Below are 57,671 nucleotides of genomic sequence, written 5' to 3'. Positions count from 1 at the left end.
CGCGCCCACCGCCGCAGGTCCGAAGGCGGGCACTCCGAGGTCAAGCCAGAACCCTGCGACGTCGTCACGAACGGCTGGCTCCACCCGAGTGGCGACTGGCGAGACCGCATCCGATTTGTCGTGATGCACCCGTAACTCGCAGGCTTCGGTCATCAAGCCCCGGTCGGTGAGGGCCTGGGCGAAAATCGTCAACCCATTGCCGCTGCGCTCGGCCAGAGTGCCGTCGGTGTTAACGATCAACAGGTCGAACGGCGGCTCGTCCTGAAACGGCCCCACCAGCAGACCATCACAACGGTGGGCCTTGCCATCGACCGGACGCGGCAACAAGCCCCAACTGCATTCCGAGGCGACGGCCGACGCTGCCCAGGCACCACGAGTGCGCGCGGCACACTCAGCGCTCTCGGGTACATTAATGCCCTTGCTGCTCAATGAAGCCGGGCTGACCACACCATAGATATTGCCGCGAGCGTCGTAGAACAGAGTCATGAGGTCATCCACCGAGGTATGCGCTGATCGCAAAAAAGGAGTTGCTCGATTGTGTGGGATCCCGCCGTTGCACACCACCCGCCTGACGCAGTTTCAGAAGCGGCCTGGAAGGTGGTAATCCACCGCGAGAACCCTGGGGTTCAATCGTTCCCGCAGGGATTACACACCTTCCAGACCGCCTCCTACAAACTCGATACGACTTATGTGGCTGCAACCCGCCCTGGCGTTCCAGCTTGTAAAAATAAAATTCAAGGCAGCCCGAATCCCAACGGAACCCGGCTCGCACACCAAGGCCTGATGTGCAAGGATGTCGCGCCGGACATCGTTCGTTGAACGCAAAACCAAGGATTTTTCATGACTGCCATCCCCACCTCAGCGCCCGTGGTTCCCGGGCGGCTGGAGCAAATGTCGACCCGTATCGCCTTCTTCATTGCCGGCTTCGGCATCGCGGCCTGGGCGCCGCTGGTACCGTATGCCAAGGCTCGCGCCGGTCTGAGCGAGGGCACGCTGGGGCTGTTGCTGCTGTGCCTGGGGGTCGGTTCGATCATCGCCATGCCCGCCGCGGGTGCATTGGCCTCACGTTTCGGCTGCCGACGCGTACTGAGCGCCGGGACGATCATGATCTGCCTGGCATTGCCGCTGCTGGCGACGGTCAGTTCGATTCCGCTGCTGATGGCTGGGTTGTTCCTGTTCGGTGCCGGCCTGGGCACGGTGGATTCCACGGTCAACTTGCAGGCGGTGATCGTTGAACGCGCCAGCGGCAAAACCATGATGTCGGGCTTTCATGGGCTGTTCAGCCTGGGAGGGATCGTCGGTGCAGCGGGTGTCTCGGGTCTGCTCGGGCTGGGCCTGTCGCCGTTGCAGGCGACCCTGGTGGTGATTGTCATCACATTGGCAGCACTGCTCAAGGCCGCGCCGCATCTGCTGCCTTACGGCAGTGAGAGTTCGGGCCCGGCGTTTGCCGTACCTCACGGTGTGGTGCTGTTCATCGGTTGCCTGTGCTTTATCGTGTTCCTGGCAGAAGGTGCGGTACTTGACTGGAGCGCGGTGTTTCTCAGTGCCGAGCGCGGCCTCGATGAAGCCTATGCAGGTCTGGGTTACGCAGCCTTTGCCCTGACCATGACGGTCGGACGATTGACCGGAGATTCCATCGTGCGCCGGCTGGGTGCTACCCGGGTGATTGTGGGCGGCGGTGCACTTGCGGCCGCCGGCACATTCCTGGCTACCCTGTCCCCCGCCTGGGAAATGGCCTTGCTGGGTTACACATTGATAGGCGCCGGTTGCTCCAATATTGTTCCGGTGCTGTACACAGCCGTCGGTAAACAGACTGTCATGCCAGAACATATTGCCGTACCGGCCATCACTACCCTGGGCTATGCCGGGATATTGGCCGGGCCGGCCGTGATCGGCTTCATCGCCCACGGCAGCAGCCTGGCAACCGCCTTCCTGTTGGTCGGTATGTTGCTGGCGGTGGTGGCAATCAGTGGGAAAATACTGCGGGTATGAGAGCGAAGCGGCATGGGCCGTTTGAGTATTTCAAACCGCTCATGCTCGCCTGCAGGGCCTATCGCCCTTTTTCTTCCTTGTCGTTTTTCAGCCAGCGATCAAGGCTGTAGTTTTTCAACCATCCATCGTCGTTATGGCTGCCGAAAATGTTGTGACCATTGGCTTTGGAACTGTCTAGAGAGGCCATCAACCCTGGCCTCTCCATAAGATTCTTGGCAAGGTATACCTGTTGCTCGCTGTATTTCTTTAAAGGAAACCCAGTACGCGCATCTCGTAAAGGCTCACCGTTCTTATCGGTTTGGTCTGGGTCCTTGCTCATTTCGATGATCGTGTCTTTTTTCACGTATCGATGTTTTTCGAAGAAGAACGTCCGGTCTTCCGACTTGTCGCGTAAATCGTCAAACATGCCCCTGAAAATCTGGACGACCTGCGCATCGGTCTTCGCATGGAACGGGTCCGCGCTTTGGGTGTTGGGGTTGGTGTTGCCAACCTGCAAGTCGGCCGCTTTGCCGAGGCTGTCATGCGTGATCTTACCGCCCTTTTCCAAGATAGCTTCGTTCAGCCGAGGACGGTTGAGTATCTCTCGCGCCAACATGATGGTGCGCTCCGAGACCTTACTGCTGCTGGGTTCCTCTTTAGCTATCTCCAGCAAGGAAGCCTGGGTCAACTGACCATCTTTCTTGAACGCGTCCAGTAATGACAGGTTGTTCTTCAGGTCCGTCGCCAACAGGTGGTCGTCTGAACTGACAAAGGGGTTGCCGGCCTTCGTCATGCCGCCATACAAATTCTGACCGTCAAAGTGCCTTGAGGCGCCATTCAAAAAACTGGCGCCGAATGACGGCGCCGCCGGCAGCGGCTTGCCCAGCGCACGCGTATCGATTGCATCGCGAGCCTGACCGTTGCCCGTGCGCCGCCCCGCGCCTGCCGAAGAAGTATTCAGTGTACTTGACACTATCGACTGCAAATAGTTATTGACACTACCGACCATGATTAACCTCCACCCTATCTAGATTACGTAACCCGTGCCTTGGTCGACTGATCCTCGAAAACACCTTGAAATCAACGTGGCACAAGCTCTGGTTGAGTGGCTCCGAGAAAACGATGGTTCCGAAGACCGCCGTCCAAAACGCCGCATATACCCGAATGAATCTTGAGCGTTTGTAACCAGTTCACCTTGTCGAGCCTCCATGCCCTAAAAAATTGTGTCGATGTGAAACTGCAAGGCCTAGCGGCGGACCAACTTGTTCCAAAGACTGGAAAACATTGAAATAACCGAACCGGGGGTCGACTCTTCCATGAGGGCTCGAGAGCCTTTGTCAAAATCTTCCGCGGTGGGCGCCTTGAAGCTGAACCGGGGCGAGGATGTGAGATAGAGTCCCAGAGGTTCTCTCGGGTTTTCCGCCTCCTGCGCAGGTGCGGCCAACGTCGAGATTTTGTACTGAGCATGACGGGATTCAAAAGATGTCGAATTCATAGTCCAGATCCGGTCCGGTATGATGAAGGCTCCATCGGCAGGCAATGACCGATGGATATCTTCTTTGTGATACACACTCGCATACAGCTCTTGCATGACTGGGTTGTATGGGCTGCGCCGAGCGCTCACCAACCTCTGCTGCGCGGTGCAGCAGAGGGCAGCCTCAGGTGTAACGAAGCAATGCGTTCAGTTCCTGTCGAGAAATCTTGCCATCGCGCCGCCAGCTTTCAACGTTGTCCATAGTCGCCATCAGGTTCGAGCGCGCCATGACTTCCCGTGCCAGGAGGGTGAGATGGTCGTTGCGGGAGTTACCGGTCAATGGTTGCATCGCGCGGGCGTGAAGGTCCCTGAGCTTGATCGTGCTACTGAAATACCCTCCTTTCAACTCATTGAAATGGTTGAGCATTTCCTGGACGAGTTGCTTATCGTCCTTCGATTTCAATGGATTATCGGACTGAATGAAGCTCTTGATGTCGTCCTTGGACAAACGACCGTTCAGTTCACCGGTGCTGCCATTTCGATCGAGCGCTTGCAGCAGCCCAGGACGTCGCAGCAGTTCCTTCGCCAACCGAATATTCGCGTCTTTGGCAGGATCACCGGTCAACGGTTGATTGGCCATTTTCTGCACACTCTTTCGCGTGACAGAGCGCGAAGGCCAGCGGCCCCTGAACGCGTCATAGCTGTTCAAAAGCGCCTGGGCCAATTGCTCGTTGCTTTGCTTTGAAAGATAAGGGTCCGGCAACGCAGGGTTCGGACGTGGAGGTGGGCCTGGGTTCGGGCGCACATTCTCGGGGAGTGGGCGCGGCGGCGGGCCACCGAATACCGGGCCGCAATGACTGGACTGCGAGGCGAAATGGATCCCTGCCGAGACCAGGGCCCTTGATGTGATGGCAGACCGTTCGCTGCTGCGCGTTTCTTCCCCCGGAGAGGCATTATCAAGGTTAGGGGCGACGCTGTGATTGTATGGCGATACCGACATTCCTGTTCTCCAGTTCGGTCTATTCAGGCGCCTGACATCACTGCTCCAGCGTCCTTGGGCTCTATTAGTCGTCAAGGAAACCAGCGCACGCAGGCCTATCCTGTGTGGCAGAACTGTGGGAGCCGGTTCCTGAGAAGGCTGAAAGTTTCCAGAAACCTGGTAGGAGGAACATTTGAAGGCATGAAAAACAAACCCCTCTATCGGTAGGTTTTGCCGCTCAACCCGGGCAGGAAGAGCGGCAGTGTTTCGATCAGAACCCGACGCTGGCCTGTACAAAGAACGTTCGCGGCTCGCCAAGGTACAGTCCAGCATTGTTGTCACTGGAACGGGTGTAGTGCTGTTGGTCGAAGACGTTTTTCACACCAACGCCCAGTTTCAGGTTGGACAACTGCTCGCCAAAGTCATAGCCACTGCGCACGTTGACCGAGACGTAGCCCGGAATATCACCGTACTGGCCGTCAGCCGTACCTTGGGTGATATAGGTGCTGGTTGTACCTGGCGCACGCTGGCCGGACTGGGCGTATACATCCAGGTTATGGGTCCAGCGGTTGACGTCGTAACGCAGGCCCAAGGTGGCCACCTCACGGGAATACAGCGGCAGGTCACGGCCCTTGAACGGCACGTCACCTTCGGACGTGGCCTTGGTGTAGGTGAAGCCGGCATTGGCGGTCAGGCCATCCAGGCGCGGGTCCAGGTTCGACAGGTCATAGTGCGCCGAGGCTTCGATACCGGTGTGCTTGGTGGCGCCGAGGTTTGTCCAGCCCACGTCGTTGCTGACGTATTGCAGCTCGTCCGAGAAGTCGATGTAGAAGAACGTCAGCTCACCGCCCCAGACATTGTCGTTGTAGCGCGTACCCACCTCGTAGGTCTTGGCTTTTTCCGGGTTCAGGCCGTTGGCGGTCTGGTCGCCGGTGCCGCCCTGGCCCAGTTGGAAGTACTGCAGGCTGCCAAAGGAGGTCTCGTAGTTGGCGAACAGTTTCCAGGCGTCGGAGACGTGGTACATCACGCTCAATGCAGGCAGCGGTTCGTTGTTGTGGACTTCGCGGCGTTTTTCCTGGGTGCGGGTGCCGTTCAACGCGATCACCGGACGGTCGTGCCATTCGGTGCGGATATCTTCGAAACGGATCCCCGGAGTCACCGTCCACTTGCCGATATCGATCTTGTTATCGATGTAGAACGCGTTGGCCTCGGTACCCCCGGTGCGATCCTGATAGACATGGCCGTCACTCTGTCCGCCCGGCGTCGGTACATTGTTGACCAGATTCAGGCTGGTCGCCTGCTCATGCATGCCTTCCTTGAGGTAGCGATAGCCCAGGCTGACTTCCTGGGTGCTCGGGCCTACATCGAATACACGGGAGACGCGTGGCTCGATGCCGAAGGTGTAGTAGGTGCGCGGGTAGGAACCGAGGGTCTTCAGGTCACGGTTGGCGATGTTGCTGCCGCGAAAGCTGTCGGAGTAATAGGTCAGCACCTCGGCCTGGGTACGGTCGTCGATCTGGCGGATGTACTTGAACGATACGTCCTTGCGGCGCCCGCTGAAGTTGTCCCAGTCGCGTACCGATTGGTACGGGTTGGCGTCGAACTGCTTCTGCGTCAGGCCGCCGGGCATGTCGGCGCTGGCGTCGTAGTAATGGAAGTTGAGCGAGAAGTCGTCCTGATCGGTCGGCGCCCAGTGGGTCTTGAAGATCACGTCGTCGATGTCGTTGGAATTGTTGCTGTTGCGGTAACCGTTGCCATTGACCCCGGAGTACAGCAAGGCGGCGCCGATGCCGTTGTCGGCGGTGCCGCCGATAAATGCATTGTCGATGTGCTTCCAGCCGCCATGGGCGGAGGTTTGCAGGGTGGTGCCGACTTCACCGGAGAATTTCTCGGGGATGGCGCGGGTCACGAAGTTGATTACGCCGCCGACGTTTTGGGGCCCGTAGCGTACGGAACCGGCACCGCGCACCACGTCGATACTGTCCAGGTTACCGGCGGATATCGGCGCCATCGACAATTGCGGTTGACCGTACGGCGCGAACGCTGCCGGTACACCGTCGATCAACACGGTGGAACGTGGCGACAGGCGCGACGTCAGGCCACGTACGCCAACGTTGAGGGAAATATCGCTGCCGCCGGTGCCGTTGGATTCCTGCACCTGCACACCCGGCACACGGCGCAGCACGTCGCCGACGTTCATCGCGCCCTGCTCCACCATGGCTTCGCGGCGGATCACCGTACGTGCGCCGGGGTGGTTCTGCACCACTTCGGCGTTGGCGTCGCCGAGCCAGTCGCCCACCACCTTGATATCGGTGGCGCCCAGTTCCAGCGGCGAGCCGGCTTCACCGGTGCCGCTGTTCAGCGGGCGCAGGGTCACGGAGCCGGCATCGATCTGGTAGTCCAGGCCGCTGCCTTGCAGCAACTGGCGCAGGGCTTGTTCGGGGGAAAGGTTGCCGTCGACCGCCGGCGCTTGCTTGCCCGCAACCAGTTCGGGGCTGAAGAACACTTGCAGGGACGTCTGCTGGCCCAACTGGCTCAGCGCTGTGCCCAGGGACTGGGCCTTGATGTGGATAGCCTCGGCGGCGTAGGCCACAGGCAGCGCGGCACTGACCGCAAGCGCCAGGGCCAGCGGCGCCCAGCGGGAGATTTTATTGTTGTTCACGGCGAGTTTTTTCACGTCGAACCTAGTCCTGTGATCGCAAGAGTGTGCGGCTGTTAATGCAAACCAGTTGCAGTTGCAGGAGAAGACGAAGAACTCGAAAAAAACCTGAATGTCAGCGTGAAATAATTTCCTGGCTGCCGTCCGGCAAGGTGCGCAAGGCTACCGGCAGGATGTGCGGTAACGCCTTGAGCAAGGCATCGGTGTCGTTGGACTTGAATACGCTGGTCAGGCGCAGGTTGCCCACGGCCGGCGTGCTGACCCGCAGCGGTTGCTCCCGATAACGCGAGACTTCCCGGGCCACTTCGCCCAGCGAAGCGTTGTTGAAGACCAGTTTGCCGGTACGCCAGGCGGTCAATTCTTCGGTGTTCACCGCGTAGGCCGCGGCTACCCGCCCCTGGTTGTCGACATGGCTGCCCAGGCCCGCTGTCAGCGTCACCATCTTGTCCGGCGCACGGCCTTGTACTTTCACGGTGCCGGCTTCGACCATGACGCGGGTCTGGTCGTCATCGCGGCGCACATCGAATCGCGTGCCGGTCACGGTCACCTGCCCTGCCCCGGCCGCCACGACAAAGGGCCTGCTGGTGTCATGTTCGACGCTGAACATCGCTTCGCCCTGCTTGATCTCGACGCCACGCCGACCTTTTTCGTAATGCACCGTGACGATGCTGCGGCTATTGAGGTCCATCACCGAACCGTCGGGCAAGGCCACCTGGCGATGTTCCCCCAGACGCGTACTGAACTCGGCGCTGTAGGGCTTGGGATGATCCAGCCCGCTGAACAGGCCCAGCCCCAGCGCGACTGCAACCACACTGGCGGCCACCGCATAACGCAGGATGGCTCGGCGCCTGGGACGTTCCGCGGGCGCTTCGCACAGCGCCTGCAGGCGGGCGTTGGGCAGCAAGTCAGCGGCGCTCCACACGCCCTGCAATACATCGAACTCATACTGGTGATCGGGATGCTCAGTGCGCCATGCGTCGAAACGCTGGCGTTCGGCAGCATTCAATTCGGCGTCTTGCAGGCGCACAAACCATTGCGCGGCTTCGTCTCGGGCACGGTTATCCATCATGGATGATCCTGTTTCAGAGCGGGCGATCATGGCGCCATCGCGTCCAGGCGGTCGCGCAGATGCCGCAGGGTGCGGATCATATACTTTTCCACCATGTTTTTAGACAGACCCAGGCGGTCGGCGATTTCCTGCTGGGTCAGGCCCTCGATTTTCTGCCAGATGAAAATCCTGCGGCAATTGAGCGGCAGCTCGGCCAAGGCTCGCTCGATAGAGTCCGCCAACTGGATCGCGTGCATGAAATGTTCCGGGTCGCCGGTGTGCGGCGAACGCTGATCAAAGGCTTCCAGGGTCATGGCCTCGCGACGGTCTTCGCGTCGAAAGGCGTCTACGGCAATATTGCGCGCTGTTTGATGCAGATAGGCGCGAGGTTGCTCGACCTCGGAGGATTTTGCCTCCAGCACCCGCACGAAAGTGTCATGGGCCAGGTCTTCGGCCTGCTGGCGGTTTCTCAGGCGGCGCGTCCAGGTCCCGATCAACTCTTCGTAGTGTTCGAAAAAGCCTGGTCTGCGGGGCGGCTGAGGGATCATCGCGGGAGCACTGGGGAGGCGGGGCGTGAATAGTAATGCTTCCTATTAAGCAGGGCAATTGCTACTCGCCATAGGCCCTCAATGCGCCGTTTTGCCACCCACCTGTCTGAGCCGGCTGAGTTTCTCCCGGCTGCCGCACACGCTCATCTGGCACCACTTGCGCTGTTTGTTCTTGGAGATATCCAGGAACACCCAGTCGCAGTCGGTAGCGCTGCAACTGCGCAATGCGTGCAGATCACCGGATACCAGCAATTGCGTGGCCTCGATGGCCAGGCGGCCCAGCACCATGGCCGTGAGCTCCTGCGCCGTGGTGCAAGGCATCCACGCCCAGGCAGGTTTGCCCTCGACAGAACGCAGCACCCGCCGTGCTGCGCCTTGCTGGAAGGCCTCGTTGATCTGCTGCAAGGCGTGGTCGGGCGCGGCAGCTTGCAAGGACAACGGATAAAACACTGCGTACAGGCATTCCCTGAACGCAATGATCGCGTCGAGGTTCGGTTGGTAGGCCATCGATGACTCAAACACCATCGGCTTGTAGTCATCGAACTCCCGGGCCGAGATCAACGACGCATGCAAGGCCCATTCAAAGAAGAACTGAAAACTGGTGAGCCGTTCTTCCATGACCTTGAGCGAAGTGCCGGGGCGACGCCCATTGGTGGTATTGATGAAGTCCAGGACCCGGGCCCCGCCAATCAGGCGAATTGATTTTGCAGTGCCCGTAAAATGTGTCATGCCTGCTCCCGAAAAAACGCGTTCTCCCTGCGATGGCGCAGATTACCTTGTTTTTTCGAGTTACAGATATTGTCATCCCGGCGCAAAGCCGACGCAAAGACAGACGGCTAACCGCGACTGTCGTTGTGCCCCACCCAATCCAGAATCGCCTCGACCGACTGCTCCACCGAAAGCGCCTGGGTATTCAAATGCACTTCAGGAAACACCGGCACGTCGTACTGGGAGTCGATCCCGGTGAAGTGTTTGATCTGGCCCGCACGGGCTTTTTTATACAGGCCCTTCGGATCACGTTGTTCAGCAACTTCCAACGGTGCATCCACATGCACTTCGACAAAAAACTCATTGCCGATGATCGAACGTGCGTAATGCCGACTGGCCGACGAAGGTGAAATCAGCGCGACAATCACCATCAGCCCCGCCTCCATCATCAAGCGGGCCACTTCGGCGACCCGCCGGATATTCTCATCGCGGTCGCTGTCGGTAAAACCCAGGTCGCGGCACAACCCGCCACGCACCGAGTCGCCATCAATGATCGCGGTCATCCGCCCCTGTTTCTGCAAGGCGATGTCCAACGCATCAGCGATCGTCGATTTGCCGGACGCCGAGATACCCGTCAGCCAGATGACCGCAGGCTTGTGCCCGTGTCCGGCGCGCCGATGGCTGAACGCAAACGCGTGCAGGTTCTGGCTTGGACTGTCTGGAAAATAACTCATGGCCGCACGCCCTCCTTCGCCGCAGTCGGCGGTTTACCCAACATGAACACCATCACGCATTGCACGAACAGCAACAGCGCAACCACCCAGTAGACCGTCGAGAACGACCCAGTGAGGTCCTTGGAAAAGCCACCCAGGAAGTTGCCGCACATCCCGCCCAAGCCGATCAGCACATTGGCGATGCCAAAGGCCTGGGTCAGCCGGCTGACCGGCACGATCTGCCCGATGTAACTGGGGACCAGCCCGAAAATGGGATAGAACGCCAGCGCAAACAGGAACGCGGCCAGGTAGAACGGCGGGAGGCTGTTGAAACTGAACACCAGGGTGGCGGCCAGTCCTGCACTGAGGAAACACATCGCCAGCGACGCCCGCACACCGACCTTGTCGGCAATCCACCCCACCAGAAAGCCCGAGGCCATGCCCACCGCACCGATGGTGGTCCAGATAAACCCGGCGTCTTGAACCGATACGCCCAATTCATCGCGCAGGAAGGGCGCCAGGTAGGTCTGGAACGGCAGCAATGCCATGCCATTGAGAAACGCGATGGCCCAGGTCAGGTACAGCGAGCGGCTGAGCCACGGCTGATGGCTGTCAAACGCTACGGCGCGCTCGCCGGCAAACCCGGTGTCCTGGCTCGCGGCCAGGTTGCGCAACAGAAACCAGGCCACCAGACACAGGGCCACCGAGATCAGGCCGGCAGTGAGCCAGATCGAGCGCCAGCCACCATTCAAGGTCAGGAACGACACCAGCAAGCCATTGATGAACACACCGTAGCTGGTGCCACTGGAGATCAGCCCCATGACCCGCGAGCGATTGCCCGGGCTGAAGCCCTTGGTGACGATTTCCGCCAGCGGGATGTACACCGAGGCGGAGCAACCACCGAGCAGGATCAACAAGGCCCCCGACAACCAGATGCTGTCGCTGACGCTCAGGCCCAGCAGCGCCAGGGACGTCATCACGGTGGACACCAGGCTGATTTTCCAGCCGTCGAAGAAACGGCTGATGTAGCTGGTCACCGACGAAAACAGCAGGAAGCCAATCTGCGCGCCGCCGGTGATCAGGCCCACCGTGGTGTAGTCGAATCCGATGTCGCGGCGCATGTCCACGACAAGGTTGGCGAACAGGTAAACCCCAAAGCCGTAGGTACTGGCCACGAACCCGGTGAGGACGATCGCCAGCGCGACACTGTCCAATGGGCGGGCATTGCTCTGTACGAGTGTGCTCATCAAGCCTCCCTATTCGGCGCGCGCAGTGTGGATGACAAAATCACAACCCATCATGTCGTAGTCACGCTCGAAATCACCGTAGCTTTCATGGTCGGTAAATCCGGACTTGAGCACTTCCCCCTTCAATTCCCCCGGCAACAGGGGGTAAACCTGCAGCCTGTACTGCTGCGCATCATCGAAGGAATAGATGAACTCACACAGGCGTTCATCGACCTGGCCCAAGCTCACCGAAGCGTTCGTACCGCAGTAATAGTAATGACCGCTGGCTTTGAATTTACCGGCACGGATGGCGAAGAAATTGCGCTGGTCCACAATCAGCAACCCGCCCGGCTTGAGCAAGGCCCTGAATTTCGCCAGCACCCTCAATCGATCATGGGCTTCAAACACATGGCACAGCGAACTGCCCAGGCACACCACGGCGTCGAATTGCCCCAGTTCCTGTGGATCCAGTGAATGCCAGTCACGGTAATGGGACTGGATATCCAGGCCATGTTTGCGAAAGTTCGCCCGCGCCTTGGTCAACATGGTGCTGCTGCCATCGGTGGCGACCACGTCAAAGCCGGCCTGCTTGAGCTGGACGGCATGAAAACCACTGCCGGTCGAGACGTCGATCACCGACTGCACGCCGTGGCTTCGCAACAGGTTTTCAAAGAACCCGCCCTCCCCCGCCTTACGCTTCTCCCAATCGATCAACTCATCCCAACGTTCGACAAATTCCGTCGAGTACTGCGCGGAGTAACTGGCCACGTCGTTGTGCTTGTTTCTGGTCATCTGATTCATGACATACCTACCAGGTCGAATTCTTGAAGGACAGGTACTTGCTCGCCAACTCACGGGCAAACTCGGCGGACTGTTCGATGGACATGCTGTGCTTGGAGTAGCCCAGCATCGATTGCATGACGGCCATGCACTGCGGGTTGTACGTGACGGAACCATCGCAATGGATTTCGTCGATGCCGTCCTGGCTCTGGCAGATGCTGTTGATGCGCACCGCCTCATCCCGTGGGCAGGCCTCGGAGAACTGCACCTCGATCCGCCCCTCATGCAGCCGCACCGGATAGCCACCCGGAAGCCCAAGTGGGCCAGGCGCATGCACCCACGCCGGCGTGGGTGAAAACAGCCCTTCGATAACCGTGACGGCGGAGCACGCGGTCAGGAACTGCCCATCCACCCCGCCCAGGCGACGGAACTCGGATTTCACCGTAGAAAAAATCGCCTCGGCCGGCAGGCGGGCCACCTGTGGGCGGTCGCGCACTTCATACAGCAGGCGGTAGCTGGCACGCGGAGGCAGGCCGCCGCGCGGCACGTAGTGGCTGAAGTAGTGCTGGGCATACAACTGCACCTGCACATCGGCGGGCGAACATTCGAGCAACCGCGCAATGGAAAGACGCACGGCGGGAATCAGGTTGGCCACATTCCCCACACCGATATCGGGTGCCAGGCCGACGCGAGCCAGGATCGGGTTGACCGCATCGGGGAACGCCGCGTTGACGGTTTTGGCCGAGATGCCGGAAGCCTTCACCGCCTGCATCAGGCAGTGCATCAACGTCAGGTGCATGGGCAGCCATGGCCCGAACTGGGCCTGATCGAGCTTTTCGAACGACAACTTGGGCAACCCGGTAATCACCCGCCACGACTGCAGCGACGCGCAGTTCACCAGGATATCCGGAGCTTCTTCACGCAGTAGCTGCGTCACCCGGCCGATGTCCGTGAGGTCAGCAATCACCGGCTTGATAGCAATGAATTGCCCCAGTTGCGCGCACGACAGCGCCACCAGGTTGCACAGCCGGATCGTCGCCTCTTCATTGCGCCCCAACACCACAAACTCGAACGCGTTTTTCGGCCCGAGAATCTTGAGGATCTGCAGGCACAGGTTGCCGGCGCCCACCAGCAGCAGTTTTTTCTTGCGCATCGAATGACTCACCGTGGGTAGGCTCCGTTGTCGACCGAAATCACCCTGCCGGTGCTGTGACGCAGGGCATCGCCGACCAGCAGCAAGATGACCTCGGCCACGCCGCCAGGCTGGATCGGATCCTTGAGGACTTCCTGGCGTGCGTACTCGGCGCGGCGGTATTCGGGGATGGTGTCGTAGATGGCGGTGTCATGGATCAGCGCCGGGGACACCGCGTTTACCCGTACGAACGGCGCAAAGTTCCAGGCGTTGGCCTTGGTCAGGCCGATCACCGCCGCCTTGGTGGCACCGTAGAGGGCATCGCAGCTGCCCACTTCACCGGCCACCGAAGCAATGTTGACGATGCTGCGCGGGGCTTCGTGGGTCATTTCCCGTTCGGCGAAGTCCTTGGACAGATACACCAGTGCCTTGAGATTGACGGTGAGGATCTCGTCGATCTGCTCATCGGAATAGGCGTAGACACTTTTACCGTGGTAAAGCCCGGCGTTATTGACCAAGCCATAAATGGTTGCATGACGCTTATACAGTTCAGGAATAAAACCCTTGATAACCGCCATATCGGAAAAGTCGGCGATATGCGCTTCAAATACTTCAGCACCGTAAAGCCGCTGCAATACGTTGAGGCCTTCGGCATCCTTGTCGGCGCCGATAACGAAGTAACCCTGTTGAATCGCCATTTCCACCGTGGCCCGACCAATGCCATTGGCCGCCCCGGTAACAATCAACTTCTTCATACAACCATCCTTATTGGCAAAATTCGTTCATGCGCGCGTAGAAAGTCCGATGGTATTCATACATCGCTTTTAACTTCGGATATTGGTCGAAGGCTTTCATATCGATGTGGTGTTTATCCGGCGTCACAATGCGCTCACTGTTTTCCGCCGCCGCATGCCAACGACGCCAGGTTTTCCATTGTTGCGGACACTCTCGCTTCCACGTCATGGCATGCGGCAGAAACTCAATGCCCAAGTAATCACACAACTTACGAATCACCCGTTCCGGTTCAGCGGCCAGATCATCAGCGTTAATCACATAAGGCACTTTGCCCGTGAGTTTTGTGACCACGCAAAAGATCTCGTAGAGCGCTTTATGCCCAATGGCCTGCAATGGCATATCCGGGTGCACCCGATGATGGGAAATAATGCTGCTGGCCGGCTCGCGGATAAGAAAGATATTGTCCTGTTGCGCGAGAAACTCACTGTCAACTTTCAAATTATCCAGACAGTGGTAACACATGTCTTTATGAACTACGTGTGTGCGCTCACGGGCGGTCAACAGATGCTGTTTTATATCCTGGTACGTCGTGGGCAAACTGTGATCCCACTCATCCGACGGGATCGCCGAGTCCTCGTAAAACGCCATGTGCGCAAAGGGCTCATGGAAAACCTCAAAATCGCCCCTCTCGATAAACACACGTTCCAGCACGGTGGAGCGCGAACGTGGGTGGGCCCACAGCCCGATCATCCGGTTCATGCGACCACCCCGAATTCAGCGGCCAGCAGTGCGTTGAGCGCGCGCTTGAAAGGCTTGGTCACCGGGCAAAGCCGCACGCAGTAATCGGTCAGGCGCCGGTGCGCGCTGTTGGCTTCGTTGCAGGCGTTGATAAACGCCTCATGATTGCCAAAGTCATACGGCTCGATGCTGTCGACAAAGTAGGCCTCGTAGAAATACGGGATACGGATCAGCTTGGCGAAGGTCGACGCGGGCGGTTTCTGTGGTTTCAAGGCGGGCACCACCGGTTTGCCGTGGCTTTCGCGCTCAATGAGGAACTCCACCACATCCGGCGTCAGCGTGTAGCAGGTTGCCGCATGCCCGGTCTTTTCCAGGTGCCAGCAATGCTTGTTGCCTCGCTCGTCCACATCGACTTTGATGCTGGACAGCAAGGTTTTGACCGGCACGCTCGCGGCCGCCACCAACGCCTGGACCTGCTCGTAGATCATCAGCTCGGCCCAGCGCAGCTCCTCGGCGCTGAATGCCAGGCCACGCTCCGCGGCCTGCAGCGTGAGTTCGGGCTGACAGGCGAAACGCCCGATCATGAAGGTGATCACGTACTTGCAGTGGGCAGTGTCGATACCGTTGCTGCGCGCGGTCGCCATGCCCCGCTCGATGGCCTGGATACCAGCCTGGAACTGCGCAACCGTGAAGCAGAAGGTGATATTGATCGACGCGCCCTGGGCGACCAGTTGCTCGACGGTCACCAACCCCTCCAGGCTGCCCGGCACCTTGACCATCACATTCGGTGCGAGGCGATGCAGTTCCAGGCCCCTGACGGTCATGCGCTCGGTGCAGCGCACATCCACCGGGTCGACCTGGGCGGAAATCCAGCCTTCGACCTGTGCCGATTGAACCCACAACGGCTGGAGCGCCGACGCCCCCTCAACGATGACCTCGTTGTACAACTGCTTGTGCAATTCGCTGGGAGTCAGGCTCGCCAGGTTGAAGCGCGACGACCAGTACTCGCGTTTTTCAAGGATAACGGCGGTCACCAGCCGGGGATTGGTGGTCACACTGCACAAGCCCCGGGGCTGGGAGAAATCGTCTGGCATCAACGCATCTATATAAGCTGCGGCGGCCGGGTACTTATCCAGCAGATGCTGTTTGTAAGGCAGGTAAACGGCAGGCGATGAATCCCACCATAGCTGTGAAGATTGATCGTTGCGTTTAAGTCTTTCCAGGTAACCCAGTGTGTTCACAACGCCTCCTCCCTGAGTAATAAGATCAATTAAAAATCGCCAGTACTTCACGCATGTCGGCGATCGGTAATGCGCCGGCAGCCGCCAACTGTGCACGCCGGTGCGGTGGACCAAAACCCAAAACCCTTATATTGGCAGCGACGGCCGCCTGAATACCCGTAACACTGTCTTCAATAACCAGCGCATCACTCACGGCAATATCGTAAGTGTCACAAGCCGTCAAAAACACCAACGGATCTGGCTTCCAGCGACCCAGTTCATAACAACTGAATATTCGCCCTTCGAAATAAGAAAACAGACCGGCAATACGCAAGCAGTGTTCTATCTTGCTACGGGGTGCGCTGGAGGCAACGCAGTACGGGACCTGCAAACTGTCCAGCACTTCAACAATCCCATCCGTCGCTTTTAAATCAAGCGTCAAGGCATCCAGCGCGCGCTGACGAAAGTGTTGCTCAAACTCATTGTCCAAATGAATATCTAAAATACATTCAGCTTCCCGCAAGCACTCCGCAATTCTGCGTCCGCGGAAGTGTTCGATAAAACGTGTCACATCAAGTGTCGCACTGCCAGGTGCACGTGCATTTAACATGGAGATCAACACAGACAGGGTGATCTCTTCACTTTGGACGAGTACCCCGTCGCAATCAAAGATCACTAACTTCGGCATGCCAACTAAGGCAGCGGTTTTTCCCTGAACTGGTAGTTCCCCTATATCGGCCGAAAGGCACATAGATACCTCTTGTAAGTGGCCCCGCGATGACTTCCGAACTACCAACGGAGCGGGTTGAGGTGTGCCTATAAGACACGGGCACAAAAAGCCTGTCAAACGCTTTTAAGCGGTTTTTTAGTATCTTATGGTTATTTTTTATAGTTCTGTTATTCCATTTTCCACCATGGTTGTAGTCGCTAAATTCACACGGCTGAACTTCCCTTGCGCACCGTCAGTCAGCTACTTGAACTCACGAAATAAAGGTCGGTGAGCAATGCGTATCTCGTTGGAGCAACAAGTGGCGCTGGTAACCGGCGCCAGTTCCGGAATCGGCGCCGGCGCGGCCAAGGCTCTGGCACAAGCCGGAGCGGCCGTAGTGCTGAATTACAACAGCCAGGCTGCCCCGGCCGAGGCATTGGCCAAGCAGATCAACGCCGAGGGTGGCCGGGCGATTGCCATCGGCGCCAACGTCTCTATAGAAGAAGAGGTAGAACAGTTGTTTGCCCAGGCCCTCGATGCCTTCGGCCACCTGGACATCCTGGTGGCCAACTCCGGCCTGCAGAAGGACGCCAACCTGGTGGACATGAGCCTGGACGACTGGAACACGGTGATTGGCGTCAACCTCACCGGCCAGTTCCTGTGTGCCCGGGCGGCCGTGCGCATTTTCAACCGCCAGGGCGTGCGCGAGGGTGTGTCGCGGGCAGCCGGCAAAATCATCCACATGAGCTCGGTGCACCAGCTGATCCCCTGGGCCGGGCATGTGAACTACGCAGCGTCCAAGGGCGGCGTGGACATGCTGATGCGCACCCTCGCCCAGGAAGTCAGCGAACAGCGCATCCGCATCAATGGCATTGCGCCGGGAGCGATCCGTACGGCGATCAATCGTGCGGCCACTGAAGGCGCCGCAGAGACGGAACTGCTGAAGCTGATTCCCTATGGACGGGTCGGCGATGTGGAAGACGTGGCCAACGCCGTGGTGTGGCTGGCCAGTGATGCGTCCGACTACGTCGTGGGCAGCACACTCTTTATTGATGGCGGCATGAGCCTGTATCCGGAGTTCCGTGGCAATGGTTGATTTGAAGAACGAGCAACAAAGCCCCATCGATGCCCACGGCATCATCGGCGACATGCGCAGCGCGGCACTGGTGAACGACAAAGGCAGCATCGACTTCTTCTGCTGGCCGGAATTCGACAGCCCGTCGATCTTCTGCTCGCTGCTGGACAGCCCCGATGCCGGCATCTTCCAGCTCACCCCGGACCTGCCCAACGCGCGCCGCGAGCAGATCTACCTGCCCGACACCAACGTGCTGCAAACCCGCTGGCTCAGCGACGACGCCGTGGTAGAGATCACCGACCTGCTGGCCATCAGCGAAGAAATCGACGACCTGCCACTGCTGATACGCCGGGTGCGGGTGGTCAGCGGCACCGCCGAGATTCATCTGCGCTGCGCCGTGCGGCATGACTATGCGCGCACGCCCACACACGCGACCGTCGACAACGGCACCGTGTGCTTCAGTGCCGACCGCCAGCCCGGCCTGCGCCTGTCCGGCAGCCATCCGCTGCAGATCCAGGACGGCGCTGCCATAGCCCGCTTCACCCTGGACCAGGACGAAGGTGCCGAGTTCGTCCTCGGCGGCCAGGACGACGAACGCGTAGACAGCGGTTGCACCGACCTGGCCCTGGCCCACACCTTGAAATTCTGGCGCGGCTGGATCGCACAATCGAACTACCGTGGGCGCTGGCGCGAAATGGTCAACCGCTCGGCCCTGGCCCTCAAGCTGCTGACGTCGCGCAAACACGGCGCGATCATCGCCGCCGCCACCTTCGGCCTGCCGGAAAGCCCCGGCGGAGAGCGCAACTGGGACTATCGCTACACCTGGATCCGCGATGCGTCGTTCACCGTCTACGCCTTCATGCGCCTGGGTTTTGTCGACGAGGCCAACGCCTATATGCGCTGGCTCAAGGGCCGCGTCAGTGACTGCTGCGGCCAGCCGACCAAGATCAATATCCTGTACGGCATCGACGGTCGCCAGGAGCTGCCGGAAGCCGAGTTGGAGCACTTCAAAGGCCATGGCGGCGCGAAGCCGGTGCGCATCGGCAACGGCGCGTTCGACCAGATCCAGCTGGACATCTATGGCGAGCTGATGGACGCGGTGTACCTGGTCAACAAGTACGGCGAAGCCATCTCCCACGAGGGCTGGAAGCACACCGTGGAAGTCACTGACCAGGTCTGCGAAATCTGGAATACCGAGGATGTGGGTATCTGGGAAATGCGCGGCGAACAGCACCACTTCCTGCACTCGCGGCTGATGTGCTGGGTGGCGCTGGACCGTGCCATCCGCCTGGCATCCAAACGTTCGCTGCCGGCGCCGTTCGCGCGCTGGGACCAGACCCGCCAGGCAATCTACGCGGATATCTGGAGCAACTTCTGGAACGAGGAACGCGGGCATTTCGTGCAGCATATCGGCAGCACGGCGCTGGACGGTTCGATGCTGCTGATGCCGTTGGTGCGCTTTGTCGCGGCGACCGATCCGCGCTGGCTGTCGACCCTGGAAGCGATCCAGAAAAGCCTGGTGCGCGACGGCATGGTCTACCGCTACCGCAACGACGACAGCCAGATCGACGGCCTGCAAGGCACCGAAGGCGCGTTTGCGGCCTGCTCGTTCTGGTACGTCGAATGCCTGGCCCGCGCCGGCCAGGTGGAAAAGGCCCACCTGGAATTCGAACAACTGCTGCGCTATGCCAACCCCCTGGGTTTGTACGCCGAAGAGTTCGACAACCAGGCCCGGCACCTGGGCAATACGCCCCAGGCCCTGAGCCACCTGGCGTTGATCAGCGCGGCGACGTTCCTGGACCGCAAGCTCAGCGGGGAGAAAACCACCTGGCAACCCTGAAAAGCCCTGTGCACAATGAGCAACTCTCCCGGCCACGGACAGGAACATCATGACCATCCCGTTCCCGCTGCTGTACGCACGCACGCCCCTGCTTGACGTGGCCTATGAAGCCCATGGTCCCATCGACGGCAAACCGGTGATCCTGCTGCACGGTTTTCCGTACGACCCACGTGCCTATGACGCGATTGCCCCGGTACTGGCCGGGCATGGCTGCCGTGTGCTGGTGCCGTACCTGCGCGGTTACGGCCCGACACGGTTTATCAATGCGCAGGTAATGCGTTCAGGCCAGCAGGCGGCGCTGGCCAAGGACCTGCTGGACTTCATGGATGCATTGGCGATCCCGCAGGCCACGCTGGCCGGGTACGACTGGGGCGGGCGCGCCGCGTGTATCGTCGCGGCGCTGTGGCCCGAGCGCGTGCATGGGTTGGTGACCGGGGATGGCTACAACATCCAGGACATCGCCCAGTCGCTGAAGCCCAGGGCACCTGTGACGGAACATCGCTTGTGGTACCAGTACTACTTTCATACCCCGCGCGGTATGGACGGCTTGACCGCCAACCGGGGCGAACTGTGCAAGCTGTTGTGGTCGCTGTGGTCGCCGTCCTGGGCCGAGGGGCCGGGGCTGTATGCGCAGACGGCGGCTTCGTTTGATAACCCGGATTTTGTCGAGGTGGTGATTCACTCCTACCGCCACCGCTTCATGTACGCACCTGGCGACCCGGCGCTGGAAGCCATCGAGCAGGCACTGGCGTTGCAGCCGGCGATCTCGGTACCGAGCATTTCATTGTGCGGTGCCGATGATGGCGTGGGTCCGCCGCCTGAAGTGGATGACGACGTGGAGCATTTCAGCGGGTTTTACCAGCGCCGGGTGTTGCCAGGCGTGGGTCACAACATCCCTCAGGAAGCGCCGCAGGCCACACTGGACGCGGTGTTGGAATTGCTCGGCGAAAAACGTTCACGATAAGCCTGAGGCGTCACCGACAAGGCGCGCAGAAAGCTGCGACGCAGGGTTTCCTCGCAACCGAACCCACATTGCACCGCAATGCGTTTGACCGACGCCGTGCTATCGGCCAATTGCCGACGCGCGGTTTCGACGCGGATGAGCTCGACGGCACGTGCCGGGGTCTGGCCGGTTTCGGCGCGATAGTGGCGTACAAAGCTACGCTCGCTCATGCCGGCCTGGGCGGCCAGGGTCGAAATGTTCAAATCCAGGGTGAGGTTTTCGGCTATCCAGGCGTGCAGTTCGGCGAAGCGGCTGTCATCTTTTTGCAGGGACAGCGTCACGCTGAATTGCGACTGGCCACCGGGGCGCTTGAGAAACACCACCAGGTGCCGCGCCACTTCCAGGGCCACGGCGCGGCCCAGGTCCTCCTCCACCAGCGCCAGGCACAGATCGATACCGGCGGTGACACCGGCGGAGGTCCAGACGGCGCCCTGCTGGATGAAGATCGGGTTGGACTCCACCGTCAGCGCAGGGAACTTGCGCGCCAACTCTTCACAACGGGTCCAGTGGGTGGCGACGCGGCAGCCGTCGAGCAGACCGCTGGCGGCCAACAGGAAAGCGCCGGTGCACACCGAGGTCATGCGCCGGGTGTATCTGGCTTTCTCACGCACCCAGTCCACCAGCGCCGGGTCTTCGGCAGCGCCGTACACGCCCCAGCCGCCGGCAATCACCAGCGTATCGCACGGCGCATCGACAGCGGGCAGCGGCTCGGCGACCAGCGCCAGGCCGGCGGAGGTCAGCACCGACTGCGATTGCGCGGCGATCACCGATACCGCGTAAGGCAAAGGTTCGCCGCGCTGGCGCGCCAGGTCATTGGTGGAGGCGAACACCTGCAGCGGCCCGGTGACGTCGAGCACCTGGGCGTTATCGAAAGCGAGTACATGGACGATTCGAGGCATGATTGGCGTGTTTCGTGGGCTTAATGGCGTATCCGCCAAAGCCTAGGCCTCTACAGTGAAGCCGTCCACCCCTTTATCGGAGCTTCATTCATGACCTTGCAGATCGGCTTTCTGTTGTTCCCCGGCATCCAGCAACTGGACCTTACCGGCCCCTACGACGTGCTCGGTTCCCTGCCGGACGTGAAGTTGCACCTGGTGTGGAAAGACCTGGCCCCCGTCACCTCCAGCACCGGCCTGGTGTTCACCCCGACCATGACCTATGCCGACTGCCCGCCCCTGGATGTGATCTGCGTGCCCGGCGGTTCCGGCGTCGGCGCGTTGATGGAAGACCCGCAGACCCTGGATTTCCTGAAGGCCCAGGCACAAACCGCACGCTACGTGACCTCGGTGTGTACCGGCTCGCTGGTGCTCGGTGCGGCGGGTTTACTGCGCGGGCGCAAGGCGACGACACACTGGGCCTACCACGACCTGCTCGCCCCGCTCGGCGCCATTCCTGTGCAAGAGCGCGTGGTACGCGATGGCAACCTGCTGACCGGTGGCGGCATCACTGCCGGGATCGACTTCGCCCTGACCCTCGCGGCAGAGTTGTACAGCGAAGCAGCGGCGCAGTTGGTGCAACTGCAGATTGAATACGCGCCGGCACCGCCGTTCGATGCCGGTCGCCCGGACACCGCCCCCAGGCATGTGCTGGACGAGGCCAACAAGCGCACCGCCGAATCACGCAGGGTACGCGGGGAGATCGTGGCACGGGCGGCTGCTCGGTTGGGTTGATACGCTTTCTGTGTGGCGAGCGGGCTTGCCGCAAAAAGCTGGCCCAACACGTTTAGTCAGGCCGGACGCGACATCACCGCCAGGCGCACCGCCAGCACTGTCAGCACCGTCGCCAGTCCCCATTTCTGCAACCAGGCGCCTTTCGAGCGCCTGGCGAAGAACCGGCTCAGCGCCCCGCCAAACATGCCCAGCAGCAGATGAAACACGCCCGCAATCAGGGTCAACACGCCCCCCAGCACCATCAACTGCACAGCGATGGACCCCGCCTCGGGCCTCACGAACTGTGGCAGGAACACCACAAAAAACAGCAGCGCCTTAGGGTTGAGCAAACTGTTGAGCATGGCTTGCAGGAACACCCGGCCCAGCGGTACCCGGCTGACGGGGCCAGCATCCAACCCAGGTTTTTTCTGCAAGGTCTTGAACACCAGCCACAGCAGGTAGATCACACCCGCATACCGGATCACGTCAAAGGATGGCGGCCAACTGGCAACCAGCGCCGTCACCCCGGTGGCGGTCAAGGCGGTCAGCAGCACGTCGGCCACGCCAATGCCCAGGGCAGACGCCATCCCGCCGCGCCAGCCGTGGGTCACGCCGTGGCTGATCACAAAGGCCATGTTCGGCCCCGGGGACAACAGCAACAGCAGCACAGCACCGGAAAAAACCGCCAGGGTCGCCAGGTCGATCATGCTCAAGCCTTCCACCGGGAAAAGCCTGCAGATTAGTCGGTGCACCGGCGGCAAACAAAAAATTGTGCTGGATACAGTGCGCGCCGGGAATTGCGAAGGGCCACGACCAACGTCTAGAATGCGAAACATTATCAATTAAGACAGCTGTGCCAGGATGCCCATGTCGAGCGATCACCCACTGGACCACGCCGCCATCGGCCAGCTTTACCACGCCCATCATTCCTGGCTGCGCGGCTGGTTGAGCCGGCGCACCGGGTGCCGTGAACACGCCGCCGACCTGGCCCAGGAAACCTTCGTGCGCCTGCTCAACGCGCGCAAACAGCAAACCTTGCAGCAGCCGCGCGCCTACCTGAGCAGCATCGCCCGCAGCCTGATGATCGACCAGTACCGCCGCCGCGAACTGGAGCGCGCCTACCTGGAAAGCCTCGCGCATTTTCCGCAACTCGAAGTGCCGTCGGAAGAAACCCGCCTGCTCATTCTCGATAGTCTGGAACGCATCGACCGCTTGCTCGACCAGCTCAAGCCGCGGGTGCGCGAAGCCTTCCTGCTGGCGCAACTGGACGGCCTGACCTGTGCGCAGATCGCCCTGCGCCTGGGTGTGTCCAAGGCCACGGTGGAGCGTGACCTGTCCAAAGCGCTGCATGCCTGTTACCGCTTGCGTTATGCCGAAGGCTGACCCGCGCCTGGTAGACCAGGCCATCCAGTGGATGATCACGCTGCGCTTCAACGTGGCCGACGACGCCAGCACCGCCGCGTTCGAACGCTGGCTGCACACCAGCGCCGAGCACCAGTTGGTGTGGCAGCGGGTGGCCGCAATGAATGACGATTTCAGCCAACTGCCGCCCCAGGTCGGCCGGCACGCCCTGCACGGCGCGCGCCGACACATCTCCCGTCGTGAAGGCTTGAAACTGCTCGGCCTGGTTGCGGGTGCGGCCGGTTTGACCTGGCTCGGCCGCGACTACACGCCACTGCCTGCACTGATGGCCGACTACCGCACGGCCACCGGCGAGCGGCGCTGGGTGGCGCTGGACGATGGCAGCCGGATCCAGTTGAACAGCGCCAGCGCCCTCGACACGGCCTTCGATAAAGAGCGTCGCCTGGTGCGTTTGCGCCAGGGTGAAATACTGGTCAACACCGGCACCGATCACCGACCGTTCTGGGTACAGACCCGCGACGGCTACCTGCGCACCCTTGGCACGCGTCTGCTGGTCCGCGAAGAAGCCCAAGGCACACAGCTGGCGGTGCAACAGGGCACGGTGGCGGTGTTTGCCGACAGCCATGCGGGCAATGCCCGCCAGGTACTCAAGCCTGGCGAGCAGGTGCTGTTCAATCGCAGCGGCATTCGTCCGGTTGTCGGCAACGGCCTTGACCCCTGGGCCTGGAGCGACGGCGTGATCAGCGCCCAGGCGATGCGGCTGGACGACTTCCTCGCCGAACTGGCGCGCTATCGCAACGGCCTGGTGCGCTGCAGCGAGGCGGTGGCTGGACTGCGGGTGTCGGGGACTTATCAACTGGACGACACCGATCAAGTGCTAGGCCTGATCGCGCAATCACTCAAGCTCGATCTCACGTACCGCAGCCGCTATTGGGTGACGGTTTCCGCGCGCGCGTAACCTTCAAAAATAAATGAGGTGAATTCTCATTGCCGTTCGACCTGTAAGGAAAGGCCGATCAACAGGCCGGTTCTGTCCCACTTCCTTCAGGAGCACCCCGCGGTCATGCAAGCGTTCCCCTCCCAAGTTTCACCCCTCAAGCGCGCCATGCAGGCCGCCTTGCTTGGCGTCTGCCTGAGCAGTGCCCTGCCCCTGGCCGTGATGGCCAATACACCGTCCAGCGACACCCAGGCCCGTGACTGGAACATCGCGGCCGGCGCCCTCGCCGCTGCATTGGATCAGTTCGCACGCCAGGCCGGTATCAGCCTGTCCTACGACGCCACCAGCGTCGCCGGCAAGACAAGCCCGGGCTTGAGCGGCCGCCTGGATCCTCAGCAAGCGCTTGAGCAATTGCTGCGCGGCCAGGGCCTTGAAGCCCAACGCCAGGGCAACAGCACCTGGATGCTATTGCCGCAAGTGGCCGACACCGGCGCGCTGAGCCTGGGCGCTACCCTTATCAACGGCGAACGCCTGGGTGTCACCACCGAGGGCACCGGGTCATACACCACCGGTGCAGTCACCATCGGCAAGGGCGAACACAGCCTGCGGGAAACCCCGCAATCGGTGAGCGTGATGACCCGCCAATTCATGGACGACCAGAACGTCACCACCATCGACGACGTAATGGAGCGCACGCCCGGCATCACTTCCTACGAGTCGCCCATGGGCGGCAAGTATTTCTACTCCCGTGGTTTCAAGATGCTCGGCCAGTACCAGTACGACGGCGTGCCCCTGGACATGGGCAAGGACTATGTCCAGGCCGACAGCTTCAGTGCGAACATGGCGATTTATGACCGCGTGGAAGTGCTCAAGGGCGCCGCCGGCATGCTCAAGGGGGCCGGCACCGCCAGCGGCGCGGTGAACTTTGTGCGCAAACGGCCACAGGCCAAGCCCACCACCAGCCTGTCGCTGTCGGCCGGCACCTGGGACAATTACCGCGCCGATCTCGACACCGGCGGCCCGCTGAATGACAGCGGCACGCTGCGTGGCCGCGCGGCGGTGAGCCAGCAGGATCGCGGGTCCTACATGGACATCGCCAAGCGCAAGGACCAGGCGTTCTACGGTGCGCTGGATTTTGACCTCACACCTGACACGACCCTGGGCGTCGGCGCCAGCTACGAGGATGTCGATGCCTCCCCGTGCTGGGGTGGCCTGCCGCGCTACGCCGACGGCAAAAGCGCCAACCTCAGTCGCTCGACCTGCCTGGGCCAATCCTGGAACGACTGGCAAAGCCGGCGCACCACGTTCTTTGCCGACGTCACCCACCACTTCAACGATGACTGGAAACTCAAGGTCTCGGCAGTGCACAGCCGCAACCTGCAAGACACCAAATACGCCGCCAGCGAAGGCACCATCAACTATGGCGACCCGGCGCCGACGGCCAACTCCTATGCAGCGCTGATGGACTACGACCACAGGGACTACGGCCTCGATGCCTATATCGACGGCAAGTTCGAAGCCTTCGGCCTGGAACACGAAGTGATCCTCGGCGCCAACGGCAGCCGCGGAACCCAGGACGACGTCTATGCAATCCAGAACCTGCCCAAACGCCAGAGCATCTACCAGCCCGACCACCACTTCCCGGAACCGGCCAACAGCACCTTCTGGCCGAACATGTACCGTGGCGGCACGGTCAAGGAAACCGCCACCCAATACGGTACTTATGCCACCTTGCGCCTGCGCCTGGCCGAGCCGTTGATGTTCATCGTCGGCAGTCGCGTAAGCTGGTACGACAACCGTCGCGAGTCCTATAACCTGGGCTGGGGCGAGTGGTCCCTGCAAGATGCGCACACCAAGGAAACCGGCGAGGTCACACCGTTCGCCGCACTGATCTACGACCTCAATGAGCACCTCTCGGTGTACGCCAGCTACGCTGATATCTTCCAGCCGCAGAGTGCCTACGCTACGGCCGATGGCGCGGCGCTCAAGCCGAAAATCGGCGACAACTACGAGCTGGGTATCAAGGGCGAATGGTTCGATGGGCGCTTAAACAGCTCCCTGGCATTGTTCCGTGCCATCGAGAAAAACGGCGCCGAAACCGACTACAACAGCTTCTGCCCGACCTCGGCCGATGGCTATTGCTACACCGATAAAGGCAAGGTGCGCGCCCAAGGCGTGGAGACCGAAATCAGCGGTGAAGTGCTCGAGCGCCTGCAACTGTTCGGCGGCTACACCTACACCCAGACCAAATCCCTGAACACCATTGACAGCACAAAAGAAGGCGGCGTCTCCAACACCTATGTGCCTCGGCACATGCTGCGCGTGTGGGGTGACTACCAGCTCGACGGCGCACTGTCGAAATGGAGCGTGGGCACCGGCGTCAACGCCCAGAGCAGCAACTACCGCGTGCAAACCATCAAACTGGAACAGGCCGGCTACGCCACCTGGAACGCGCGCGTGGCGTATCGCCTCGATGACACCTGGACCGTGGCGCTCAACGGCAACAACTTGTTCGATAAACGTTATTACAACACGGTCGGCACCGCCTCTTGGGGCAACTTCTACGGTGAACCGCGCAATTTTACCGTCAGTTTGAAAGGCAACTTCTGATCCGGTGAAAGCCCCGGTGGCAGGGTACTTAGTGCGCCCTGCCCCTCCCTTTTTGTCCCCCTTTCCTACCTCGCATTGAAAAAGGTTTTTCCTTTAAGCAGGAAAAATCTGACATTTGTTCCTACACTCAAAAACACACCCAATCACCGAGTGTTCGGACAAGGAACGTCAATAAAATGCCTAAGAAAAAGCCAGTTAACCTGTCTAACACGCCACCTCCGCACCATCGTCAATTCATTGACTGAACACATACCAAAGGAACACTCCTTTAGTCACTACCCCGCAAAACCCACTCAAATGGATAGCCGCATTTGGAATGGCTAGTTGCGTATTACCCAGCGTAGTCGTTCGACCCTAGTTCTAAAGCCAGTCACCGCTTATTGAACAAACCGTCGAACAGTGAAGCCTGGAGTGCAATGAGGGATGTTTGTATGCGAGAGAAGTCGTCCGTCGACAGCCTGTTCTTAACGCGCGCCGGTTTTGTTGAGTTCTTTGTTGTTTTCGTCAAGTTGGTCCATGGCCTGACGGCCATTCTGCCCCCCATGGTCCTGGTGCTCTTGCTCGACCCGATGGCCCCTGAGCTGCGCGCCCACTTCCTGGGCCTGCTGGTATTTTTTGCGGTCCTCACCATTATTTTGTTCCAGGCGCTGGGCATCTATTCCGAAGAACTGTTCAGCAATCGCCTGCGCCTGAAAACCAAGATCAAGGCCTGGTCGGCGGCGTTCTGCATCCTGCTGTTCATGTACCAGATCCTGCAAATGTTCCCGCAGTTGACCCCGCGCAACCTGGTGACCTGGTACGTCGCCAGCCTGGCACTGTTCTGCCTGGAGCGCCTGCTGATGCTGCGCCTGTATCGCAAGCTGATGCGTGCCGGCAAATTCCTGCAACGCACGGTGATCCTGGGTTTTACCGACACCGCCGTACACGTTGCCGATCACCTGCTGCGCAACGGTGACATCCGCTCCGGCCTGGTCGGGTTCATCGACGACCGCACCGAACGCATTCCCAAGGAACTGAGCAACCTGCCCCTGCTGGGCAACACCCGCGACCTGGAAAAGCTGATCCGCGCCGAGCAGGTCAACCAGGTGATGATCTGCCTGCCCTGGGCCGCCGAGCAGCGCATCCATGGTTTGGTCAACCGCCTGCGGCAGCTGTCGGTGAACGTGATGCTGGTACCAGACATGGCCGCCCTGCGTTACGGCCACAGCAAGATTACCGACGTGGGCGGCATCCTGATGTTCAACACCTCGCAATTGCCGTTGCGCGGCTGGTCGCCGGTAATCAAGCGCTGCGAGGACTTGCTGCTGGCCAGCCTGGCGCTGGTATGCCTGTCACCAGTGATGCTGATAACGGCGATTGCGATCAAGCTCGATTCCAAAGGCCCGGTGCTGTTCCGCCAGAACCGCTATGGCTACAACGACAACGAAATCCGCGTGTTCAAGTTCCGCTCGATGTACACCGACCAGAGCGACTTCACCGCGGAACGCCAGACCACCCGCGAAGACCCGCGCATCACCCGCGTCGGCCGCGTCATCCGCAAGACCAGCATCGACGAGCTACCGCAACTGTTCAACGTGCTGCTGGGCAACATGTCCATGGTCGGCCCGCGCCCGCACGCCACTGCGACCAAGGCTGCGGGCATTCCCTTCGAAGTGGCGGTCAGCGAATACAGCTCGCGGCACCGGGTCAAGCCGGGCATCACCGGCTGGGCGCAGATCAACGGCTACCGGGGTGAGACCGACACCCTGTTCAAGATCCAGAAACGGGTCGAATACGACCTGGAGTACATCTCCAAGTGGTCGGTGTGGTTCGACTTGTACATCGTTTTCATGACGGTCCCGGCCGTCCTTTCCACCAAGGAAGTCTATTGATGAACACACTCAACGGATTGATTCCCTGCATTATTTCCGGTGGTTCGGGCACGCGGCTGTGGCCGGTGTCCCGGCAGAACATGCCCAAGCCGTTCATGCGCATGCGCGACGGCCAGAGCCTGCTGCAGAAAACCTTCCAGCGCGCGGCCAAGCTGCCGGGTGTGGAAAGCGTGCTGACAGTGACCAACCGCGACCTGCTGTTCCGCACCCTGGATGACTACCGCCTGGTCAACAAGGCCCATCTGCCCCTGGACCTGCTGCTGGAGCCGTTCGGCCGCAACACGGCGGCGGCGATTGCCGTGGCGGCGTTGCATGTGCAGGAGCATTTCGGCGGTGACGCACAGTTGCTGGTGATGCCCGCCGACCATCTGATCCTCAATGAAGTGGCGTTCGCCGAGGCCGTGACCCAGGCCCGCGACCTGGCCGAAGCCGGCTACCTGGTGACCTTCGGCATTCAGCCGGATCATCCGGAAACCGGCTTTGGCTACATCGAACAGGGCGAGGCGCTGGGCACCGGCCATCGGGTCAAGCGTTTCGTGGAAAAACCCGACCTGGCCACCGCCCAAGGCTACCTCGACGGCGGCAAACACCTGTGGAACGCCGGCATGTTCTGCTTCAAGGCCAGCGCCCTGGTAGACGAACTCGCCGCCCATGCACCGGACGTACTGGACGCTGCCCGCGCCGCGCTGGAACACAGCCAAAGCCTGCAGAACAAGACCTCACGCCAGCGTGAGCTGGACGCGGACGCCTTCGGCAGCGCGCCGGATGTGTCCATCGACGTGGCGCTGATGGAGAAATCCAAGCAAGTCGCCGTGGTGCCCTGCGACATCGGCTGGAGCGACATCGGCTCGTGGGAAGCCCTGCGCCAGCTCACCCCCAGCGACGCCCATGGCAACCAGGTCAACGGCGAAGCGATTTTGCACGACGTGCACAACTGCTACATCGACTCGCCCAAGCGCGTACTCGGCGCCGTGGGCGTGCGCGACCTGATCATCGTCGACACCCCCGACGCCCTGCTGATCGCCGACGCCCAGCGCAGCCAGGACGTGCGCTACATCGTCGCCGAGCTCAAGCGCCAGAACCACCCGGCGTACAGCCTGCACCGCACCGTCACCCGGCCATGGGGCACCTACACCGTGCTGGAGGAAAGCAGCCGCTTCAAGATCAAGCGCATCGTGGTCAAGCCCCAGGCGTCGCTGTCGTTGCAGATGCACCACCACCGCAGCGAACACTGGGTGGTGGTCAGCGGTGCGGCGCAGATCACCAACGGCGAGCGCGAATTCCTGATCAACGCCAACGAGTCCACCTACATCCCCGCCGGGCACAAACACCGCCTGACCAACCCCGGCATCATCGACCTGGTGATGATCGAGGTGCAGAGCGGCGAGTACCTGGGCGAGGACGACATCGTGCGTTTCGACGACATCTACGGGCGCGCGCCTGCAGAAGTGAAGAAATGACATGCTCACCTCACTGATCATCCCGACCCGTAACGCTTCCAGCCATCTGGGCCGCCTGCTGCCGGCGCTGAAGATGCAAACCCTGCAACCCGACGAGATGCTGGTGGTGGACAGCGCCTCCAACGATGACACTGTGGCGCGCTTTCGCGAATTCGGGGCGCGGGTCGAGGTGATCGACGCGCGTGACTTCAACCACGGCGGCACCCGGCGCTGGGCCAGTGGGCAGGTGAGCGGCGACGCGCTGATCGTGATGACCCAGGATGCGATCCCCGCCACCCCGGAAACCTTCGCCAACCTGCTCGCCGAATTGCAGCAGGACCCGCTCAACGGCGTGGCCTACGGTCGTCAGTTGCCGCACCCCGACGCCGGAGTACTGGGTGCGCAATCGCGGCACTTCAACTACCCGGAGCAAAGCCGCAGCAAGAGCCTGGCCGATGCGCCGGAGCTGGGGATCAAGACCTGCTTCAGTTCCGACTCGTTTTCCGTGTACCGGCGCAGCGTGCTGGAGGCGGTGGGCGGTTTCCCGGCGGATGTGATCGGCAGCGAGGACGCCTATGTGGCGGCGCGCATGCTGCTCGAAGGCTACAAGGTGCGCTACGCCGCCACGGCGCTGGTGCATCACTCGCACGATTACAAGCTCATGGATGAGTTTCACCGCTACTTCGATATCGGCGTGTTCTACGGCCGCGAACCGTGGATCAAGCAGGCTTTTGGCGATGCCGGTGGTGAAGGCAAACGCTACGTGCTGGCTGAACTGGCGGCCTTGCGCAAGGCCGGTGCCTTGCACCGTGTTCCCGAAGTACTGGTGCGCAGCGCGTTCAAACTGCTCGGCTACCGGCTGGGCCATCTGGAGCGCCGCCTCCCCCTCGCCCTCAAGCGGCGCATCAGCATGTTTCCCGGTTATTGGAGGTGAGCATCATGACCCACAGGAAGTCCCCCTTGATGAAACGAACCCTGCTCGTCGTGGCCATGGTGGCCCTGGCCGCCTGCAATACGCCGGCACGCATCGTCCCGCCCGACAGTGACACCGTCGAGGCCGGCAAACGCGCCCTCGACCAGCTGGCACAATTGCCGCCGGCGGTGGAGCGCATCCGCATCGGCGACCAGTTGCGCATCGTCCGCGATGCCGGCGAGATGCCGACACTGTCGGCGTTCAACGTCAGCACCATCTATGAGCTGACGCTGTACACGGTGCAGACCGACGGCAAGATCAACTACCCGTTCCTGGGGCCGGTGCAGGTCGCCGGTCGCCAGCCGTCGGAGCTGGCCACGGAGTTGACCGGCAAACTCGCGCCCATCTACCGCGAACCGCGTGTGACGGTGAACATCAACCAGGCGCCGAGCGGCTCGATCATCGTCGGCGGCGCGGTGAACAACCCGACGGCGGTGCAGATCGCCACGGCCAACACCCTGGAACAAGCCATCATCGGTGCCGGCGGGGTCAGCCCGGCGGGCAACGCCAGCATGGTCGCCCTGCTGCGCGAAGACGCCCAGGGTGCCTATCGCGCGTACTTCCTGGATTTCAGCCAGTTGCTCAAGACCGGTCCCAACGGGCGCAAACCCGTGCGCCTGCAACGCGGCGATGTGGTGTTCGTGCCCAAGTCCAACGTGGGCGAACGCATCCAAGGGGTGGATACCTACATGAACCAACTGATCCCGTTCACCAAGTCGATCGGGGTTGGCTACAACTACACCCGAACCAGCGGCGGCAACAACTAAAGGAGCGACATCCCAATGATCGAGATCCGTTCTTTTCGTGATCTTCTGCGCTTGTTCTTCATCTTCCGGCATGAGTTCAAGCTGGCGGCGATTGCCGCGCTGGTGATCATCCTGCTGGGGGCGTTCCTGCTGCCGGCCAAGTACGAGTCCACCGCGCGCCTGTTGGTCAAGCCAGGGCGTGATTCGACCTTGCCCATCGAGATCAGCAACCGCCAGGCGCTGGTAATGCCCAGCACCCAACGCGACCCGATTGTCGACGAAGAACGCCTGCTCACCGGCCGGCCGATCGTACGCGCGGTGGCCGAGCATTACCTGGAAGTGATTGAAAACGCGCCGCCGCCGGAAGGTTTCTGGAAGCGCACCAAGTACTACGTCAAGAGCGGCGTGGGCGCGGTGTTCGATGGCCTGCGCGTAGTGCTTGAAACCGTCGGTATCGTGGAGAAAACCACGCCGGTGGAACGCCTGGCCGCCAGCCTGGAGAAAAACTTCGAGGTCAGCCACGCCGTCGGTTCCACGGTGATGGACATCAGCTTCAAGTGGGGCGACCCAGAGATCGCCCAGGCGGTGGTCAAGGATTGGGTCGAGACCTACATCAACGAGCGTACCGAGGCCCTGGGGCGCAAAAGCCTGTACGCGTTCTACGAAGGCCAGGTAGCCAACAGCGCCACCGAGATCAAGAGCTACAAGGAGCAGATCCTCACGCACCTGAACCAGATCGGCGCGGCGAGCATCACCGACCGCCTGGAAGATCTGTCCGAGCGCATCAACGTGCTGCGCGGTGAGACCTTCAACACGACGCGGCTGATCGCCTCGTCCGACAGCGCGATCCAGAGCACGCGCACCCAGCTCAAGGGCCAGCCCAAGGAAGTCACCACCGTACGCCAGATCGCCCTGAACCCGCAGCAGCAGGATTTGCGTCGCCTGCTCAACCAGAAGCTGCTGGAAAAGGCCGACATGATGCGTACCTATACCGACAATGCGCCGCCGGTCAAAGCCCTGGACGCGTCGATCCGGGCCATGCAGATGCAGGTCAACAGCGAGAGCAACACGGTGCAAGCCTCGGAGAACCGTGCGCCGAACACCCTGGAAATTCACTTGCAGCGCGTGTTGCTGGATGAAACCAGCAACAACGTGGCGCTGCGTACCCAGTTGGTGCAACAACAGAAACAACTGTTGAACCTGGAAGAGCAACGCAAGCAGGCCCTGGAGATCGAGCCGGAGCTGGCTCGCCTTTCCCGCGAGCTGAACACCACCGAGCGCAACTACGCGCTGTACGTGGATAACCTGGAAAAATCGCGCATCGACCGTGAGCTGGACAACAGCCAGATCAGCAACATCGCCGTGATCGAAGAAGCCACCCTGAACCCGGGCCGCATCTTCCCGAAAACCCTGGTGATGCTGGTGTTGGCGATCCCGTTCGCCATCGTGGTCGGCCTGCTGGTGATCTACCTGTGCTACCTGCTCGACCAGCGGATTCACGACGGTGGCCTGGTGGAGCGCAAGTTCGGCCTGCCGCTGTGGACCACCCTGCCGGAGCTGGACACCTCCACCGCGCAAAGCACCAACGCGTTCAATGCGAGCATCTACCGTTTGTACAGCCTGCTGCAGCCCGAGCGCATTGCCGAACAGGGCGTGACCCTGGGCCTGACCTCGGCGCGTCACGGCGAAGGGGTGACCTTTGTGGTTGAGCAACTGCGCCAATTGCTCAGTGAAAACGGCATCAACGTGCGCGTCGGCGGGCCGCACGCTGCTGCGCCGGGTGAAGTGGTGCTGCTGGATGCCTCGGCCCTGCTGGACAACCGCGAGGCGTTCGTCGATCTGCGTCGCGCCGACCTGATCGGGCTGGTGGTGGAAGCGCGCAAAAGTACCGTGCCGGTGGTGGAGCATGCGCTGTCGATCCTCAACACCGCGTTCGGCAAGGTGGACGGCATTATCATCAACCGTCGCAAGTTTGAAGTGCCGGGCAAAGTGCTGCGCACCATCGGCAAGTACCGGGGAGCGTTCTGATGCGAATCGCCCTGCTCGCCCCTTTGCCGCCGGAGAAAAACGGGATCGCCGACTACGCGAACCATTTCCGCACGGCCTTGGAACACCTTGGTGTGACGGTGCTGACGCCGTTGGCCGGGGTGGCGGGCAACTCCAAAGCGATCAAACAAGCCATCAACGCGTTCGACTGGCAGGCCGTCGACCTGGTACACGCCGAACTGGGCGGCGGGCGCCTGGGGGAATTCCTGGCCTTGCGTGAATTGCGCAAGGCTTATCCCCAGTTGCCGCTGACCGCCACGGTGCATGACCCGGAACGCATCGTGTGGCGCCGCGAGTACCTGCCGTTCCCCTTGAACCTGATGGAAAGTTTGCCCAGCCCACTGCCGCAGGCTGCCGTGGTGCTGGCCGACCCGCTGACCCTGCGCGAAGAGCGCCAGGTCGCCAAGGGGCTGACCCGGCTGGTGACCCTCACCCGCCTGGGCGCCGACTGCCTGAGCCAGCGCATGCACTTGCCGGCCGGCAAAGTCGCGGTGATCAACCATGCCAACCTGCCGATCCCAGCGGCACCGTTGCCGCCCCTCGCCACGCTGCGCCTGCTGTATTTCGGGTTTATCTACCGAGGCAAAGGCATCGAAGACCTGGTACAGGCACTGGCGGATGTGTTCAAGCAAGCCCCCGAATTGCGCGACCGCGTGCGCCTGACCCTGGCGGGCGGCACCGCCGCGGAAATGGCGTTTGGCGCAGGCGGTAACTACCTGGAGCAGTTGAACGCACAGATCGCTGCGCTGGGCCTGACCGACGCCATCGACTGGCGCCTGAACCTGCCGGCGGATGACATCGCCCAGACCATCCAGGCGCACCACGTGATGGTGCTGCCCTACCGTGAATCGAAAAAACTCGGCCTGCTGGGGCGCCAGCGTGGCACCAGTGGCGCACTGTCCTGGGCCACCGCCTGCGGGCGCGGCGCGATCACCTCCGACGCCCGCGCGTTTGCCGAGGAAGTCGCCAGCGGCAACGGCGCGATCTACCCCGAGGGTGATGTAGCCGCGCTCGGCGAACAGCTGCTGCGCCTGGCGCGTACGCCGCTGCTGGCCCGGGATTGGGCCGAACGCGCCGGCGAAATCGGCCGTGAGCGTGTGTGGCCGTTGACCGCGCAGAAATTCAAGCAGCTCTTCGAGCAGGCCATCACCGGAGCCCCCTATGGCGCGTAAACGCACCTACCTGGCCACCCTCGCGGTGGTCGCCGCCCTGGGCCTGACCGCCTTCTTGTGGGGACGCCAGGCGGATGCCGAAAGCCATGTGCTCAAGGGCAGCAAGGAGGTGGTCTGGAAGGACTTCCTGGGGGTGAATGCGCAGTTCCTGTGGTTCAGCCCCGAGCGCTACCAGAAGCAGATCGACCGCCTCAAGGCCCTGGGCCTGGAGTGGGTGCGCCTGGATCTGCATTGGGATCAGCTGGAAACCGCGCAGAACCAATACAAGCTCGCCACCCTCGACGAGTTGGTGGGCAAGCTGCAGCAGAACCAGATCAAGTCGGTGTTTTACCTGGTGGGGTCGGCGCGTTTTATCAGCAGCGCCCCGCCGCTGTCGATGTACCCGGACCAGTACCCGCCGAAAGACCCCAATGTGTTTGCCAACCGCATGGCACTGCTATCGCAGCGCTACCCCAGCGTCGAGGCCTGGCAAGTCTGGAACGAACCGAACCTGCTCGGCTTCTGGCGCCCGGCGGCAGACCCTGCCGGGTACGCGAATCTGTTGACCGTCACCACCAACGCCTTGCGCGCAGTGAACCCGAGCAAACCGGTGGTGGCCGCCGGCATGGCGTTCTTCAGCGAAATGCCCAGTGGCCAGACCATGTTCGACGCCCTGGGCGCACTCGGCGTGGCCAGCCTGAATACAGTGATCTCCTACCACCCCTATACCCAATTGCCCGAAGGCAACGACCCGGCCAACCTGGACTTCATCGCCAAGACCACCCAGCTCAACCAGGCCCTGCGCCACGGCGGCGTGAACACGCTGTGGAGCACCGAGTGGGGCTGGTCAACCTACAAGGGGCCAAAAGACGCCCAGGACATCATCACCCTCCAGGCCCAGGCCGACTACGTGGTCCGCCGCCTGGCGCTGATGAGTGCGATGGATTTCGACAAGATTTTCCTGTTCACCTTGAGCGACCTCGACCAGCGCGCCAGCGTGCGTGACCGCTCCTATGGTTTGCTGGATATCGACACCAACCCCAAGCCCGTCTACACCGCCTTGAAGAACTTCCTCGACGTCAGTGGGCCGACGCTCACGCCGGGCGATCCGCCGGTTGCCGACCAGTTGCCCGACGGCCTGTTCAGCATCGGTTGGACCCGCGCCGACGGGCGCAAGCTGTGGTTCTTCTGGTCGGCCCAGGGCGGCAACGCCCACTTGCCGGGCCTGGCCAGCGCCACCCTGTACGACCCGCTGCGCGGCACACAAACCCCGGTAAGCGGCACCAGCGGCCTGACCGTACCGGTCAAGTCGAACCTGCAAATTCTGTTATGGGACTGAGGCCTGCCATGCGCATTTTATGGATCCTGCCCTACTCACCCTGGCCCGCCACCAGCGGCGGCAAGACGCGCCAGTTCCATCTGCTGCGCAACCTCGCCGCGCGCGGGCATCGGATCACCCTGCTTTTGCATGACAAACACCCGGTGTCGCTCAGCGACCGCCAGGTGCTGGAAGCGTTTCTCGAACAACTGATCATCCTGCCGCGCCGCCCTCTGCGCAGCGTCACGACCCTGTTGGCCGGGCTGTTTGCGCCGTACCCGCTGCTGGCCAGCGTGAATGGTTTGTCGGGTGAATTGCAGGACACCTTCAATTGGTTGCTGGGTGACCCTTGGGACGTGGTGCAAATCGAACACAGCTACAGCTTCCAGCCGTATGAAGAGGTGCTGGCGCGCAAGTCCCAACCCTTTGTGCTGACGGAACACAACGTTGAATCGGCCCTTGGCGCCGCCACGTATGACCGTTTGCCGGGCTGGTCGCTGCCGTTCATTCGCTACGATCAATGGCGCTACGCCCGCTGGGAACGCCGCGTGATGCGCCAGGCCGCCCAGGTGGTCGCGGTGACCGACAGCGATGCGCAGGTGCTGGAAAAAATCGCCGGCAAGCCGGTGTCGGTGGTGGTCAACGGCGTGGATTGCGATCACTTCGCCGCCGCCCGTCCCGACCCCAGCACCCAACGCGTGCTGTTTCTCGGCAACTACGAATACGCGCCCAATGTGGACGCCATCGAATGGGCCCTGGATGAAATCCTGCCCCAGGTCTGGGAACGCTGCCCCGACGTACGCATGAGCGTGTGCGGCTTCGGCATGCCCGATAGCTGGCGCGCACGCTGGCCGGACCCGCGTATCGAGTGGCAGGGTTTTGTGCCCGACCTGCTGAGCCTGCAATCGAGCTGCTCGGTGTTCCTGGCGCCGTTGCGCCATGGCGGCGGCTCCAAGCTCAAGGTACTGGAAGCCTTGGCCGCCGGCTTGCCGCTGGCAAGTACCGAGCAAGGCGTATCGGGATTGGACCTGGTGGAAGGCCTGGATTACCTCGGCGGGCAAACCGCTGCGAGCCTGGCGGATGCCGTGGTGCGCCTGCTGCAATTTCCCGATGCCGCCACGACCATGGGTGAAGCCGGCCGCGCCTATGTGCGTCGTGCCCATGACTGGAACGTCGCCGCCAGTCAGCTGGAAAAGGTCTACACGACCCTTTTGCCCCAGAATCAAAAGGAGCCCGCATGCGTGTAGGCCTGGATTACCGCACCGTCGGCACCTCGCCGCAATCGGGCATCAGCCGCCAGGTGTACGCGCTGGAAAGCGCCCTGCACGGCCTGCCCGGCATCGAGCTCGAGCGGTTTACCGTGGCGCCCCTGGGCGATGAAACCCGCTTGCAGGCGCACTGCCCGGCCTGGGGTTGCGCCAAGACCGCCATGCACCAGCCGCAGAATCGCCTGCGCTTCGAAGCCGGGTTTCTGCCACGGGCGTTGCGCGAGCACCACATCGACCTGTACATCAGCACCTTCAACATGGGCCTGCCGTTGCCGCCCAAACCCAAGGGCCTGCGCACCGTGGTGCTGTTGCATGACCTGTTCCAGATCACCTTGAACAACTACCACGCCAACCGCTTGAAGGCGCTCATCTATAAGACCAGCGATCGCCTGTCGATCACCTACGCGGTGCACAGCGCCGACCGGGTGTGGACGCCGTCGCAGTACAGCGCCGATGAAACCGCGCGGTTGTTTCCCAAGGCCGCGGGCAAGATTCGTGTGCTGCCCAATCAGGTCGACGGCTTTACCGAACTGGCGGCGGACCTCGGCCCGCGCCAATTGCCCGAGCGCTATTGGTTGCTGGTGGGCACCCGCGAGCTGCGCAAGAACGTGCCGTTCCTGGTGGAGGCCTGGCACCAGGCGCGGCGCCAGTCCCCCGGCGTGCCGGAGTTGGTGCTGGTGGGCAGCCTCGATCATTTGCCTGAAAACCAGCGCAGCCTGCCTGGGATTCGTGCACTCAGTGGCGTGTCGGATGCCGAACTGCATGCGCTGTACCGCCAGGCGTCGCGCCTGTGGCAACCGTCTTACGCCGAAGGTTTTGGCCTGCCGGTGATCGAAGCCCTGAGCGTCGGCACGCCGGTGGCGGTGGCCAGCGGCACGTCGCTGGATGAAATCACCCCGCCGTCGGCACCGCGCTTTTCGCCCACCAATGGTCCAGCGCTGACGCAGCTGATGATCAGCCTCGGCGAGCGGGCCGCCGATGAATCGCCCGAACAATGCCGGCAGTGGGCAGAACGCTTTAACCATCGCGCCTATCGCGGGCGCCTGGCCGAACTGATCGAGGAGCTGAAGTGAACGTGAACCTGCCCAGCCTCGTCGCCATACTGTTCGGCCTGTTGTTCGGCGCCGCCGCCCTGCTGCTGTCGCCGGCCAAGGCGTTCCTCGCCGTGATCGGCCTGGCCGGTGCGGTGACCATCCTGCGTTTTCCGTTCTGGGGCCTGGTGCTGTTCGCCCTGGTCGCCACGTTCATGCCGTATTCCACGGTCAACCTGGGCATTCGCAGTACCGTCAGCGAAGCGATCCTGGCGCTGACCTGGGGCGCGGTGCTGTGGCACAACTTCCTGGCGCGCCTGCCGGATACGCCGAGCCTCGCCCGTCGGCCCACCGACCAGATGCTGTTGTGGCTGATGCTGTTCAGCGTGTTCCCGTTCATCGTCGGCCAGGTCACTATTCACGCCGACACCAGCGGCGTCGCCAACTGGCTGCGCTGGTTGCTGAGCCTGTCGGCGGTGTTCCTCTGTGCCAAGTTGCTGGTGGACCGCAAGCACCGTGAATCCCTGGTGATCGCCCTGCTGCTGGGCAGCCTGGCGATGCTGGTGCTGTCGATTGCGGTGTTCGTGCGCACACGCTCCGGGGCCGGTATTGCACCGGTGCTGGCGCTGTTCAACTACGGCAACTTCGACATGCTCAAATTCGGCCTGGAGGCGATGTCGTCGCGCATGGGCTCGCCGTGGATGCATCCGAATGCCATCGGCGGGATCATGGCGTTGCTGCTGCCCCTGGCGTTCTGCTTCGGCATGACCGAGCAAGGCTGGAAACGCGCACTGGGCCTGGGCGTGGCGTGCCTGGGCGCCGCCGCCTTGCTGTTGGCCAGTAGCCGTGGCGCGATGGTCAGCCTGGCGCTGGTGCTGCTGTGGATGGCCACGCGCCGGGTGCCGTACACCGGGCGCCTGCTGATGATCGGCGCGGCGCTGACGGTGGCGCTGGTGATCGCGTATCCGCCGTTGCAGGAGCGCCTGGCGACGATTTTCTCATCGAGCAACGCCAGTACCGAAGTGCGTTTCGACGAGTACCGCATGTTCCCGCAGGCGGTGATGGCGTATCCGTTCGGCATCGGCTTCAAGGTCGACCCGCCCGTACCCGACACCCACTTGCTGGGCATTTCCAACCTGTGGCTGAACTTCATCTACAAGACCGGCATCGTCGGCATGCTGTTCTTCGTGGCCGTGACCGTGCGCTGGTGGCGTGAAGCCCGCCCGGAACGCGGCCCGATCCGCCTGACCAAGGACAACGCGCTGTGGCTGGGCACCACCGCCGGGATTCTCTCGGCACTGGTCAGCGGCCTGTTTGACCACTACTTCAGCTTTGCCGTGGTGATGGTCGCGCTATTCTGGCTGATGGTGGGCATCAATGTGCTGGAAGCGCGGCGTCTGTTTCCGGCGCGCCTGCCGCAGGTGAAAAGCATAACGTCGCGCAAAACGCTGCTCGACGGCGTACAGCGCTGATGCTGGGCTCTGCCGCATGGCTGACGCTGGCGACGCTGCTGGGGCTGTGCCTGGGCTTTGCCCGTGAGTGGTTGCTGGTGGCGGCCTGGGGCGCGGGCGAGCGCAGTGATGCGTTCCTGATCGCACTGTTCTTGCCGGAGGCGCTGCGCATGTCGTTGGCCGGCGGTGTGCTGAGTGCGGCGGCGCTGCCGCTGTACCTGGCGCGCCAGGACGACGAGCGGCTGGGCTGGCTGGCGGTGTTGTTCCCGGCGTTGCTGTCGATCGCGCTGGTCACCAGCCTGCTGCTGACTGTATTGGCGCCGTGGCTGGTGCAACTGCTCGGGCCCGGCCTGGCGGCCAGTGCCACGGCGCTCGCCAGCAGCAACTTGCAGATTGTCGCCTGGTGTGTGCCGGGGCTGATGCTGCATGCGCTGTTCAGCATTGCGTTGCAAGCCAGCGAGCGCTTTGTACTGGCGGGCCTGGGCTCGTTGCTGTTCAACCTGCCCCCCGTGGCCTACCTCGCCTTCGCCGGCACCGCCACTCAACCTCACTCATTGGCCCTGGCCTGCCTGGCCGGCAGCCTGTTGATGCCGTTGGCGTTGCTGCCGTCGATGTGGCGCCAGGGCTGGCGGCCGTGGCATTGGCAGCGGTCGTGGGCACCACTGCGGGAGCTGGGCCAACGCATCGGCCCGCTGCTGTTGAGCAACGGCGCCAGCCAGGGCCTGGCCTTGATCGAACGGCTGGTGGCGTCCTTGCTGGGCGAAGGTGCGGTGACCTGGGTCAACCTGGCGCGCAAGCTGATGAACCTGCCGCTGATTGCGCTGATGAGCCTCAACCAGGTGTTGCTGGGCATGATGAGTCGGCGCCAGGGCGACGCGCGCCTGGCCCTGCTCAAGCGTGGCCTGGAAACCGCCAGCGTGCTGACCCTGCCCGCCGGAGTCGGCCTGGTGGCGGCGGCGCCGAGCCTGGTGGCGTTGCTGCTGCCCAAGCAATCGCTGGACTCGCCGTTGCCGCTGCTGCTCGCCTGGTTTGCCGTACCACTGGTGTTCGGCGCCTGGAACGCCCTGCTCGCGCGCTACGCCTACGCTGCAGGCGATACGCGCCAGCCATTGCGTTGTGAACTGCTCGGCAGCCTGGCCAATGTGCTGTTGCTGGGCGTGCTGCCGTTTGTGTTCGGCCTGGCCGGGATTCCGCTGGCTGCGCTGGCCGGCGTGCTCTGCACCGCGTTGCTGCTGATGCAACGCCAGGCCTTGCTCGGCGCCCTGCCCTGGGCTCGGAGCTGGCTGCTCAGCGCGGTGCTGATGGGCGTGGCGGCGTTGGCGCTGTTTCGGATTGAAGGCGTGTGGCTGCAACTGGGGCTGAGCACCCTGGCTGGCGCGGTGGTATTGCTGGGCATGGCACTCTGGCTGAGACCGTGGCGCAAGGCATGAATGATCGATCAGGACAACTCATATGAAACATCGCTGGATTCAAATGGATATCGCCAAAGGCATCGGCATCCTGGTGATCGTGTTTGCCCACAGTTGGTTCGTCGCCACTTCGCCGGACTTGCTGTACCCGGTGCTGGCGTCGTTCATCTTGCCGCTGTTCTTTTTTCTGTCGGGCGTGTTCTTCAAGCCCGAGCAGCCGTTCGTGGAGATGGCGATACGCAAGGCCGATGGCCTGCTCAAACCGTTTTTCTTCACCATGCTCACCTATGTGATCGTGCGCAGCATTCTGCGTGGCCAGCCGCTGTTGCCGGATATCGGCGGTGTGCTGTACGCCTCGGTGGATACCATTCCGTGGCAGGCGCTGTGGTTCCTGCCGCATTTCTGGGTGGCGATCCTGTTCAGTTGGGTGATGCTGCGCCTGATCCAGCGCCTGAAGCTGTCACTGTTGCTCAGTTGCGCGCTGGTAACGCTGCAGTTGATTGTGGGCGTCTGGATGCTGCCGTGGTTCTGGCAGTTGCCAGTCGCGTTCGGCGGGCATACCTGGGTGCTGCCGGGCCTGCCGTTCAGCCTGGATATCACCTTGATCAGCAGCACTTATTTCATTGTCGGCTACCTGCTGCGTGATTGGCTGCGCACCCACGCGGGCTCCTGGCTGACCCTGTTGATTTCGATTGCATTGTTCGTTGTGGTATTCACCTTCACCTGGGACACCATGGACCTGGCGCAGCGACGCTACGACCACTGGTTCTGGACCACCCTGCCGGCCGTGATCGGCGTGTACGCCTGCTGGGCGCTGGCGCGCGTATTGATGGTGTCGACCTGGGTCACGCGGGCCATGACCTATATCGGTCAGAACACCTTGATCCTGCTGATCTTCCACGGCGAGATCCAGCACAAGACGGTCGACCTGCTGGAGCGCCTGGGGCTGCCCGCGTTTGTCGCGGCCTGCGTGGGGTTTGTGGTGGCGGTGGTGGTGCCGTTGTTGATCGGGGAAGTGATCAAGCGGGTGGCGTTCCTGCGGTTTTTCTACTTTCCGTTTCCGGTGCGCAAGGCGCCTGTCGCAAAAACGGCGCCTTGAGGGCGCCGTTCAATCATTGCGTCAGAAAGCGTATTTGACACTGGTCATCAGGTTGCGCGGCGCTCCGTACATGCCGTGGTTGCCGGCGTAGCTGAAGTACTCGCGATCGAACAGGTTATTGACGTTGACCGAGGCGCTCAGCTTGGACGTCAGGTCATAGCGCACCAGCAAGTTGGTGATGGCGTAGCTGCCCTGGCTGAAGGTGTGCAGGTCTTCGCCGACCTTGCTCTGCCAGCTCACTCCGCCGCCCACGGTAAGCTTGTTGAACGCGCCGGGCAAACGGTAGGAAGTGAAGGTCTTCAGGCTCTGGCGCGGCAACGTCGTGACGATGCGTTTGTCGTCGGCATCGGTGCTCACCGCATAGGCATAGCCAGCGGAGGCTTGCCAGCCGTCAGCCAGTTCGCCGTTGAGCTCCAGCTCCACGCCTTCGGTGGTGGTGCCTTGCTCGTTGCGATAGGTGTTGCCGCCCGGGGTGTCGATCCAGATGGCCAGGTTGTCCTGCTCCAGCTTGAACAGCGCCAGGCTGGTGTTCAGCCGCTCGTCGAAGAAGCTGCCTTTGAGGCCGACCTCATACCCTTTGCCCTCCATCGGCGGCAGCGCCTTGTTATTGATGTCGCGCACCCAACTGGCCTGGGGATTGAAGATCTTGGTGTAGCTGGCGTAGGCCGACCAGTTGTCGGTGAGGTCATATACCACGCCGGCGTAAGGGATGTAGACGCCAGTTTCCGATTCGTCAGTGCGGGTCGCCGTGCCGCCGTAGGGTCGATCTTCGGTCTCGCGCTTCCAGTCGATCACCCGGCTGCCGAGGATCACGCTCAAGTCATCGGTCACTCGCAGTCGCGTGCTCAAGTAAGCAGCATATTGGCTCTCATCCACCGAGGATTTACCGGTGACATTGAACGCGGGCTTGACCGACTGGCCATCCCAATTGAACAGGTTGTCGATGGCACCGGCCGGCGAGCCGGAATAGTCGTAATGCCAGCCGCCGTAACTCGGCACGCTTTCATTGTATTTGGACAAGGTGACGCCCGCGATCAGCTCGTGCTCACGCCCGAGCAGGTCAAAGGGGCCGGTGGCGTAGAGGTCGATGTTGTCCTGGCGCGGCGTACCGGAGAAACGCACCGGCAATTGAGTGGTACCACTGCCGTTCGCGTTGAGCGAACCGTTGACGTAGTTGAAGACTTCATCGAACTGGTTTTCAGTGTGGGTGAATTCGGCCTTGGCGCTCCAGCCGCTGTCGAACGTCTGCTCAATGGCGGTGAAAAAGCTCGTCTGCTCATGATCGTTGTAGGACCACGCCGGCGCGGTGTTTAGCGAGCGGCTAAGGTTACTGCGCGACTCGTCGGTAAAGCGTGTGGGCAAACCGGAACGCGCCGGCGAATCGACGTCGGTGCGCAGGTAGCTGAAGCCCAGTGTCAGCAGCGTGTCTTCGCTGAGGTCGAACTCGGTGATGCCATAGAGCAGCTGCGTTTCCTGCTTGTAGCGATCGATCCAGGCGTGTTCGGTCTTGTAGTCCGCGACCAGGCGCCCGCGCACATTGCCGGTTTCGGTCAGCGGGCCGGAGACGTCCAGGCCGGTGCCGTAGCGGTCCCAGGTGCCGCCTTCCGCCGTGACGCTGGCGCGCGTCTCGGTCGTCGGGCGCTTGCGAATCAAGTTGATGGTCGCCGCCGGGTTGCCCATGCCGCTGATAAGGCCGGTGGCGCCGCGTACGATTTCAACGCGGTCATACATGGCCATGCTCTGGGTGTAGTTGTCCATGCGTGTGGCGGTGGGCACGCCGTCGATTTCGAAGTTCTGGATCTGGAAGCCGCGCGAGAAATAACCGTCACTCTCCGCCCCAAGGCCATCGCGCAACACGATGATGCCGGGAGTGGCATCGAGGGTGTCACTGAGATTGGTGAGACGTTGGTCATCCAGGCGCTGGCGGGTCATTACGGTGAGCGACTGCGGGGTTTCCCGAGGCGTCAGGTTCAGGCGCGTCGAACTGCTGGAGGACTGCGTGGTGTAAGAGCCAGTGCCCTCGGTGGTCGAGCCGGGTGCCTTGCCCGAAATGGACACGGTGCCCAGCTGCAATGCGCCATCGCTCGGGCGCCGCGCCAGTGAGTAAGTGTTGCCGCTGCCATGCACGGCTTGCAAGTTGCTGGTACTGAGCAGGATCGCCAGGCCGGTATCCAGGTCATGCCGCCCGCGCAGGCCTGGGCTGGTCTGGCCGTCGGTGAGCGCGGCCGGATAGGACAGCAGGATCTGGCTGGCCTGGCCGAACTGGTTGAGCGCCTCCGCCAGCGAACCTGGCGGGATGTCGAATTCCACTTGCGGTGCTGCGTGCACCCAGGCCGACGCCAGCAACAGCGGCGTGACCACAGTGACGCTGGCAATGCCCTGCATGACGGCAAGGGCCAATGATGTCTTCAAGCGTATGTTTTTCTTCGGTGTGTGCGGCTGCATGCCCTATTCCCCAGTGAAGGTAGTGTCTGGGGATATAAGTCTCGTGAGATTCGCAAACGGACCACCCAAGCGCGAAATAAATTCACACAAGCTTCTGGCGCGGCTTGAGGGCGACCCAGAAACGGGTGAAATGCTGCACGTCCAGCTTCAGGGTTTGCGCCAGCGCCGCGATAATCCGGTCGGTGTCGGACAGCGGATAGGTGCCGGATACGCGCAAGCCGCGCACCGCGGGATCACACGCCAGGCGCCCGCGACGGTAGCGGCTCAGCTCTTCGAGGAAGTCCTCCAGGCGCATGCCCTGAGCGACGATCATTCCACGGCTCCACGCCAGTTCACCGTCCCGTTGCGGGCGCCGGGCGAGCAAGGTGTGGGCATCAAAACTGATGAGTTCGCCCGCCTGCAGCAGCAGGCTGCGCGACGGGATCTGTGCCGACAGCGCGCCCTGGTCTGCGCCCAATTGGGTAAAGCCATCGCGCTGGCGCACACTGAAGCGACCACTGACCGCACGGGTCAGGCCTTCGGCGGTTTTCACCCACAGCGGGCGGATATCCGTGGGGTTGGGGTCCACCAGGATTTCACCACGCAGCACATGGATCTGGCGTACATCCGCGGTGTATTTGACGTCGATGGCGGTGTCGGTATTGAGCTGCACTTGGGTGTTGTCCGCCAAACCGATGCGCCACTGCTCGCCGACGGTGGTGCTGAAGTCGCTGGTCCAGTGTTGCAGCAGCGCCGCGTCTTTGATGCTCCAAGCGGCGGTGCCTGACGCCAGCAACACGGCGAGGTGCTTGACGACCTGGCGACGTGACAACGCCGGCAACAGCGTCGCGCGGGCCAAGGCTTGATGGGTCGGTGTGCGCACATCCTGCAAACGCTGGAAAAATCGCTGGGAATGTTGCCAGGCCTGTTCATGGGCCGGGTCCTGCTCACGCCAGCGCTGCCATTCGGCGCGGGTCTGCTCGCTGACGTTCGGCACCTGCAGCTCCAGTTGCCAGTGCATCGCTTGCTCGGCGACCTCGATCGATAACGGCACCGGATTCATGACCGCTGGCTGTCCAGCAAGATGCATTGTGCACCCGCCTTGACGATGTAGCGTTTGACCGTGGTGATGCTGGTACCGAGGCGCTCGGCGATCTCGCCGTGGCTCAGGCCATCGAGCTGCGACCACAGGAACGCCTGGCGCACGGGCAAGGCCAGGCGGCTGAGCACTTCATCGAGGGCCATCAGGGTTTCGAGGAGGATCCACTGGGTTTCGGCGTTGGGCGCGGCGTCTTCCGGCAACAGGGCCAAGGCCTGCAAGTAGGCTTTTTCGAGTTTCTGCCGACGGAAGTGGTTGGACAGCACGCTTTGCGCCACTTTCGCCAGGAAGCTGCGCGGCGCGTGGATTTCAAGGGGCTGGTTCTTCGCCAGCAGCCGCAGGAAGGTGTCCTGGGCCAGGTCGGCGGCGCTCTGCGGGCAGTTCAAGCGACGCCACAGCCATTGCTGCAACCAACGGTGTTGCTGGCGGTACAAGGTGGCCAGTTCAGTGGGGCTTACCGCAGGAGTCGAAGACATGGAGGCCGCGCGCGAAGAATAAGGCGTAAATGATAACGGTTATCATATTCTTCGCAGAGCTGTTACTGCAAGTTTCTGCTACGGGAGCCGGCTGCCCGGCTCCCGTACAGGGTCAGTCATCCAATGGCTGCGCTGCATGCTTGGCGGGCTTGCCAGGTTTGGCGCCAGCCTTGGCACCCTGCTTCTCCGCTGGTGCGGCAGCGGGTTCAGGCTCGGCCGGTGCAGCGGCTTCTTTCTCGGCCATCGGCATCTGGTCGATGGCGCTGAAGAATGCCTTCAGGTCGAGGGTATCCGGCGGTACGGTCTTCTCGAGTTTTTTCTCGCCGTCCTTGCCCACCAGGATCACTTTGGTGCCGCTGCCGGCGCCCAGCTTGAGGGCACGGATCAGCGCGTTGGTTTCCGGCGGGGTGAGTTTCCTGCTGTCCTTGGGGTCCTTGGCGAATTTCTCGCCTTCAGCACCGATGCTGCCGAACTTCACGGTGTAGAACACCATGCTGCGTTCTTCAAAGGACTGCTTGGTCGCAGGCTCGTTCAGCTGATTTTTGACCTTGGCCAAGGTGTCGTTGCCGGCATCAAGCTCCACCACCACCAGCGGCCGGTCCTTGCCCAAGTCCTGCTTGAGCGGGTTGATATCATCAGCAGCCAACAGCGGCCCCGTAAAAGCCATCAAGGTAGCCAGGGTCAGCGACCGGATGAGCATGCGCACCTCCTTTGAATTCCATGCAGGGTTCTTGAGTTTCATGTCTGCGACAGTCAAATTCAAGGATGATTCCTACACCACTTTAAGAAAGCGTAGGACAGGACGCCCGCCACGCAAGGGTTTGATGGCTGCGACTGGCATTGTTTCCACTGATTGCGGAAACATCATGAGACCTTCCACTGCGGCCAATGCCGAGCAAATACGGGCGCGACGATGGGGTCGGCGTCCACTTGTGCCAGGCTCTGGGCAAAGCCTGGCGCCAGGCCGCTCAACGCGTCGCGTGCCTCATCCCAGCGCGACACCGCCGCCGCCATCAGGCCCAGTGCATTCGGGGTGTTGTCCGGGGCAAACAACTGGTCGGCAAACTGATCGGCGAACACCACCCAGGCCTGGTGAAGGTAGCGTCGTGTGCCGGTGACAAGCTGGGCCTGCACGGTTTCGTTGACGTTACCGAGCCAGCGTTGCGGGTAGTCGATGATGCCGATCGCCGAGTAGCAATTGGCGGCGATATACACCAGGCCGCGAATGATCTGCGCGCGGTTGCCGGCCAACAGGTGGGAGGCGGGAAACTCCAGGCCCAGGTGGATCAGGATCGCTGCGCTTTCCGTCAGCACCTGGCCGTCAGGCGTCACAAGGGTCGGCACCTGTTTGAGCGGGTTGATACGAGCCAGTTCGTCACTGCCCTCGCCCTCTGCCCAGGAAGCCGCGTCGACCCTGCGCCACGGCACCGCACAGCGCTGCAGGGCAATTTCGATCATTCAGGAGCCGGATTCGTCGATGCCGTAGAGCGTATACATGGACCTGTCCTCCTAGCGTTGCAGTTTGGCCTGCAGGTTGGCTTTTACCTGCGGCCACTCCGAGTCGATGATGCTGAAACGCACCGAGTTGCGCTTGCGCCCGTCGGGCATGATGCGTTCGTGACGCACGATGCCTTCCTGCACGGCGCCGAGGCGCAGGATCGCGGCGCGGGACTTTGCGTTGAGTTCATCGGTGGTGAATTGCACACGCACACAGCCGAGTACTTCGAACGCGTAGGTCAGCAGCAACAGTTTGGCTTCAGTGTTGATGGCGCTTTTCTGGGTGGACAGCGCCAGCCAGGTGTGACCGATTTCCAGTTTGCGGTTGACCCGGTCGACCTTCCAGAACCGCGTGCTGCCGACCACCTGGCCGGTGTCGCGGCGCACCAGGGTGAACGGGATCACGCTACCGGCATCGCGCCCGGCCAGGGCGGTGTCGATGTACTGGTCGACAGTGTCCGGGCCCGGCACGTTGGTGACCTTGAGGTTCCACAATTCGCCATCGGCGGCGGCCTCGAGCAAGGCGGCCTTGTGTGCCCGTTGCAGGGGCAGGAGTTCGACCGTGGTGCCGGTCAAGGTAAGTTCGGTCATGGGGCTGCGCCGTCAGGGTGATCGTCAGTGACCAAGAGTGCAGGCTCGCGCACGGACGAATCAAGCGTTTTAAAACAGACCCATTTGCCCGCCGACCAAGGTACTGAAATCGTCATTCACGAATGGCAGGATCGCATCGGCCACCGGCTGCAATTGCCGGGTGACGTAGTGATCGTAATCGATGGGCGCTTGCCGCACCTCCATCGGCTCGGGGCCGTTGACGCTGATCACGTAGCTGATCCAGCCGCCGCGCTGGTATTGGCGCGGGCGGTTCAAGCGGTCGTTGTACTCATCGGCCAGGCGCGCGGCGCGCACATGGGGCGGCACGTTGCGTTCGTAGTCGTCCAACCGGCGGCGTAGGCGTTTGCGGTAGATCAGCAACTCATCGAGCTCGCCGCTCAGGGTGCGGCGCACGTAGTCGCGGATGTAGTCCTGGTGCGGCTGGCGATGGAAGATGCGCTGGTAGAGTTCCTGCTGGAAGCGGCGGGCCAGGGGCGACCAGTCGCTGCGCACGGTTTCCAGGCCCTTGTAGACCATGTCCTCGCTGCCATCGCTGTGCACCACCAGGCCCGCGTAGCGCTTTTTGCTGCCCTCCTCCGCGCCACGGATGGTCGGCATGAGGAAGCGCGTGAAGTGGGTTTCGTATTGCAGTTCCAGGGCGCTTTGCAGGCCGAACTCGGTGCGCAGGTGCTCGCGCCACCAGTCGTTGACGTGCTGGACCAACGCCTGGCCGATGCGGCCGGCCTCGACTTGGCTGTGGGCTTTGCCGAGCCAGACGAAGGTGGAGTCGGTGTCGCCGTAGATCACCTCGTAGCCTTGGGCTTCGACCAACTGGCGGGTCTGGCGCATGATCTGGTGCCCGCGCATGGTGATCGACGAGGCCAGCCGTGTATCGAAGAACCGGCAACCGCTGGAGCCAAGCACGCCATAGAAGGCGTTCATGATGATTTTCAGGGCCTGGGACAACGGCGCGTTGTGTTCGCGCTTGGCCACTTCGCGGCCTTCGGAAACTCGCGCAACGATGGACGGCAAGCAATGTCGGGTGCGGGAAAACCGCGCGCCGCGAAAGCCTTCCACCGATTCACTGTCGTCGGGGTGCTTGAGGCCTTCGACCAGGCCGACCGGATCGATCAGGAAACTGCGGATGATCGACGGGTAGAGGCTTTTGTAATCGAGCACCAACACCGATTCGTAGAGGCCGGGCCGTGAGTCCATGACGAAGCCGCCCGGACTGGCCTGGGGTGGTTTGTCGCCCAGGTTAGGCGCGACGAAGCCCTGGCGATGCATCAACGGCATGTACAAATGGGTGAACGCGGCGACGGAGCCGCCGTTGCGGTCGGCCGGCAACCCGGTGACGCTGGCGCGTTCCAGCAGGAACTTGAGCAGTTCGGTCTTGGCGAAAATCCGCGTGACCAGCTCGCAGTCCTTGAGGTTGTAGCGAGCCAGGGCGGGCTTGTCCTCGGCGAACATGCGGTTGATTTCGTCCATGCGCTGGTACGGCGTGGAGATATCCTTGCCTTCGCCGAGCAGGGTTTGCGCGACGTTTTCCAGGCTGAAGGATTCGAAACTCCATGTCGCTGAGCGCAAGGCCTCGATGCCGTCGATGATCAACCGCCCCGCTGCCGCCGCGAAGTAATGGTTGCGGCTGCCGTGTTCGCGCCAGGCCATCGGCTCGTCGCCCCGCCCGAGCATCAGCGGCACGTTGAGGCGCTGGGCGTGTTCGTGGAGCACGCGCAGGTCGAATTGCACCAGATTCCAGCCGATGATCGCGTCGGGGTCGTGCTCGGCGAGCCATTGATTGAGGCGCTCGAGCAGTTGAGCGCGGGTGTCGCAGTAGTCGAGCTTGAAATCTACCGTGTCAGTTTTGTTCGGCGGGCCGAGCATGTACACCTGGCGTTCGCCGCAGCCTTCGAGAGCGATGGAATACAGATCGCCCTGGGCGGTGGTCTCGATGTCGAGGGACACCAGTTTCAGCGGCGGGCGGTAGTCGGGCGCGGGTTTCATCTGCGCATCGCAGAGTGCGCCGGTAGCGTCGGGGGTGCCGCCGAACCACACGGGCGCGGTAATGAAGCGCTCCATCATGTAGCGCTCGGGTGGGCGCACATCGCCCTCATAGACGTCGACGCCCGCAGCGCGCAGGCGTTTTTCCACGTCCATCGCCTGACGGTGCTGGCGGGTGTACAGACCCAGGACCGGGCGGTGATGGAAATCGCACAACTGCAACGGGCGCAGTTCGATATCGCGCTCGCCCTTGAGCAGCCAATCCAACGGCTTGCGATGGGCTTCGGGGATGAACATCACCGAGGTCTGCACGGGTAGGCGGATAAACCTCGGACCCTTGTCGGTGGCCAGCCAGAAACTGACCTCCGTGCCCGCCGGGGTATCGCGCCAATGCCGGGTCAGGACAAAACCCTGCTGTAAATCCACCGTACCGCACCTCAGGAATCGCTTTCAGGGCGTGATTCTACTCGGCATCCGAGCGCGCGGACCTTAATCTCACAAAATTGTTGCACGACGTTAATAATAATTACTATCATTTGCACTGGAGTTGTATCCGCGCAGTGAGGAAGCGCAACCATTGTTGCCCTTTCCCTCACCATTGACGGTTCACCGTCAGGATCGACCATGCCCGCCCGTATTCCATTCGCTGTGCCGTATCGCCCCACCCTGCTCGCCCTGTGCTGTTCCCTGAGCCTCTCGGCTCACGCCAGCCAGGAAACCGGCACGCTGGAACTGGGCGCCACCACTGTCAGCGCCGACGGCCCTGCGCCAGGCGCCCTGCCCCCGGTATACGCTGGCGGCCAGGTCGCACGTGGCGCTCAGTTGGGGGTGCTGGGTAACCAGGACATCATGGACGTGCCGTTCAGCATGGCCTCCTATACCGAGAAATTGATCCGCGACCGGCAGGCCGAAACGATCGGCGATGTACTGCTCAATGATTCATCGGTGCGCCAGGCGTCTGGCTATGCCAACCAGGCACAGACGTTCATGATCCGAGGCCTGCCGCTCGCCGGTGACGACATGTCCTTCAACGGCCTGTACGGCATCCTGCCGCGTCAGATTATGTCCACCGACGCCCTGGAGCGTGTGGAAGTGTTCAAGGGGCCGAATGCTTTCATCAATGGTGTGACACCGACCGGCTCCGGAATCGGCGGCGGTGTGAACCTGCAACCCAAGCGCGCCGATGACCTGCCACTGCGTCGCTTCAGTACCGATATCAGCAGCGATGGCCGGGTGGGCGAGCATCTGGATATTGGCCAGCGCTTCGGCGAGGACAACCAGTTTGGTGCACGCGTGAACCTGTCCCAGCGCGAAGGCGATACCGGCATCGATGATGAAAATCAGCGCTCGAAGCTGTTCACCGTGGGCCTGGACTACCGCGGTGATGCGTTGCGTCTGTCCAGTGATTTCGCGTATCAGAAGCAGCGCATCAACGGTGGGCGTAATTCGGTATTCCTTGGCACGGCCACCCATGTGCCAGATGCGCCTTCGGCAGACACCAACTACGCGCCGAGCTGGAGCAGCACCAGCCTCGAAGACACCCTGGGGATGCTGCGCGCCGAGTATGACCTGAACGACAACTGGACGGCCTATGCAGCAGGCGGTGCCAAGCACACCCGGGAAATGGGGCGCTACTCGTCGGTCACGCTGACTGACAACAGCGGCAATGCCCTGGCAAGCCGCTCGACCATCGCCCACGAAGAAGATAACCGCAGCTTAATGGGCGGGTTGAACGGCAGTTTCCAGAGCGGCCCTGTGAGCCATCGACTCAACTTTGGCCTGGCCGGTATCTGGACTCAAGCACGCAATGCCTATGTGTTCAACGCCTCGTCAACGGCTACCCGAACCAATATCTACGACCCTGTGACCGGCGCTCCGCCCACCCTGAACAACCCGCGCAATACGCCAGGCACTGATTTCAGCGACCCGACCATTACAGGCAAAACATTCGTGCGCAGCGCAGCGGTGTCCGACACCCTGGGCTTCTTCGATGACCGCCTGTTGGTCACGCTGGGGGCGCGCCGCCAGCAGATGGTGGTACAGGCTTACAACTACATGAGCGGTACGCGCACTTCCAACTATGACGAGTCAATTACCACGCCAGTCTACGGCCTGGTGTTCAAACCGTGGCAACACGTGTCCTTCTACGCCAACCGCATCGAAGGCCTTGCGCAAGGCCCGACGTCGCCGGTCAACTCGGGCAACCGGACGATCATCGGTGGCGGCCAGGCGTTTGCGCCCGCTCGCTCCAGACAAATCGAAGCGGGTGTGAAGGTGGACATGGGCACCTATGGCGCCACGCTGGGTGTATACCGTATCGAACAGCCTGGGGCCGGCTACGTTCAGGTCATCGATGCGACTACAGCGCGCTATGTGCGTGAAGGCCAGCAGATCAACAAAGGCGTGGAACTGAACGTCTTCGGCGAGCCCCTCAGCGGCCTGCGTTTGCTGGGCGGTGTGACGGTGATGAAGACCGAACTCAAGGACACGCAAAACGGCGCCAACGACGGTAACCGAGCAATCGGCGTGCCTTCGTTCCAGCTCAACGCCGATGTGGAGTGGGATGTGCCTGGCCTGCAAGGCGTAACCCTCAATGGCCGCTGGCTGCGCACGGGCGGGCAGTACGCCGACGCCGCCAACAATTTGAGCTTGCCGACGTGGAACCGCTTCGATGTAGGCGCGCGTTACAACTTCAAGGTTGCCAAGCGTGATGTCACCCTCGGCGCCACCGTGGAGAACGTCGCCAACACGAAGTACTGGGAATCGGCCCAGGGCGGTTTCCTGAGCCAGGGCGACCCGCGTGTTGCCAAGTTGTCGGCGACTGTAGACTTCTAAAAAGCACTACAACGAAGTGAGCCCGTTGTTGCAGTCATGCCTGGCGGGCTTGGTTCAGGTAGTTTTCGATGTTGCCCATTTGTTCATCCCAGCCCCGGGAGTTCATCTTGAAGGCCTTTTGCCGACGGGCTTCTGGCACCGTGTCAAAGCCGGACTCGACCACCCGCAATAGAATGCCTGGAGCACGGTCTTCAAGGGTGAACTCCACCAGCGTGGGGGTTTCCTGGTCATAATCGACACTCGCCTCGACCGCGAAAGGGTGCCACCAGAAGGAGAACAGCGTTTGCGGCAGGATGCGTTCGATCTTGGCCTTCAAGATCACATGTTCATAACCCGGATAGGTGATAGGTGCCTCGATGGTTTGCCCGGCAACAAAGGCTTTGCCTTCGAGGGCGATACCAAACCATTGGCCGAACTGCTCGGCATCGGTGAGGGCTTCCCACACCTGTTTGCGTGAAGCGTTGAGCAGGACTTTCCGTTCGATTCGATCCAATACGTGCATAAGTCACCTCCTCCATTGACAGTAGGTGACATCGAACAATGCGCAACCTGGGATTGTAAGCAATGATGATGACCCCTTTATTGATCCGGCAATTACGTTATGACTGACCCATTGAATGGAAGTTGCTTCTGCAAGGGCGTGCGGTATCAGGTGAGGCGTCTGGACATGCCGATCAGCCACTGCCATTGCGACAGCTGCCGCAAGGTGCATGCGGCGGCATTTGTCGCGACAGCCGGCGTGATGCGCGAACACTTTCGTTGGACCCAGGGCGTGGAGTTGCTGGCGTCTTTCGAGTCGTCGCCGGGCAAGCTCAGGCATTTCTGCTCGCGTTGCGGCTCGCACCTGATGGCCGAACGAGGGCATCAACCTCACGTGATTGTGCGGGTGGCGACGCTGGACGATGATCCGGGCGTCAAACCCACCGCGCACATCTGGATGGCCCATGATGTGCCCTGGCTCGCCCATGAAGGCGTAGAGCAATGGGACGAGTGGAAAGCCTGATTTAAACCTTTGGGTCTCCAGGTGCTTTGGCCGGCGTTGCGTATTGCGGTTTCAAGTGACCTTCCTGGTCGAGCAACCAGGCGTCCATGATCTGGCGTACGACCGGCCCAGCAACGCGACCGCCGGCTTCACCGTTTTCGATCATCACCGAAATCACAATTTTCGGGTGTTCGGCTGGGGCGAAGCCGACGAACAACGCGTTGTCGCGGTGGCGCTCCAGGGTTTTCTCACGGTTGTAACGCTCGCCCTGCTTGATCGCGACCACCTGTGCGGTACCACTCTTGCCAGCGATGCGGTATTGCGCGCCTTGTGCGGCAGCACGGGCGATACCGCGTGGGTCGTGCATCACCAATTGCATGCCATGGTTGACCTGCTCCCAATCACGTGGATCCTTGAGGACCACATTGGGCATAGGGTTTTCATCCACCGGTGGCACGCCGTTAATGGTCTTGGCCAAGCGGGGTCGGTTCCACACGCCTTTGTTGGCGATCAGCGCGGTGGCTTGGGCCAGTTGCAGCGGTGTGACCTGCATGTAGCCCTGGCCGATACCGAGGATCACGGTCTCGCCCGGGAACCAGGGTTGGCGGCGAGTGGCGCGCTTCCAGGCCTGGGAGGGCATCAAGCCAGCCGACTCTTCAAACATGTCCAGCGACACTTTCTGGCCCAGGCCGAATTCAGCCAGGTAGTCGTGCAGGCGATCGATGCCCAGCTTGTGGGCCAGGTCGTAAAAGTAGGTATCGTTGGAGCGCATGATAGCGGCATCCATGTCGACCCAGCCGTCACCGCTGTGGTTCCAGTTGCGGTATTTGTGGTCGAAATCCGGCAGTTGGTAGTAACCGGGATCGAACACACGGGTCTGTGCAGTAACGACACCGCTGTCGAGACCGGCGATGGCGACTTCCGGCTTGATGGTCGAGCCCGGCGCATAGAGCCCGCGCAGGACGCGGTTGAACAGTGGCCGGTCGATGGAGTCATGCAGCGCGGCATATTCCTTGAAGCTGATGCCGGTGACGAACAAGTTAGGGTCGAAACTCGGTTTGCTGACCATGGCCAGCACTTCGCCTGTTTGTGGGTCGAGGGCAACCACCGAGCCACGGCGATCGCCCAAGGCTTCTTCTGCCGCCTCCTGAAGATGGACGTCGAGGCTCAGTACTATGTTTTTGCCGGGGATCGGATCGGTGTGCTTGAGCACACGCAGCACACGGCCCTGGGCGTTGGTCTCGACCTCTTCATAACCTACGTGACCATGCAGCTCGGACTCGTAGAAGCGTTCGATGCCGGTCTTGCCGATGGATTGAGTGCCGCGGTACTCAACCGAATCGAGGGCTTTGGACTCTTTCTCGTTGATCCGTCCCACGTAACCGATGGAATGCGCAAAGTGGGCGCCCAGGGGATAGTGGCGAACGAACTGAGGTTCTACATCAACCCCTGGCAGACGGAACTCGTTCACCGCCAGCAACGCGATCTGCTCTTCGGTCAGCTCGTAAAACAATGTCACAGGGACAAAGGGGTGGCGTGCCTGCTTCAGCGCCTTGTCGAACATCGCGCGATCCTCGGCGGGCAAGTGCAGCAAACTGACGATGGCGTCCAGCTCGCCCTTGAGGTCGGTGGTGCGCTCTCGGGTGATGGTCAGGTTATAGCTAGGGCGGTTGTCGGCCAACACGACGCCATTGCGGTCGTAGATCAGCCCACGCGTCGGCGTGATGGGTAATACGTGGACGCGGTTGTTTTCGGAAATCGTGGAGTGATAGTCGAACTGCACGACCTGCAGGAAGTACATGCGCCCCACCAGGGCGCAGGAAATGCCAATCACCAGCAGCGCACAGGCGAGCAGGCGCTTGTTGACCAGACGGTTTTCTTTTTCGTGATCTTTGATGGGTATCGGTTCAGGCATTTCTACAGCATCTCGTTGAAGAAGGTCGACGCCGCGTCCTGCGGTTGAAAGATCAATCCCTGTGAAAATGTGCTGCACCATACCAAAAATGCAGAAACACTTTGCATCGATTTCCCCAACGGTAAGGTATTTATCGAGGATGAGCAGCGCTTGAGTTTTCCACGGCCCAAAACAAAACCCCTGACTGCGTTAGCAATCAGGGGTTCTGGAATTTAATCTTGACGATGACCTACTCTCACATGGGGAAACCCCACACTACCATCGGCGATGCATCGTTTCACTACTGAGTTCGGGATGGGATCAGGTGGTTCCAATGCTCTATGGTCGTCAAGAAATTCGGGTACTGAGTCGTGGCCTGCGCCTCGCTTCAGCAAATTGGGTATGTGACAGCTTTCGGTGCTTTGTGAGCGTCGAACTTTCGGTTCATTTCGTCTTCACACACCGCAATCTGATGCTCGTTAGAGTAGTCAAATTGCTTGGGTGTTATATGGTCAAGCCTCACGGGCAATTAGTATTGGTTAGCTCAACGCCTCACAGCGCTTACACACCCAACCTATCAACGTCGTAGTCTTCGACGGCCCTTCAGGGAACTCAAGGTTCCAGTGAGATCTCATCTTGAGGCTAGTTTCCCGCTTAGATGCTTTCAGCGGTTATCTATTCCGAACATAGCTACCCGGCAATGCCACTGGCGTGACAACCGGAACACCAGAGGTTCGTCCACTCCGGTCCTCTCGTACTAGGAGCAGCCCCTCTCAAATCTCAAACGTCCACGGCAGATAGGGACCGAACTGTCTCACGACGTTCTAAACCCAGCTCGCGTACCACTTTAAATGGCGAACAGCCATACCCTTGGGACCGGCTTCAGCCCCAGGATGTGATGAGCCGACATCGAGGTGCCAAACACCGCCGTCGATATGAACTCTTGGGCGGTAT

Annotated in this window: 48 protein-coding genes and 2 rRNA genes (2 of these 50 running past the window's edge); 22 read left to right on the top strand and 28 right to left on the bottom strand. The window is 61.5% G+C overall.

The genetic code is table 11. The features are described from left to right. Window positions 1-486: the 5' portion of a diaminopimelate epimerase gene (locus tag LUU92_RS10200; RefSeq protein WP_257103551.1), read on the bottom strand. 501 nt of this gene lie to the left of the window's left edge; only the first 486 of its 987 coding nucleotides appear in the window; the start codon lies at window positions 484-486; its stop codon lies beyond the left edge, outside the window. Window positions 487-840: 354 nt separating this feature from the next. Between LUU92_RS10200 and LUU92_RS10195 the strand changes: the two genes are divergently transcribed. Further along, window positions 841-1,992, top strand: a complete 1,152-nt coding sequence (locus LUU92_RS10195) for an MFS transporter (RefSeq protein WP_071489699.1) — start codon at window positions 841-843, stop codon at window positions 1,990-1,992. Between the two features lie 58 nt (window positions 1,993-2,050). On the opposite strand, the gene LUU92_RS10190 is transcribed toward LUU92_RS10195, so the two are convergent. The 14 genes from LUU92_RS10190 to LUU92_RS10125 all read right to left on the bottom strand — a co-directional run bounded on the left by LUU92_RS10190 (window position 2,051) and on the right by LUU92_RS10125 (window position 16,682). Then, the gene (locus tag LUU92_RS10190) at window positions 2,051-2,980 is read right to left on the bottom strand and encodes a hypothetical protein (protein ID WP_231999489.1); all 930 of its coding nucleotides are present in this window, start codon (window positions 2,978-2,980) and stop codon (window positions 2,051-2,053) included. Between the two features lie 649 nt (window positions 2,981-3,629). After that, complete coding sequence (locus tag LUU92_RS10185) at window positions 3,630-4,445, bottom strand: hypothetical protein (RefSeq protein WP_257103550.1); 816 nt, start codon at window positions 4,443-4,445, stop codon at window positions 3,630-3,632. A 250-nt stretch (window positions 4,446-4,695) separates the two neighbouring features. Continuing rightward, window positions 4,696-7,101: a TonB-dependent siderophore receptor gene (locus tag LUU92_RS10180; RefSeq protein WP_071489702.1), complete on the bottom strand. Its 2,406-nt coding sequence runs from the start codon at window positions 7,099-7,101 to the stop codon at window positions 4,696-4,698. 97 nt (window positions 7,102-7,198) lie between these two features. Next, window positions 7,199-8,152, bottom strand: a complete 954-nt coding sequence (locus LUU92_RS10175; protein ID WP_071489703.1) for a FecR family protein — start codon at window positions 8,150-8,152, stop codon at window positions 7,199-7,201. Between the two features lie 26 nt (window positions 8,153-8,178). Then, window positions 8,179-8,679 carry a sigma-70 family RNA polymerase sigma factor gene (locus LUU92_RS10170; RefSeq protein ID WP_102592964.1) on the bottom strand — a complete coding sequence of 167 codons (501 nt, stop codon included), beginning with the start codon at window positions 8,677-8,679 and terminating at the stop codon, window positions 8,179-8,181. A 78-nt stretch (window positions 8,680-8,757) separates the two neighbouring features. Further along, the gene (locus tag LUU92_RS10165) at window positions 8,758-9,408 is read right to left on the bottom strand and encodes a CGNR zinc finger domain-containing protein (RefSeq protein WP_071489705.1); all 651 of its coding nucleotides are present in this window, start codon (window positions 9,406-9,408) and stop codon (window positions 8,758-8,760) included. A gap of 107 nt (window positions 9,409-9,515) precedes the next feature. After that, window positions 9,516-10,121 carry an adenylyl-sulfate kinase gene (gene cysC, locus LUU92_RS10160; RefSeq protein WP_222541390.1) on the bottom strand — a complete coding sequence of 202 codons (606 nt, stop codon included), beginning with the start codon at window positions 10,119-10,121 and terminating at the stop codon, window positions 9,516-9,518. Beyond that, window positions 10,118-11,347, bottom strand: a complete 1,230-nt coding sequence (locus LUU92_RS10155) for an MFS transporter (protein ID WP_257103549.1) — start codon at window positions 11,345-11,347, stop codon at window positions 10,118-10,120. Before LUU92_RS10155 ends, cysC begins: the two co-directional genes overlap by 4 nt. Window positions 11,348-11,356: 9 nt before the next feature. Next, the gene (locus LUU92_RS10150) at window positions 11,357-12,127 is read right to left on the bottom strand and encodes a class I SAM-dependent methyltransferase (protein ID WP_257103548.1); all 771 of its coding nucleotides are present in this window, start codon (window positions 12,125-12,127) and stop codon (window positions 11,357-11,359) included. 7 nt (window positions 12,128-12,134) lie between these two features. Next, a complete protein-coding gene (locus LUU92_RS10145) occupies window positions 12,135-13,271 on the bottom strand; it encodes an SDR family oxidoreductase (RefSeq protein WP_071489709.1) in 1,137 nt (378 codons plus the stop codon). Next, window positions 13,268-13,993, bottom strand: coding sequence for an SDR family NAD(P)-dependent oxidoreductase (locus tag LUU92_RS10140; RefSeq protein WP_071489710.1), 726 nt, complete (start codon window positions 13,991-13,993; stop codon window positions 13,268-13,270). Before LUU92_RS10140 ends, LUU92_RS10145 begins: the two co-directional genes overlap by 4 nt. 10 nt (window positions 13,994-14,003) lie before the next feature. After that, window positions 14,004-14,732, bottom strand: a complete 729-nt coding sequence (locus LUU92_RS10135) for a sulfotransferase-like domain-containing protein (protein ID WP_071489711.1) — start codon at window positions 14,730-14,732, stop codon at window positions 14,004-14,006. Then, on the bottom strand, window positions 14,729-15,952 hold the full coding sequence (locus LUU92_RS10130; protein WP_071489712.1) for a transaldolase family protein: 1,224 nt from the start codon (window positions 15,950-15,952) through the stop codon (window positions 14,729-14,731). Before LUU92_RS10130 ends, LUU92_RS10135 begins: the two co-directional genes overlap by 4 nt. A gap of 25 nt (window positions 15,953-15,977) precedes the next feature. Then, a complete protein-coding gene (locus LUU92_RS10125) occupies window positions 15,978-16,682 on the bottom strand; it encodes an HAD family hydrolase (protein ID WP_071489713.1) in 705 nt (234 codons plus the stop codon). Window positions 16,683-16,935: 253 nt separating this feature from the next. Between LUU92_RS10125 and LUU92_RS10120 the strand changes: the two genes are divergently transcribed. From LUU92_RS10120 to LUU92_RS10110, 3 genes are read left to right on the top strand one after another with little or no spacing between them, the layout of a single operon-like run. After that, window positions 16,936-17,736: a glucose 1-dehydrogenase gene (locus LUU92_RS10120; protein WP_071489714.1), complete on the top strand. Its 801-nt coding sequence runs from the start codon at window positions 16,936-16,938 to the stop codon at window positions 17,734-17,736. Next, a complete protein-coding gene (locus LUU92_RS10115; protein ID WP_257103547.1) occupies window positions 17,729-19,555 on the top strand; it encodes a glycoside hydrolase family 15 protein in 1,827 nt (608 codons plus the stop codon). The genes LUU92_RS10120 and LUU92_RS10115 overlap by 8 nt, the downstream gene beginning before the upstream one ends. Before the next feature lie 49 nt (window positions 19,556-19,604). Next, the gene (locus tag LUU92_RS10110; protein ID WP_222541385.1) at window positions 19,605-20,519 is read left to right on the top strand and encodes an alpha/beta fold hydrolase; all 915 of its coding nucleotides are present in this window, start codon (window positions 19,605-19,607) and stop codon (window positions 20,517-20,519) included. Here the strand turns inward: LUU92_RS10110 and LUU92_RS10105 are convergent. After that, complete coding sequence (locus LUU92_RS10105; protein ID WP_257103546.1) at window positions 20,453-21,457, bottom strand: GlxA family transcriptional regulator; 1,005 nt, start codon at window positions 21,455-21,457, stop codon at window positions 20,453-20,455. The genes LUU92_RS10110 and LUU92_RS10105 overlap by 67 nt on opposite strands. A gap of 90 nt (window positions 21,458-21,547) precedes the next feature. Between LUU92_RS10105 and inhA the strand changes: the two genes are divergently transcribed. Then, the gene (gene inhA / locus LUU92_RS10100) at window positions 21,548-22,228 is read left to right on the top strand and encodes an isonitrile hydratase (RefSeq protein ID WP_071489718.1); all 681 of its coding nucleotides are present in this window, start codon (window positions 21,548-21,550) and stop codon (window positions 22,226-22,228) included. Between the two features lie 56 nt (window positions 22,229-22,284). Here inhA and LUU92_RS10095 read toward each other — a convergent pair whose 3' ends face one another. Continuing rightward, window positions 22,285-22,914: a LysE family translocator gene (locus tag LUU92_RS10095; RefSeq protein WP_222541383.1), complete on the bottom strand. Its 630-nt coding sequence runs from the start codon at window positions 22,912-22,914 to the stop codon at window positions 22,285-22,287. Window positions 22,915-23,074: 160 nt separating this feature from the next. On the opposite strand from LUU92_RS10095, the gene LUU92_RS10090 reads away from it, so the two are divergent. The 15 genes from LUU92_RS10090 (at window position 23,075) to LUU92_RS10020 (ending at window position 42,918) form a co-directional block, all read left to right on the top strand. Then, the gene (locus LUU92_RS10090) at window positions 23,075-23,590 is read left to right on the top strand and encodes a sigma-70 family RNA polymerase sigma factor (RefSeq protein WP_071489720.1); all 516 of its coding nucleotides are present in this window, start codon (window positions 23,075-23,077) and stop codon (window positions 23,588-23,590) included. Further along, window positions 23,577-24,527, top strand: coding sequence for a FecR domain-containing protein (locus LUU92_RS10085; RefSeq protein WP_257103545.1), 951 nt, complete (start codon window positions 23,577-23,579; stop codon window positions 24,525-24,527). The genes LUU92_RS10090 and LUU92_RS10085 overlap by 14 nt, the downstream gene beginning before the upstream one ends. A 105-nt stretch (window positions 24,528-24,632) precedes the next feature. Then, entirely contained in the window at window positions 24,633-27,116 is a 2,484-nt protein-coding gene (locus tag LUU92_RS10080) for a TonB-dependent siderophore receptor (RefSeq protein WP_257103544.1), read from the top strand. 431 nt (window positions 27,117-27,547) lie between these two features. Next, the gene (locus tag LUU92_RS10075) at window positions 27,548-28,987 is read left to right on the top strand and encodes an undecaprenyl-phosphate glucose phosphotransferase (RefSeq protein ID WP_102592951.1); all 1,440 of its coding nucleotides are present in this window, start codon (window positions 27,548-27,550) and stop codon (window positions 28,985-28,987) included. After that, window positions 28,987-30,447, top strand: coding sequence for a mannose-1-phosphate guanylyltransferase/mannose-6-phosphate isomerase (locus LUU92_RS10070; protein WP_093127056.1), 1,461 nt, complete (start codon window positions 28,987-28,989; stop codon window positions 30,445-30,447). Before LUU92_RS10075 ends, LUU92_RS10070 begins: the two co-directional genes overlap by 1 nt. A gap of 1 nt (window position 30,448) precedes the next feature. Continuing rightward, a complete protein-coding gene (locus LUU92_RS10065) occupies window positions 30,449-31,360 on the top strand; it encodes a glycosyltransferase family 2 protein (RefSeq protein WP_071489725.1) in 912 nt (303 codons plus the stop codon). A gap of 29 nt (window positions 31,361-31,389) precedes the next feature. Then, window positions 31,390-32,166, top strand: coding sequence for a polysaccharide biosynthesis/export family protein (locus LUU92_RS10060; RefSeq protein ID WP_071489726.1), 777 nt, complete (start codon window positions 31,390-31,392; stop codon window positions 32,164-32,166). 15 nt (window positions 32,167-32,181) lie between these two features. Next, a complete protein-coding gene (locus LUU92_RS10055; protein ID WP_071489727.1) occupies window positions 32,182-34,173 on the top strand; it encodes a GumC family protein in 1,992 nt (663 codons plus the stop codon). Next, window positions 34,173-35,363, top strand: a complete 1,191-nt coding sequence (locus tag LUU92_RS10050; RefSeq protein WP_257103543.1) for a glycosyltransferase — start codon at window positions 34,173-34,175, stop codon at window positions 35,361-35,363. The genes LUU92_RS10055 and LUU92_RS10050 overlap by 1 nt, the downstream gene beginning before the upstream one ends. Further along, window positions 35,353-36,681 (top strand): GH39 family glycosyl hydrolase, encoded by a 1,329-nt coding sequence (locus tag LUU92_RS10045; RefSeq protein ID WP_071489729.1) that lies wholly within the window; start codon window positions 35,353-35,355, stop codon window positions 36,679-36,681. Before LUU92_RS10050 ends, LUU92_RS10045 begins: the two co-directional genes overlap by 11 nt. Window positions 36,682-36,689: 8 nt before the next feature. After that, entirely contained in the window at window positions 36,690-37,907 is a 1,218-nt protein-coding gene (locus tag LUU92_RS10040) for a glycosyltransferase family 4 protein (RefSeq protein WP_071489730.1), read from the top strand. After that, window positions 37,898-39,001: a glycosyltransferase family 4 protein gene (locus LUU92_RS10035; RefSeq protein WP_222541378.1), complete on the top strand. Its 1,104-nt coding sequence runs from the start codon at window positions 37,898-37,900 to the stop codon at window positions 38,999-39,001. The genes LUU92_RS10040 and LUU92_RS10035 overlap by 10 nt, the downstream gene beginning before the upstream one ends. A 2-nt stretch (window positions 39,002-39,003) precedes the next feature. After that, the gene (locus LUU92_RS10030) at window positions 39,004-40,431 is read left to right on the top strand and encodes an O-antigen ligase family protein (RefSeq protein WP_071489751.1); all 1,428 of its coding nucleotides are present in this window, start codon (window positions 39,004-39,006) and stop codon (window positions 40,429-40,431) included. Further along, window positions 40,431-41,840, top strand: coding sequence for a murein biosynthesis integral membrane protein MurJ (gene murJ / locus LUU92_RS10025; RefSeq protein WP_257103542.1), 1,410 nt, complete (start codon window positions 40,431-40,433; stop codon window positions 41,838-41,840). The genes LUU92_RS10030 and murJ overlap by 1 nt, the downstream gene beginning before the upstream one ends. A 22-nt stretch (window positions 41,841-41,862) precedes the next feature. Beyond that, window positions 41,863-42,918 carry an acyltransferase family protein gene (locus LUU92_RS10020; protein WP_028619520.1) on the top strand — a complete coding sequence of 352 codons (1,056 nt, stop codon included), beginning with the start codon at window positions 41,863-41,865 and terminating at the stop codon, window positions 42,916-42,918. Window positions 42,919-42,939: 21 nt separating this feature from the next. On the opposite strand, the gene LUU92_RS10015 is transcribed toward LUU92_RS10020, so the two are convergent. From LUU92_RS10015 to LUU92_RS09985, 7 genes are all read right to left on the bottom strand, one after another. Next, window positions 42,940-45,303 (bottom strand): TonB-dependent siderophore receptor, encoded by a 2,364-nt coding sequence (locus LUU92_RS10015; RefSeq protein ID WP_257103840.1) that lies wholly within the window; start codon window positions 45,301-45,303, stop codon window positions 42,940-42,942. A 142-nt stretch (window positions 45,304-45,445) separates the two neighbouring features. Further along, complete coding sequence (locus LUU92_RS10010) at window positions 45,446-46,432, bottom strand: FecR domain-containing protein (protein WP_236639994.1); 987 nt, start codon at window positions 46,430-46,432, stop codon at window positions 45,446-45,448. After that, entirely contained in the window at window positions 46,402-46,917 is a 516-nt protein-coding gene (locus LUU92_RS10005; protein ID WP_028619517.1) for a sigma-70 family RNA polymerase sigma factor, read from the bottom strand. The genes LUU92_RS10010 and LUU92_RS10005 overlap by 31 nt, the downstream gene beginning before the upstream one ends. 112 nt (window positions 46,918-47,029) lie before the next feature. Next, window positions 47,030-47,617 carry a DUF4174 domain-containing protein gene (locus LUU92_RS10000; protein ID WP_257103541.1) on the bottom strand — a complete coding sequence of 196 codons (588 nt, stop codon included), beginning with the start codon at window positions 47,615-47,617 and terminating at the stop codon, window positions 47,030-47,032. Window positions 47,618-47,781: 164 nt separating this feature from the next. Beyond that, window positions 47,782-48,375: a glutathione S-transferase gene (locus tag LUU92_RS09995; protein ID WP_257103540.1), complete on the bottom strand. Its 594-nt coding sequence runs from the start codon at window positions 48,373-48,375 to the stop codon at window positions 47,782-47,784. Window positions 48,376-48,426: 51 nt separating this feature from the next. Then, on the bottom strand, window positions 48,427-49,005 hold the full coding sequence (locus tag LUU92_RS09990) for a GNAT family N-acetyltransferase (protein WP_257103539.1): 579 nt from the start codon (window positions 49,003-49,005) through the stop codon (window positions 48,427-48,429). 69 nt (window positions 49,006-49,074) lie between these two features. Next, entirely contained in the window at window positions 49,075-51,432 is a 2,358-nt protein-coding gene (locus LUU92_RS09985) for a DNA polymerase II (RefSeq protein WP_257103538.1), read from the bottom strand. A gap of 198 nt (window positions 51,433-51,630) precedes the next feature. Between LUU92_RS09985 and LUU92_RS09980 the strand changes: the two genes are divergently transcribed. Next, window positions 51,631-53,841 (top strand): TonB-dependent receptor, encoded by a 2,211-nt coding sequence (locus LUU92_RS09980; RefSeq protein WP_257103537.1) that lies wholly within the window; start codon window positions 51,631-51,633, stop codon window positions 53,839-53,841. Between the two features lie 34 nt (window positions 53,842-53,875). On the opposite strand, the gene LUU92_RS09975 is transcribed toward LUU92_RS09980, so the two are convergent. Further along, a complete protein-coding gene (locus LUU92_RS09975) occupies window positions 53,876-54,343 on the bottom strand; it encodes an SRPBCC family protein (protein WP_257103536.1) in 468 nt (155 codons plus the stop codon). A gap of 99 nt (window positions 54,344-54,442) precedes the next feature. Here LUU92_RS09975 and LUU92_RS09970 point away from each other — a divergent pair, with 99 nt between their 5' ends. Next, entirely contained in the window at window positions 54,443-54,844 is a 402-nt protein-coding gene (locus tag LUU92_RS09970; RefSeq protein ID WP_071489739.1) for a GFA family protein, read from the top strand. 1 nt (window position 54,845) lies between these two features. Here LUU92_RS09970 and mrdA read toward each other — a convergent pair whose 3' ends face one another. The 3 genes from mrdA to LUU92_RS09955 all read right to left on the bottom strand — a co-directional run. Next, window positions 54,846-56,738, bottom strand: a complete 1,893-nt coding sequence (mrdA, locus tag LUU92_RS09965; protein ID WP_071489740.1) for a penicillin-binding protein 2 — start codon at window positions 56,736-56,738, stop codon at window positions 54,846-54,848. Between the two features lie 216 nt (window positions 56,739-56,954). After that, window positions 56,955-57,070 (bottom strand): 5S ribosomal RNA (gene rrf / locus LUU92_RS09960). A gap of 155 nt (window positions 57,071-57,225) precedes the next feature. After that, a 23S ribosomal RNA gene (locus LUU92_RS09955) occupies window positions 57,226-57,671 on the bottom strand (it continues 2,446 nt past the right edge of the window).

The sequence above is a fragment of the Pseudomonas extremorientalis genome, from assembly GCF_024584605.1.
Classification (GTDB): Bacteria; Pseudomonadota; Gammaproteobacteria; order Pseudomonadales; family Pseudomonadaceae; genus Aquipseudomonas; species Aquipseudomonas extremorientalis.
The sequence above is the reverse complement of the archived record's forward strand: the minus strand, read 5'-3'. Positions and strand labels throughout refer to the sequence as shown.

Bases quoted from the DNA above. Each gene is read 5' to 3' on its own strand.
- LUU92_RS10195 (WP_071489699.1), top strand. From the start codon at position 841: ATGACTGCCATCCCCACCTCAGCGCCCGTGGTTCCCGGGCGGCTGGAG.
- LUU92_RS10190 (WP_231999489.1), bottom strand. From the start codon at position 2,980: ATGGTCGGTAGTGTCAATAACTATTTGCAGTCGATAGTGTCAAGTACA.
- LUU92_RS10185 (WP_257103550.1), bottom strand. From the start codon at position 4,445: ATGTCGGTATCGCCATACAATCACAGCGTCGCCCCTAACCTTGATAAT.
- LUU92_RS10175 (WP_071489703.1), bottom strand. From the start codon at position 8,152: ATGATGGATAACCGTGCCCGAGACGAAGCCGCGCAATGGTTTGTGCGC.
- LUU92_RS10170 (WP_102592964.1), bottom strand. From the start codon at position 8,679: ATGATCCCTCAGCCGCCCCGCAGACCAGGCTTTTTCGAACACTACGAA.
- LUU92_RS10165 (WP_071489705.1), bottom strand. From the start codon at position 9,408: ATGACACATTTTACGGGCACTGCAAAATCAATTCGCCTGATTGGCGGG.
- cysC (WP_222541390.1), bottom strand. From the start codon at position 10,121: ATGAGTTATTTTCCAGACAGTCCAAGCCAGAACCTGCACGCGTTTGCG.
- LUU92_RS10155 (WP_257103549.1), bottom strand. From the start codon at position 11,347: ATGAGCACACTCGTACAGAGCAATGCCCGCCCATTGGACAGTGTCGCG.
- LUU92_RS10150 (WP_257103548.1), bottom strand. From the start codon at position 12,127: ATGAATCAGATGACCAGAAACAAGCACAACGACGTGGCCAGTTACTCC.
- LUU92_RS10140 (WP_071489710.1), bottom strand. From the start codon at position 13,993: ATGAAGAAGTTGATTGTTACCGGGGCGGCCAATGGCATTGGTCGGGCC.
- LUU92_RS10135 (WP_071489711.1), bottom strand. From the start codon at position 14,732: ATGAACCGGATGATCGGGCTGTGGGCCCACCCACGTTCGCGCTCCACC.
- LUU92_RS10125 (WP_071489713.1), bottom strand. From the start codon at position 16,682: ATGTGCCTTTCGGCCGATATAGGGGAACTACCAGTTCAGGGAAAAACC.
- LUU92_RS10120 (WP_071489714.1), top strand. From the start codon at position 16,936: ATGCGTATCTCGTTGGAGCAACAAGTGGCGCTGGTAACCGGCGCCAGT.
- LUU92_RS10115 (WP_257103547.1), top strand. From the start codon at position 17,729: ATGGTTGATTTGAAGAACGAGCAACAAAGCCCCATCGATGCCCACGGC.
- LUU92_RS10110 (WP_222541385.1), top strand. From the start codon at position 19,605: ATGACCATCCCGTTCCCGCTGCTGTACGCACGCACGCCCCTGCTTGAC.
- LUU92_RS10105 (WP_257103546.1), bottom strand. From the start codon at position 21,457: ATGCCTCGAATCGTCCATGTACTCGCTTTCGATAACGCCCAGGTGCTC.
- inhA (WP_071489718.1), top strand. From the start codon at position 21,548: ATGACCTTGCAGATCGGCTTTCTGTTGTTCCCCGGCATCCAGCAACTG.
- LUU92_RS10095 (WP_222541383.1), bottom strand. From the start codon at position 22,914: ATGATCGACCTGGCGACCCTGGCGGTTTTTTCCGGTGCTGTGCTGCTG.
- LUU92_RS10090 (WP_071489720.1), top strand. From the start codon at position 23,075: ATGTCGAGCGATCACCCACTGGACCACGCCGCCATCGGCCAGCTTTAC.
- LUU92_RS10085 (WP_257103545.1), top strand. From the start codon at position 23,577: ATGCCGAAGGCTGACCCGCGCCTGGTAGACCAGGCCATCCAGTGGATG.
- LUU92_RS10080 (WP_257103544.1), top strand. From the start codon at position 24,633: ATGCAAGCGTTCCCCTCCCAAGTTTCACCCCTCAAGCGCGCCATGCAG.
- LUU92_RS10075 (WP_102592951.1), top strand. From the start codon at position 27,548: ATGCGAGAGAAGTCGTCCGTCGACAGCCTGTTCTTAACGCGCGCCGGT.
- LUU92_RS10070 (WP_093127056.1), top strand. From the start codon at position 28,987: ATGAACACACTCAACGGATTGATTCCCTGCATTATTTCCGGTGGTTCG.
- LUU92_RS10065 (WP_071489725.1), top strand. From the start codon at position 30,449: ATGCTCACCTCACTGATCATCCCGACCCGTAACGCTTCCAGCCATCTG.
- LUU92_RS10060 (WP_071489726.1), top strand. From the start codon at position 31,390: ATGAAACGAACCCTGCTCGTCGTGGCCATGGTGGCCCTGGCCGCCTGC.
- LUU92_RS10055 (WP_071489727.1), top strand. From the start codon at position 32,182: ATGATCGAGATCCGTTCTTTTCGTGATCTTCTGCGCTTGTTCTTCATC.
- LUU92_RS10050 (WP_257103543.1), top strand. From the start codon at position 34,173: ATGCGAATCGCCCTGCTCGCCCCTTTGCCGCCGGAGAAAAACGGGATC.
- LUU92_RS10045 (WP_071489729.1), top strand. From the start codon at position 35,353: ATGGCGCGTAAACGCACCTACCTGGCCACCCTCGCGGTGGTCGCCGCC.
- LUU92_RS10040 (WP_071489730.1), top strand. From the start codon at position 36,690: ATGCGCATTTTATGGATCCTGCCCTACTCACCCTGGCCCGCCACCAGC.
- LUU92_RS10035 (WP_222541378.1), top strand. From the start codon at position 37,898: ATGCGTGTAGGCCTGGATTACCGCACCGTCGGCACCTCGCCGCAATCG.
- murJ (WP_257103542.1), top strand. From the start codon at position 40,431: ATGCTGGGCTCTGCCGCATGGCTGACGCTGGCGACGCTGCTGGGGCTG.
- LUU92_RS10020 (WP_028619520.1), top strand. From the start codon at position 41,863: ATGAAACATCGCTGGATTCAAATGGATATCGCCAAAGGCATCGGCATC.
- LUU92_RS10015 (WP_257103840.1), bottom strand. From the start codon at position 45,303: ATGCAGGGCATTGCCAGCGTCACTGTGGTCACGCCGCTGTTGCTGGCG.
- LUU92_RS10010 (WP_236639994.1), bottom strand. From the start codon at position 46,432: ATGCATCTTGCTGGACAGCCAGCGGTCATGAATCCGGTGCCGTTATCG.
- LUU92_RS10005 (WP_028619517.1), bottom strand. From the start codon at position 46,917: ATGTCTTCGACTCCTGCGGTAAGCCCCACTGAACTGGCCACCTTGTAC.
- LUU92_RS10000 (WP_257103541.1), bottom strand. From the start codon at position 47,617: ATGCTCATCCGGTCGCTGACCCTGGCTACCTTGATGGCTTTTACGGGG.
- LUU92_RS09995 (WP_257103540.1), bottom strand. From the start codon at position 48,375: ATGATCGAAATTGCCCTGCAGCGCTGTGCGGTGCCGTGGCGCAGGGTC.
- LUU92_RS09990 (WP_257103539.1), bottom strand. From the start codon at position 49,005: ATGACCGAACTTACCTTGACCGGCACCACGGTCGAACTCCTGCCCCTG.
- LUU92_RS09980 (WP_257103537.1), top strand. From the start codon at position 51,631: ATGCCCGCCCGTATTCCATTCGCTGTGCCGTATCGCCCCACCCTGCTC.
- LUU92_RS09975 (WP_257103536.1), bottom strand. From the start codon at position 54,343: ATGCACGTATTGGATCGAATCGAACGGAAAGTCCTGCTCAACGCTTCA.
- LUU92_RS09970 (WP_071489739.1), top strand. From the start codon at position 54,443: ATGACTGACCCATTGAATGGAAGTTGCTTCTGCAAGGGCGTGCGGTAT.
- mrdA (WP_071489740.1), bottom strand. From the start codon at position 56,738: ATGCCTGAACCGATACCCATCAAAGATCACGAAAAAGAAAACCGTCTG.